56 protein-coding genes (2 of these 56 running past the window's edge) are annotated in these 55,496 nt (G+C 63.1%); 21 read left to right on the top strand and 35 right to left on the bottom strand.

The genetic code is table 11. The features are described from left to right. The 4 genes in view from MF134_RS02930 to MF134_RS02915 are tightly spaced (at most 38 nt apart) and all read left to right on the top strand, a layout consistent with a single transcriptional unit that may run on beyond the window. Positions 1 to 17: the 3' end of a formylglycine-generating enzyme family protein gene (locus MF134_RS02930; RefSeq protein WP_255337881.1), read on the top strand. It extends 721 nt beyond the left edge of the window; 17 of the gene's 738 nt are visible here — the last part of the coding sequence; its start codon lies off the left edge, out of view; its stop codon occupies positions 15 to 17. Positions 18 to 55: 38 nt separating this feature from the next. Continuing rightward, positions 56 to 850 (top strand): formylglycine-generating enzyme family protein, encoded by a 795-nt coding sequence (locus tag MF134_RS02925; protein WP_255337880.1) that lies wholly within the window; start codon positions 56 to 58, stop codon positions 848 to 850. Between the two features lie 7 nt (positions 851 to 857). Further along, positions 858 to 1,934, top strand: coding sequence for an NAD-dependent epimerase/dehydratase family protein (locus tag MF134_RS02920; protein WP_255337879.1), 1,077 nt, complete (start codon positions 858 to 860; stop codon positions 1,932 to 1,934). A gap of 18 nt (positions 1,935 to 1,952) precedes the next feature. Continuing rightward, complete coding sequence (locus tag MF134_RS02915; protein ID WP_255337878.1) at positions 1,953 to 2,897, top strand: UDP-glucuronic acid decarboxylase family protein; 945 nt, start codon at positions 1,953 to 1,955, stop codon at positions 2,895 to 2,897. Between the two features lie 52 nt (positions 2,898 to 2,949). On the opposite strand, the gene MF134_RS02910 is transcribed toward MF134_RS02915, so the two are convergent. The 8 genes from MF134_RS02910 to MF134_RS02875 form a co-directional block, all read right to left on the bottom strand. Next, positions 2,950 to 3,993 carry a TRAP transporter substrate-binding protein gene (locus MF134_RS02910; protein ID WP_255337877.1) on the bottom strand — a complete coding sequence of 348 codons (1,044 nt, stop codon included), beginning with the start codon at positions 3,991 to 3,993 and terminating at the stop codon, positions 2,950 to 2,952. A 52-nt stretch (positions 3,994 to 4,045) separates the two neighbouring features. Beyond that, positions 4,046 to 5,371, bottom strand: a complete 1,326-nt coding sequence (locus tag MF134_RS02905) for a TRAP transporter large permease (RefSeq protein ID WP_255337876.1) — start codon at positions 5,369 to 5,371, stop codon at positions 4,046 to 4,048. Next, positions 5,368 to 5,964: a TRAP transporter small permease subunit gene (locus MF134_RS02900; RefSeq protein WP_369695402.1), complete on the bottom strand. Its 597-nt coding sequence runs from the start codon at positions 5,962 to 5,964 to the stop codon at positions 5,368 to 5,370. Before MF134_RS02900 ends, MF134_RS02905 begins: the two co-directional genes overlap by 4 nt. 659 nt (positions 5,965 to 6,623) lie before the next feature. After that, positions 6,624 to 7,229, bottom strand: coding sequence for an LOG family protein (locus MF134_RS02895; RefSeq protein WP_255337875.1), 606 nt, complete (start codon positions 7,227 to 7,229; stop codon positions 6,624 to 6,626). 63 nt (positions 7,230 to 7,292) lie between these two features. After that, the gene (locus MF134_RS02890) at positions 7,293 to 7,904 is read right to left on the bottom strand and encodes a histidine phosphatase family protein (protein ID WP_255337874.1); all 612 of its coding nucleotides are present in this window, start codon (positions 7,902 to 7,904) and stop codon (positions 7,293 to 7,295) included. Positions 7,905 to 7,924: 20 nt separating this feature from the next. Then, a complete protein-coding gene (gene fabI, locus MF134_RS02885) occupies positions 7,925 to 8,749 on the bottom strand; it encodes an enoyl-ACP reductase FabI (protein ID WP_255337873.1) in 825 nt (274 codons plus the stop codon). Between the two features lie 118 nt (positions 8,750 to 8,867). Then, complete coding sequence (locus MF134_RS02880; protein ID WP_255337872.1) at positions 8,868 to 9,839, bottom strand: DnaJ C-terminal domain-containing protein; 972 nt, start codon at positions 9,837 to 9,839, stop codon at positions 8,868 to 8,870. 156 nt (positions 9,840 to 9,995) lie between these two features. After that, the gene (locus tag MF134_RS02875; protein WP_255337871.1) at positions 9,996 to 10,397 is read right to left on the bottom strand and encodes an RT0821/Lpp0805 family surface protein; all 402 of its coding nucleotides are present in this window, start codon (positions 10,395 to 10,397) and stop codon (positions 9,996 to 9,998) included. 82 nt (positions 10,398 to 10,479) lie between these two features. Here MF134_RS02875 and pdxH point away from each other — a divergent pair, with 82 nt between their 5' ends. The 5 genes from pdxH to MF134_RS02850 all read left to right on the top strand — a co-directional run bounded on the left by pdxH (position 10,480) and on the right by MF134_RS02850 (position 14,423). Continuing rightward, positions 10,480 to 11,100 carry a pyridoxamine 5'-phosphate oxidase gene (gene pdxH / locus MF134_RS02870; RefSeq protein ID WP_255337870.1) on the top strand — a complete coding sequence of 207 codons (621 nt, stop codon included), beginning with the start codon at positions 10,480 to 10,482 and terminating at the stop codon, positions 11,098 to 11,100. Positions 11,101 to 11,208: 108 nt separating this feature from the next. Beyond that, on the top strand, positions 11,209 to 11,361 hold the full coding sequence (locus MF134_RS02865) for an aa3-type cytochrome c oxidase subunit IV (RefSeq protein WP_255337869.1): 153 nt from the start codon (positions 11,209 to 11,211) through the stop codon (positions 11,359 to 11,361). A gap of 55 nt (positions 11,362 to 11,416) precedes the next feature. After that, positions 11,417 to 12,580 carry a Re/Si-specific NAD(P)(+) transhydrogenase subunit alpha gene (locus MF134_RS02860; protein ID WP_255337868.1) on the top strand — a complete coding sequence of 388 codons (1,164 nt, stop codon included), beginning with the start codon at positions 11,417 to 11,419 and terminating at the stop codon, positions 12,578 to 12,580. Then, the gene (locus MF134_RS02855; protein WP_255337867.1) at positions 12,580 to 13,008 is read left to right on the top strand and encodes a proton-translocating transhydrogenase family protein; all 429 of its coding nucleotides are present in this window, start codon (positions 12,580 to 12,582) and stop codon (positions 13,006 to 13,008) included. Before MF134_RS02860 ends, MF134_RS02855 begins: the two co-directional genes overlap by 1 nt. 14 nt (positions 13,009 to 13,022) lie before the next feature. Then, positions 13,023 to 14,423, top strand: coding sequence for an NAD(P)(+) transhydrogenase (Re/Si-specific) subunit beta (locus tag MF134_RS02850; RefSeq protein ID WP_255337866.1), 1,401 nt, complete (start codon positions 13,023 to 13,025; stop codon positions 14,421 to 14,423). A 178-nt stretch (positions 14,424 to 14,601) separates the two neighbouring features. On the opposite strand, the gene MF134_RS02845 is transcribed toward MF134_RS02850, so the two are convergent. The 4 genes from MF134_RS02845 to MF134_RS02830 form a co-directional block, all read right to left on the bottom strand. Continuing rightward, complete coding sequence (locus MF134_RS02845) at positions 14,602 to 15,486, bottom strand: delta-class carbonic anhydrase (protein WP_255337865.1); 885 nt, start codon at positions 15,484 to 15,486, stop codon at positions 14,602 to 14,604. Positions 15,487 to 15,690: 204 nt separating this feature from the next. After that, positions 15,691 to 16,740 (bottom strand): substrate-binding domain-containing protein, encoded by a 1,050-nt coding sequence (locus tag MF134_RS02840; RefSeq protein ID WP_457589940.1) that lies wholly within the window; start codon positions 16,738 to 16,740, stop codon positions 15,691 to 15,693. A 69-nt stretch (positions 16,741 to 16,809) separates the two neighbouring features. Further along, complete coding sequence (locus MF134_RS02835) at positions 16,810 to 17,799, bottom strand: ABC transporter permease (protein ID WP_255337864.1); 990 nt, start codon at positions 17,797 to 17,799, stop codon at positions 16,810 to 16,812. Beyond that, entirely contained in the window at positions 17,796 to 19,355 is a 1,560-nt protein-coding gene (locus MF134_RS02830; protein ID WP_255337863.1) for a sugar ABC transporter ATP-binding protein, read from the bottom strand. The genes MF134_RS02835 and MF134_RS02830 overlap by 4 nt, the downstream gene beginning before the upstream one ends. Positions 19,356 to 19,529: 174 nt before the next feature. Between MF134_RS02830 and mtnK the strand changes: the two genes are divergently transcribed. Together mtnK and mtnA are read left to right on the top strand one after the other, a co-directional pair. Further along, complete coding sequence (gene mtnK / locus MF134_RS02825; protein ID WP_255337862.1) at positions 19,530 to 20,819, top strand: S-methyl-5-thioribose kinase; 1,290 nt, start codon at positions 19,530 to 19,532, stop codon at positions 20,817 to 20,819. Beyond that, entirely contained in the window at positions 20,816 to 21,922 is a 1,107-nt protein-coding gene (gene mtnA, locus MF134_RS02820; RefSeq protein WP_255337861.1) for an S-methyl-5-thioribose-1-phosphate isomerase, read from the top strand. The genes mtnK and mtnA overlap by 4 nt, the downstream gene beginning before the upstream one ends. Before the next feature lie 346 nt (positions 21,923 to 22,268). On the opposite strand, the gene MF134_RS02815 is transcribed toward mtnA, so the two are convergent. The 6 genes from MF134_RS02815 to MF134_RS02790 all read right to left on the bottom strand — a co-directional run bounded on the left by MF134_RS02815 (position 22,269) and on the right by MF134_RS02790 (position 27,971). Beyond that, positions 22,269 to 23,210: a hypothetical protein gene (locus MF134_RS02815; RefSeq protein ID WP_255337860.1), complete on the bottom strand. Its 942-nt coding sequence runs from the start codon at positions 23,208 to 23,210 to the stop codon at positions 22,269 to 22,271. A 39-nt stretch (positions 23,211 to 23,249) separates the two neighbouring features. Further along, complete coding sequence (gene ychF / locus MF134_RS02810; RefSeq protein WP_255337859.1) at positions 23,250 to 24,353, bottom strand: redox-regulated ATPase YchF; 1,104 nt, start codon at positions 24,351 to 24,353, stop codon at positions 23,250 to 23,252. A 121-nt stretch (positions 24,354 to 24,474) separates the two neighbouring features. Continuing rightward, complete coding sequence (gene pth, locus MF134_RS02805; protein ID WP_255337858.1) at positions 24,475 to 25,206, bottom strand: aminoacyl-tRNA hydrolase; 732 nt, start codon at positions 25,204 to 25,206, stop codon at positions 24,475 to 24,477. A 122-nt stretch (positions 25,207 to 25,328) separates the two neighbouring features. After that, entirely contained in the window at positions 25,329 to 26,027 is a 699-nt protein-coding gene (locus tag MF134_RS02800; RefSeq protein ID WP_255337857.1) for a 50S ribosomal protein L25/general stress protein Ctc, read from the bottom strand. A 277-nt stretch (positions 26,028 to 26,304) separates the two neighbouring features. Then, positions 26,305 to 27,021, bottom strand: a complete 717-nt coding sequence (locus tag MF134_RS02795; RefSeq protein ID WP_255338018.1) for a L,D-transpeptidase — start codon at positions 27,019 to 27,021, stop codon at positions 26,305 to 26,307. Positions 27,022 to 27,239: 218 nt separating this feature from the next. Then, positions 27,240 to 27,971, bottom strand: a complete 732-nt coding sequence (locus MF134_RS02790; protein WP_255337856.1) for a L,D-transpeptidase — start codon at positions 27,969 to 27,971, stop codon at positions 27,240 to 27,242. Positions 27,972 to 28,480: 509 nt separating this feature from the next. Between MF134_RS02790 and MF134_RS02785 the strand changes: the two genes are divergently transcribed. Beyond that, positions 28,481 to 28,675, top strand: a complete 195-nt coding sequence (locus MF134_RS02785; protein WP_255337855.1) for a hypothetical protein — start codon at positions 28,481 to 28,483, stop codon at positions 28,673 to 28,675. 89 nt (positions 28,676 to 28,764) lie between these two features. Further along, positions 28,765 to 29,412 (top strand): DNA-3-methyladenine glycosylase I, encoded by a 648-nt coding sequence (locus tag MF134_RS02780; RefSeq protein ID WP_255337854.1) that lies wholly within the window; start codon positions 28,765 to 28,767, stop codon positions 29,410 to 29,412. An 18-nt stretch (positions 29,413 to 29,430) separates the two neighbouring features. Here MF134_RS02780 and MF134_RS02775 read toward each other — a convergent pair whose 3' ends face one another. The 3 genes from MF134_RS02775 to MF134_RS02765 are packed head-to-tail and all read right to left on the bottom strand — an operon-like array spanning position 29,431 to position 32,071. After that, positions 29,431 to 29,568: a DUF2474 domain-containing protein gene (locus tag MF134_RS02775; protein ID WP_255337853.1), complete on the bottom strand. Its 138-nt coding sequence runs from the start codon at positions 29,566 to 29,568 to the stop codon at positions 29,431 to 29,433. Further along, positions 29,565 to 30,563: a cytochrome d ubiquinol oxidase subunit II gene (gene cydB, locus MF134_RS02770; protein ID WP_457589939.1), complete on the bottom strand. Its 999-nt coding sequence runs from the start codon at positions 30,561 to 30,563 to the stop codon at positions 29,565 to 29,567. Before cydB ends, MF134_RS02775 begins: the two co-directional genes overlap by 4 nt. Before the next feature lie 11 nt (positions 30,564 to 30,574). Further along, positions 30,575 to 32,071 (bottom strand): cytochrome ubiquinol oxidase subunit I, encoded by a 1,497-nt coding sequence (locus MF134_RS02765; protein WP_255337851.1) that lies wholly within the window; start codon positions 32,069 to 32,071, stop codon positions 30,575 to 30,577. A gap of 141 nt (positions 32,072 to 32,212) precedes the next feature. On the opposite strand from MF134_RS02765, the gene MF134_RS02760 reads away from it, so the two are divergent. Further along, complete coding sequence (locus MF134_RS02760) at positions 32,213 to 33,505, top strand: glycerate kinase type-2 family protein (RefSeq protein WP_255337850.1); 1,293 nt, start codon at positions 32,213 to 32,215, stop codon at positions 33,503 to 33,505. 162 nt (positions 33,506 to 33,667) lie between these two features. On the opposite strand, the gene MF134_RS02755 is transcribed toward MF134_RS02760, so the two are convergent. Together MF134_RS02755 and MF134_RS02750 are read right to left on the bottom strand one after the other, a co-directional pair. Continuing rightward, positions 33,668 to 35,017, bottom strand: coding sequence for a DEAD/DEAH box helicase (locus MF134_RS02755; RefSeq protein WP_255337849.1), 1,350 nt, complete (start codon positions 35,015 to 35,017; stop codon positions 33,668 to 33,670). 283 nt (positions 35,018 to 35,300) lie between these two features. Next, positions 35,301 to 36,464 carry a D-alanyl-D-alanine carboxypeptidase family protein gene (locus MF134_RS02750; protein ID WP_255337848.1) on the bottom strand — a complete coding sequence of 388 codons (1,164 nt, stop codon included), beginning with the start codon at positions 36,462 to 36,464 and terminating at the stop codon, positions 35,301 to 35,303. Between the two features lie 630 nt (positions 36,465 to 37,094). On the opposite strand from MF134_RS02750, the gene MF134_RS02745 reads away from it, so the two are divergent. Next, the gene (locus MF134_RS02745; protein WP_255337847.1) at positions 37,095 to 37,649 is read left to right on the top strand and encodes a copper chaperone PCu(A)C; all 555 of its coding nucleotides are present in this window, start codon (positions 37,095 to 37,097) and stop codon (positions 37,647 to 37,649) included. 51 nt (positions 37,650 to 37,700) lie between these two features. Here MF134_RS02745 and MF134_RS02740 read toward each other — a convergent pair whose 3' ends face one another. The 5 genes from MF134_RS02740 to MF134_RS02720 form a co-directional block, all read right to left on the bottom strand. Next, positions 37,701 to 39,533, bottom strand: a complete 1,833-nt coding sequence (locus tag MF134_RS02740) for an ATP-binding cassette domain-containing protein (protein WP_255337846.1) — start codon at positions 39,531 to 39,533, stop codon at positions 37,701 to 37,703. A 46-nt stretch (positions 39,534 to 39,579) separates the two neighbouring features. Continuing rightward, positions 39,580 to 42,759: an efflux RND transporter permease subunit gene (locus MF134_RS02735; protein ID WP_255337845.1), complete on the bottom strand. Its 3,180-nt coding sequence runs from the start codon at positions 42,757 to 42,759 to the stop codon at positions 39,580 to 39,582. Then, complete coding sequence (locus MF134_RS02730) at positions 42,756 to 44,156, bottom strand: efflux RND transporter periplasmic adaptor subunit (RefSeq protein ID WP_255337844.1); 1,401 nt, start codon at positions 44,154 to 44,156, stop codon at positions 42,756 to 42,758. Before MF134_RS02730 ends, MF134_RS02735 begins: the two co-directional genes overlap by 4 nt. Before the next feature lie 271 nt (positions 44,157 to 44,427). Then, complete coding sequence (locus MF134_RS02725; RefSeq protein WP_255337843.1) at positions 44,428 to 46,398, bottom strand: PRC-barrel domain-containing protein; 1,971 nt, start codon at positions 46,396 to 46,398, stop codon at positions 44,428 to 44,430. Positions 46,399 to 46,580: 182 nt separating this feature from the next. Next, complete coding sequence (locus MF134_RS02720; RefSeq protein ID WP_255337842.1) at positions 46,581 to 46,745, bottom strand: DUF1328 family protein; 165 nt, start codon at positions 46,743 to 46,745, stop codon at positions 46,581 to 46,583. Positions 46,746 to 47,078: 333 nt separating this feature from the next. On the opposite strand from MF134_RS02720, the gene MF134_RS02715 reads away from it, so the two are divergent. Further along, positions 47,079 to 48,047, top strand: coding sequence for a diacylglycerol/lipid kinase family protein (locus MF134_RS02715; RefSeq protein ID WP_255337841.1), 969 nt, complete (start codon positions 47,079 to 47,081; stop codon positions 48,045 to 48,047). Between the two features lie 52 nt (positions 48,048 to 48,099). Here MF134_RS02715 and MF134_RS02710 read toward each other — a convergent pair whose 3' ends face one another. The 6 genes from MF134_RS02710 to MF134_RS02685 all read right to left on the bottom strand — a co-directional run bounded on the left by MF134_RS02710 (position 48,100) and on the right by MF134_RS02685 (position 51,120). After that, the gene (locus tag MF134_RS02710) at positions 48,100 to 48,372 is read right to left on the bottom strand and encodes a DUF7218 family protein (protein ID WP_255337840.1); all 273 of its coding nucleotides are present in this window, start codon (positions 48,370 to 48,372) and stop codon (positions 48,100 to 48,102) included. 185 nt (positions 48,373 to 48,557) lie between these two features. Next, positions 48,558 to 48,809, bottom strand: coding sequence for a hypothetical protein (locus MF134_RS02705; protein WP_255337839.1), 252 nt, complete (start codon positions 48,807 to 48,809; stop codon positions 48,558 to 48,560). 556 nt (positions 48,810 to 49,365) lie between these two features. Next, positions 49,366 to 49,812 carry a hypothetical protein gene (locus tag MF134_RS02700; protein WP_255337838.1) on the bottom strand — a complete coding sequence of 149 codons (447 nt, stop codon included), beginning with the start codon at positions 49,810 to 49,812 and terminating at the stop codon, positions 49,366 to 49,368. A gap of 6 nt (positions 49,813 to 49,818) precedes the next feature. Further along, entirely contained in the window at positions 49,819 to 50,193 is a 375-nt protein-coding gene (locus tag MF134_RS02695) for a DUF883 family protein (RefSeq protein WP_255337837.1), read from the bottom strand. 145 nt (positions 50,194 to 50,338) lie between these two features. Continuing rightward, positions 50,339 to 50,890, bottom strand: a complete 552-nt coding sequence (locus tag MF134_RS02690; protein WP_255337836.1) for a sigma-70 family RNA polymerase sigma factor — start codon at positions 50,888 to 50,890, stop codon at positions 50,339 to 50,341. An 8-nt stretch (positions 50,891 to 50,898) separates the two neighbouring features. Continuing rightward, positions 50,899 to 51,120, bottom strand: a complete 222-nt coding sequence (locus MF134_RS02685; RefSeq protein WP_255337835.1) for a NepR family anti-sigma factor — start codon at positions 51,118 to 51,120, stop codon at positions 50,899 to 50,901. Positions 51,121 to 51,422: 302 nt separating this feature from the next. Here MF134_RS02685 and MF134_RS02680 point away from each other — a divergent pair, with 302 nt between their 5' ends. From MF134_RS02680 to MF134_RS02660, 5 genes are all read left to right on the top strand, one after another. After that, a complete protein-coding gene (locus MF134_RS02680; protein WP_255338017.1) occupies positions 51,423 to 52,217 on the top strand; it encodes a response regulator in 795 nt (264 codons plus the stop codon). A gap of 354 nt (positions 52,218 to 52,571) precedes the next feature. Next, positions 52,572 to 53,537, top strand: a complete 966-nt coding sequence (locus tag MF134_RS02675) for a PAS domain-containing sensor histidine kinase (RefSeq protein ID WP_255337834.1) — start codon at positions 52,572 to 52,574, stop codon at positions 53,535 to 53,537. A 414-nt stretch (positions 53,538 to 53,951) separates the two neighbouring features. Then, the gene (locus MF134_RS02670) at positions 53,952 to 54,242 is read left to right on the top strand and encodes a hypothetical protein (RefSeq protein ID WP_255337833.1); all 291 of its coding nucleotides are present in this window, start codon (positions 53,952 to 53,954) and stop codon (positions 54,240 to 54,242) included. A gap of 115 nt (positions 54,243 to 54,357) precedes the next feature. Next, positions 54,358 to 54,654, top strand: a complete 297-nt coding sequence (locus MF134_RS02665; RefSeq protein ID WP_255337832.1) for a glycine zipper domain-containing protein — start codon at positions 54,358 to 54,360, stop codon at positions 54,652 to 54,654. 136 nt (positions 54,655 to 54,790) lie between these two features. Beyond that, positions 54,791 to 55,072: a hypothetical protein gene (locus MF134_RS02660; protein WP_255337831.1), complete on the top strand. Its 282-nt coding sequence runs from the start codon at positions 54,791 to 54,793 to the stop codon at positions 55,070 to 55,072. A gap of 73 nt (positions 55,073 to 55,145) precedes the next feature. Here the strand turns inward: MF134_RS02660 and MF134_RS02655 are convergent, their stop codons facing one another. Continuing rightward, on the bottom strand, positions 55,146 to 55,496 hold the 3' portion of the coding sequence (locus MF134_RS02655; RefSeq protein WP_255337830.1) for a HugZ family pyridoxamine 5'-phosphate oxidase. It continues 342 nt past the right edge of the window; only the last 351 of its 693 coding nucleotides appear in the window; its start codon lies off the right edge, out of view; its stop codon occupies positions 55,146 to 55,148.

The raw sequence follows: 55,496 nt of genomic DNA, 5'->3' as shown, positions 1-55,496 counted from the left end.
TCGTCAGGCCCGAATAGCGACCTCAACATCACTGGCGGATCGCCCGGAGCGGATCATGATTGCCCCCTACATCGCATCGACAGCTCGGATCTTCGGCGCGGTTCCGTTTGCGCTTGTGGCTCTCCTCTTCGGCTTGCCGGCGGCGCATGCTGTGGAAGAGTACCAGGACTGTCCAACCTGCCCGGTCATGGTGAAGATGGACTCGGGGCCGGACTTTGCCAAATTTGCCGTGACGCGCGATCAGTTCGCGGAATTCGCCGCGACACAGGATCCATATGAAAAGGGCTGCTTCCGCTGGCGCGACACCGGCTGGTTCAGGGATGAGGAAGCGACCTGGGACCAGCCCGGTTTCGAGCAGACCGGCGACCATCCGGTTGTCTGCGTCAGCTGGCTCGATGCGACGGCCTATGCCGAATGGCTATCGGAAAAGACCGGTCAGCTCTATCGCCTCCCATCCGTCGAGGAATCGATCGCGGCCGCCTCGGCCGGCGCCACGACGAAATATATCTGGGGCGACGACGCTGACGGGGCCTGCCTCTACGCCAATGTCGGGGACCAGTCGCTCAAGGGACCGTATCCGCAGGCCAAGCAGTATATTGGCTGTGACGACGGCTATGTGCACACCGCGCCTGTCGGTTCCTTCAAGCCCAACGCGCTTGGCCTCTATGACGTCTATGGCAACAGCTGGGAATGGACGAATTCATGTCTGAAAGGCGATTGCGCCAACGCCATCTTCCGGGGCGGAGCCTGGAACGACATCTGGCAGAACCAGTTCGAGGTCGGCTACAGCTTCGGCGACCGGATCGTCGTGCGCAGCGGCGGGCTCGGTTTCCGCGTCGTTCGCGATTGACGACGCGATGTCCATTGCTCTGGTAACGGGTGGCGGCGGCCTCGTCGGATCGGAAGCGGTCGAATTCTTGTCCAGGCAGGGTCTCAATGTGGTCGGCATCGAGAACGACATGCGCGCGAGCTATTTCGGGGCGGAGGCTTCCGTCGCGTGGCGGGTCGGCGAGCTCGAGCGATCGCGCCAGGGCTTCCGCTGCCTTTCCCTCGACATAAGGGACCGGGACGGCATCGACCGGCTGGTCAAGGATCTGGGGCAGGATCTCAGCCTCGTCGTCCATGCCGCGGCACAGCCTTCCCATGACTGGGCAGCCAGCGATCCGGCGACGGATTTCGCGGTCAACGCCGGCGGGACCCAGAACCTTCTCGAGGCGGTAAGGCACCATGCGCCCGAGGCGGCTTTCGTTTATCTCTCGACCAACAAGCTTTATGGCGACACGCCGAACCGTCTGCCGCTCGTCGAGCGCGAAACGCGATGGGAAGTCGCGGACGATCATCCCTTCGCCGCCCATGGCATCGACGAGTCCATGTCGATCGACCAGACCACCCACAGCCTGTTCGGGGTTTCGAAACTGGCGGCCGATCTAATGGTGCAGGAATATGGCCGCTATTTCGGCATGAACACGGTGTGCCTGCGTTGCGGCTGCCTTACCGGCGGTGCCCATGCCGGTGCCGAGCAGCACGGCTTCCTGTCCTATCTCATGCGCTGCACCCTGTCGGGAAAGCCCTATGTGGTTCACGGCTACAAGGGCAAGCAGGTGCGCGACAATCTGCATGTCGGCGATCTCATGCAGGCGATCTGGGCCTATGCGGAAAAGCCGGCTCCGGCGAAGGTCTACAATATGGGGGGCGGGTGCGGCGCGAGCTGTTCGATCCTCGAAGCGATCGCGCTTTCCGAGCAGATCGCCGGCCGGAATCTCGCCTGGCGCTATTCCGACGAGAACCGCGTCGGCGACCACATCTGGTGGATCAGCGACACCGGGCGGTTTCGTGCGGATTATCCGACATTTTCTGTCACGCGCGACGTCGAATGGACCTTGAACGAAATCCGCGACACGGCAGGTCGCCGGTGGTCGTCAGAAGGTCGGTAGAGCCCGTTGAGAAACCCCATGAGCGACAGCCGGATCCTGGTGACGGGCGGTGCAGGCTTCCTTGGCTCGCATCTCTGCGAGCGCCTTCTCAAGGAAGATGGCGAGGTCTTGTGCCTCGACAACTACTTCACCGGCCGCCGGCGCAACGTCGCCCATCTCATCGCCGATCCGCGCTTCGAGCTGATGCGTCACGACGTGACCTTTCCGATCTATGTCGAGGTGGACCAGATCTACAATCTCGCCTGTCCCGCCTCGCCGATCCACTACCAGCACGATCCCGTCCAGACGACCAAGACCAGCGTTCACGGCGCGATCAACATGCTGGGGCTCGCCAAGCGCTGCCGCGCCCGGATCTTCCAGGCGTCCACTTCCGAAGTCTACGGCGATCCGACTGTCCACCCACAGCCGGAAGACTATTGGGGCAACGTCAATCCGATCGGTCCGCGCTCCTGCTATGACGAGGGCAAGCGCTGCGCCGAGACACTGTTCTTCGATTATCACCGCCAGCACCGTCTCGACGTGAAGGTCGCGCGGATCTTCAACACCTACGGGCCGCGCATGCATCCGAATGACGGCCGCGTGGTCTCGAACTTCATCGTCCAGGCGCTGAAGGGCGAGGAGATCACCATCTATGGCGATGGCGAGCAGACCCGTTCCTTCTGCTATGTTTCGGACCTGATCGAGGCGATCGTCCGGTTCATGGCAACGGGCCGGGACGTGCCCGGGCCGATCAATCTCGGCAATCCGGCCGAATGCACGGTGACCGAACTGGCCGAGACAATCCTCCGCCTCACGGATTCCGGGTCGCGGATCGTCTACCGGCCCCTGCCGGCGGACGACCCGCGCCAGCGCCAGCCTGACATCACGAAGGCACGCGACGTGCTCGGCTGGGAGCCGAAGGTCGGTCTGGAGGACGGGCTGAAGGAAACGATCGCCTACTTTCGGTCGAGCCTGACAAACTGAGCGGCGCCCGGCTGGACCGGGCACCGCTCGCCACCCTGCGCGCGCCGACCTGTCAGGTCTGGCCGTAGCGATAAGGCCGTCCGGCCTTCTGCATGTCCTCATTGTATTTCTTGAAGATCTCGACGACCTTCGCCTTGGTTTCCGATTCCTGGGCGATCTCGTCCCAGAAAGTGCGTGCCTTTTCCTCGACCGTGTCCCATTCGGCGTCGGGAATGGAGGTGAGTTCGAGCTTGTCGCCATTGACACGCAAATAGGCTTCGCCGCCCCAGTACCAGTACTGGCGGTAGTAGTGGGACTGGGCGAAGGCGAGCTTCAGTAGCTCCTGAAGGTCTTCCGGCACTTCGTTCCAGCGCTCCATATTCGCGAAGAAATGGCCGATCCAGGCGCCGGAAATGTTGTTGGTCAGGAAGTAGTTGGTCACGTCGGCCCAGCCGACCGTGTAGTCCTCGGTGATGCCGGACCAGGCGATGCCGTCGAGTTCGCCGGTCTGGAGGGCGACTTCCACATCTTCCCAAGGGAGCGTGACCGGCACGACACCAAATTGCGACATGAAGCGGCCGGCCGTCGGGAAGGTGAAGACCCGCTTGCCCTGAAGGTCCGCGAGGCTGCGGATCGGTTCCTTGGTGGCGAAGTGGCAGGGATCCCAGGCGCCGGCCGAGATGTGCTTGACGCCGACCTTTTCGTATTCGGCTTCCCAGATTTCCTTGAGCCCGTAGCGCTCGAAAAGCACGGGCACGTCGAGCGAATAGCGGCAGCCGAACGGGAAATAGCCGCCGAACACGGTGACTTCGGTCGGCGAGGCCATGGAATCGTCGTCCGACTGGACGGCGTCGATCGTGCCACGTTGCATGGCCTGGAAGAGTTCGCCGGTCGGGACGAGCTGATCGGCAAAGAACAGCTCGATCTGCATGCGATCGCCGGCGATCATGTTGAACGAATCGATCGCGGGCTTGATCACGTGTTCGGCGAGCGCCGGCCCGGCATAGGTCTGCAGCCGCCAGCGGATGGTGCTCTGGGCGATCGCCGGCTTTGCCAGTGCCGCTGCAGGGGCCGCTGCCGCGGCTCCGATGAGGAATTTGCGTCTGTCGGTCGTCATGCCTCTCTCCTTCTGGTCGGGGGCGGGAAAACAAGGGCTTTCGGCGCCGGGCTCATTGTCCGTAGACAGCGTGCGGCAGCCACAATGCGATTTCCGGAAAGGCGATGATGATCGCGAGCGCGACGACCATGACCGCGACGAAGGGGATGATCGATCGGTAGATGTCGCCGATGGCGATCTCGGGCGGCGACATGGCGCGCATCAGGAAGAGGTTGTAGCCGAAGGGCGGCGTCATGTAGGCGATCTGGGTGGTGATCGTGTAGAGCACGCCGTACCAGACGAGATCGTAGCCCAGCGCGCCGACCAGCGGCACGTAGAGCGGCGCGACGATGACGAGCATCGCCGTATCGTCGAGGAACGTCCCCATCACGATGAAGGACAGCTGCATCAGGATCAGGATCATCAGCGGCGACAGGCCGAGCTGTTCGGTGAACAGGCTCTCGATCGCGCGGACCGCGCCGAGGCCGTCGAACACCGCGCCGAAGGCAAGTGCTGCCAGGATGATCCACATGAACATGCAGGTGATGCCGAGCGTCTGGCGCACCGAGACCTCGAAGACCTGCCAGGTCATCCGGCCCTTGACCACGGCCGCGAGAAAGGCGGCGATCGCGCCGATTGCAGAGCTTTCGACGAGCGACGTCCAGCCGTTGATGAAGGGGACCATCATCGTCGCGAAGATGAAGACCGGCAGCAGCCCCGCTCTCAAAAGGCGCAGCTTTTCCGGCCAGCCGACATTGCGCTCCTCTTTCGACAGGGTCGGCCCGAGCGCCGGGTTCAGCCGGCAGCGGATCGCAATATAGAGGATGAACAGGGCGGCCATCAAAAGGCCGGGCAGGACGCCGGCGAGCCAGAGCTGGCCGACCGGCTGCCGTGCGATCATGGCGTAGAGCACCAGCACCACGGAGGGCGGCACGAGGATGCCGAGTGACGATCCGGCCTGGATGACGCCGGTCACCATGAGCTTGTCGTAGTTGCGTTTCAGGAGTTCCGGCAGCGCGATGGTCGCGCCGATCGCCATGCCGGCGACCGACAGGCCGTTCATTGCCGAAATCAGCACCATCAGGCCGATCGTGCCGATCGCCAGCCCACCGCTGATCCCGCCCATCCAGACATGGAACATCCGGTAGAGATCGTCGGCGATGCGCGATTCCGACAGGATGTAGCCCATGAAGACGAACATCGGCACTGTCAGGAGCGGATACCACCGCATCACCTTGATCGCCTGCGAGAAGGCGAGGTCGTAGCCGCCGCGGTCCCCCCACAGGGCCAGCGCCGCAATGACCGCGACGAAGCCGATCGCGCCGAAGACGCGCTGGCCGCTGAGGAGCAGCGCCATCATGGCCGAGAACATCAGGATGGCGATCAGCTCGTAGCTCACCGGGGGTTGCCCTCGCCGATCTTCGCGCTGTCGCCCGATCGGTCTTCGTCAGGTGTATGACCCGGAGGCGTCTCGCCGCGGATGCGCAGGAGGTCCTTGGCGAGTTCGGACAGCGCCTGCAGGATCATCAGCACGATGCCGATGCACAAGACGAGCTTGATCGGCCAGAGATAGGGACGCCAGGCCGTGCGGCTGCGCTCGCCATATTCGAGCGCATAGGCCGTGCTTTCCCATGCGCCCCACATCAGGACGACCAGATAGGCGAGGAGGCAGAAGACGGTGACCGCATCCACCATGGCTTTGCGGCGCGGCGACCATTTCTCGTAGAGAAGGTCCATCCGGACATTGGCGCCCATCTGAATGGAATAGGGCCCGCCCAGAAAGAAATAGGCGACCATCGCGAATTGCGCGGATTCAAGCGTCCACAGCGACGGGACGAGGGCGACCTTGGAGATCGACGACCAGAGCAGAATCGCCATCATGGCGAAGACGCCGTACATCACGACGCGGCCGATCCGGTAGTTCACGGCGTCGACCACACGGATGAAGCGGCGCAGCACGTTCATCCGGCAGGGCGCCGCGATTGAAGGCACTGCCGGGCCATTGTTCGCCACGAGCGGAGGGGGGAATACGGCGCCACGATCGCGCTAGCGTTTCCCGCGCTCGGAGGAGCGGATCGGTCAGATGATGAATGACAAGGCAGTGCGGGGCGATGCATAGCAAAAAGTCAATACGCCCATCCTCGCCGTGTCAAGCGCGTTGTTCACCAGATGGGAGTATGCCAGGACCATCCAGCGCATCCAGCGCATCCAGCGCATCCAGCGCATCGAGCGCAGCGCAGGACTACTGGCATACGATTTGGTATGTGGATGAGGCGCAGCGGAGTATTCGGGCGGCTGATCCGCTCCACGCCGGTCAGTACCGGCCGATCGGCCGAAGCGTGCGATCAATCCGACGCGAGCGGCAGGCAAGAAGACAATCCGCACTCGCATCCAGGGGGCGCTATCTTCTGAAGTTCGTCATCCTCGGGCTTGTCTCGAGGATCTACTCTCCGTCGCGCAGCAGGGCCATTGGAAATGCCCTTCCTCCCACGGAGAGGCCGACGAACATCCTTGGTGGATCCTCGGGACAAGCCCGAGGATGACGACCTGGAAGGGAAGCGCTCAAGAACTCAGGCCCCTCGAAACGATGCGCCCGGACGGGTGAAGCATGGCTGACGATCAGACGCGCCGCCGCCGACCGGGCCGCCACCTCAAAGGCGCTCGATGATCTCCGCGCGTCCTTCGTCACCCTCGGCGGCGCCGAGTTCCACGAGACGCGGGATGATCTCCGCCACGTCATCGATCACCAAAGGGCGCACCCTTTGTGCGGTATGGATGAACCCTTCGGCGCTCATGTGGTCGAAGAGTCGGGCGAGGGGATCCCAGAAACCCTCGATATTGGCGATGACCACTGGCTTCTCGTGCTGGCCGAGCTGGCTCCAGGTCATGATCTCGACCAGCTCTTCCAGTGTGCCGATGCCGCCGGGAAGCGCCACGAAGGCATCGGAACGCTGAAACATCAGATGTTTGCGCTCGTGCATGTCTTCGGTGACGACGAGTTCGTCGAGATGCTGCAGCTCGCGCTCGGTCGCTTCCATGTCGATCAGGAAGCGCGGGATGATACCGGTGACCTGGCCACCGCTCTCCTTCACCGCATCGGAGACCGCGCCCATGATGCCGCGGGTCCCCCCGCCATAGACGAGGCGAATGCCGGCTTCGCCGAGCGCTGAACCCAGCTTGCGGGCCGCATCGCCATAGGCCGGGCTCCGGCCGGATGACGAGCCGCAATACACACAGACGGATTGAATCTGATTCATGAAAAAAGGGTCCGATGTGAGCGGCTGGAAATCAAGCGCAAATGCGGCCGTCGGCGGAGCCGTCTAGACCCACTCGATCTTGTTGCCATGAGCGTGCAGCAGCCGGTCATGGGGAATGTCGATCCGGGCGGCTTCCTGGCCCGGCACGTTTCCGTAGAGCGCCAGAAAACTCCGTGTGACGCCGCCATGAGCGACGAGGACCGTGGGTTCCGTGATGGATTCGAAGACCGGTTTGGCGCGTTCGGCGAGCATGGCGTAGGATTCCGCCTTCTCGCCCGGCGGCACGAAGCCCCATTTGTCCTTCTTGCGCTTGGCGAGACCTTCCGCATCGAATTCGGCGATCTGATCCATGGTATGGCCCTGCCAGTCGCCGAAATCGAGTTCGACCAGCCGGTCGTCCGTCTCGAAATCGTCGGGATCGAGGCTCATTTCGCCACGCAGGATACGCATTGTGTTCATCGCGCGACCGAGAGGGCTGGCCAGGAAACGGAACTCGCCGAGCCGATTGCGCAGAACGTTGCGCAGATAGCGGCCATTCCGCCGCGCCTGCGACTGACCAAGAGCGTTCAACGGAATCTCGACCTGGCCCTGAAGCCGCCCCTCGGCATTCCATTCGGTCTGCCCGTGCCGGCATACAAAGAGTTCCGGCATTTCGCCGAGATTCGCTTCGATCATCTGTTTGAACGTTCCAATGGTCAGGGAAGATCTTTCACAACCGAAATATCCGGAGCATCTACCGCTTTCATGCCGACGGTATGATATCCGCAATCCACATGATGCACCTCGCCTGTCACGCCACGCGACATGTCGGACAGGAGGTAAAGGGCTGCCTGGCCAACTTCGTCAATCGTGACGGAGCGTTTGAGCGGCGCATTATACTCGTTCCATTTGAGGATATAGCGGAAGTCGCCGATGCCCGAGGCGGCCAGCGTCTTGATCGGGCCGGCAGAGATCGCGTTGACGCGGATCGCCTTGCCTCCGAGATCGACCGCGAGATAGCGCACCGACGCTTCGAGAGCGGCCTTGGCGACGCCCATGACGTTGTAGTGCGGCATCACCTTCTCGGCGCCGTAGTAGGTGAGCGTGAGGATCGAACCACCCTCGCTCATCAGCTTTTCCGCCCGTGCGGTGATCGACGTCAGCGAGTAGACCGACACGTCCATTGTCTTGCGGAAATTCTCGCGGCTCGTCTCGACATAGCGACCGGTCAGCTCGTCCTTGTCGGAAAAGGCGATGGCATGGACGAGAAAGTCGATCTTGCCCCAACGGGCTTCCAGATCGGCAAAGACGGCTTCGATGGTGGATTCGTCGGTCACGTCGCAATGGCCGGCCAGCACCGCGCCGAGTTCGTCGGCGAGCGGACCGACTCGCTTCTTCAGCGCGTCGCCCTGATAGGTAAGGGCGATCTCGGCGCCCTCGTCAGCCAGAGCCTTGGCGATTCCCCAGGCGATGGAGCGGTTGTTGGCGACGCCCATGACGAGGCCGCGCTTGCCTTTCATCAGACCGTTCGCTGAAGCCATGGCGCGTGATCCTCCGGGGAAATCTTCGTATTCGTTATGCGGCGGCGGGTATGGCACAGGCGACCGGACCCTTCAAGCATCCGGGCAGAGACCGCAGAAACAGATGCCGGGAATGGCCTCAACCGGCCGCCGGCTCCTTGGCCGCGCGCTCGCGCATGAGCGCCTCCAGTTCGCGGTCGCCCTCCGGCAGGATGATCTGCATCTGGACGAAAAGATCGCCGCGTCCGCCCGCCTTGGTTGTCAGGCCCTTGCCGCGCAGGCGGAAGGTCTTGCCCGAATTCGACCAGGCGGGAACGTTCAGCGCCACGCGACCGTCGAGCGTCTCGACCTCGACGCGTCCGCCCAGAACCGCCTGACGGAGCGGCACGGAAACATTGCAGCGCAGGTCGCGGCCTTCCACCTTGAAGCGCGCATGCGGGGCGAAGCGGATGGTGATCAGGGCGTCGCCCGGCTGTCCGCCGGCGAGCGGGGCCGGCTGGCCCTGGCCCTTGAGGCGGATCTGCTTGCCGTCCTCGACGCCTGCCGGCAGGCGAATCGCGAGCTTCTTGCCTGAGGCGAAACCGACCTCGACCTTTTCACCGGAGACCACGTCCTCGAGATCGATGGTCAGCTCGGCGGTGATGTCCGCACCCTTCGTCGCGCCGGCTCGCGCGCCAGAAAAACCGCCGCGAGACGCACGCTTGGCGCCCGAACCGCCGAACGCACCGTCAAAGAAGCTCGAGAAGATGCTGTCTGCATCGAAGTCCTCGGCATTGGTGGAAGAGCGGAACTCGAATCCGCCTGGCCGCGATCGGGCACCGCCGCCTCCTCCGAAGGGGCCGCCGGCGCCGAACGGGTCACCGCCGCCTGGGAAACCCTGGAATTTCGGTTTGCCGTCGGCATCGATTTCGCCACGGTCGAACTGGGCACGCTTTTCCTTGTCGCCGAGGATCTCATAGGCCTGATTGGCCTCGTTGAAACGCGCTGCGGCGGTGGAATCATTGGAATTGGCGTCGGGATGGTACTTCTTCGCCAGCTTGCGAAATGCCGATTTGATCTCCTTTTCGCTCGCCGACTTCGCGACGCCGAGGACTGAATAGGGATCACGCATAGGCTTTCTGGTCCTTCGGGATGGGCGCAAAGAATGGCGGCGGCGCGCGGGGCGCCGTCTGTTCACAAACTATATGAGCGTTGAATCTGAGGAATTGAAGTGCATTGGCGCGCAAAGAGCGCGAAATGTGCCGGTTCACGCCGCAGCCAGTCGCGCTCAGACCTTGGCGAAATCGATCAGGACCCACTCGCCCGACGCATCGGTGCAGGCGCGTCCTTCGTAAAGGCCGATCCCGTCGAATCGCTGTCGCGACGTCTGGAAGCTGCGACAGATCTCTTCGCCGTCGCGCTGTTCGGACAGTTTGCTGATGACGCCATTCGATCCGGTCAGCGGGTTCGACCAGGCATAGCGTCCGTTGCCCCCTTCCAAGCGGGCTGAAGAAACGGCATTGCGAACGATGCGCCCGTCCGACTTCACGTCGGGGTCAGCTGGTGCCGGTTCGATCGAGCCGGTGATCGTGGGATCAACGAGCGCGGCCCCGATGTCCGGTCCTGCGACCACGCAGCCGGACAGGCCAAGGGACAGGAGAACAGCTGGGACGATCTTGTATCGCGACATCGGTCTTCAAAGACACCAGAATGGGCGAATACCGCGGACCGGACGAATCGTCGTCAGCCGCGACTTTCAGGCAGGGTATAACATGAACGACAAATCCTTAACGCTCGATGAAGCCATGGTCGGGGACGATCCGGTCGCCTTTTTCCGAAGGTGGCTGCAGGAAGCGGAGGAGAGCGAACCTAACGATTCCAACGCGGTGGCGCTGGCAAGTGTCGATGAAACGGGTCTGCCCGACGTCAGGATGGTGCTTCTGAAGGGAGTCGATGAACGCGGCTTCGTCTTCTACACCAATTTCGAGAGCGCCAAGGGCCGCCAGATCCTCTCGGTGCGCAAGGCGGCGATGTGCTTTCACTGGAAGAGCCGGCGCCGCCAGGTTAGACTCCGCGGCGATGTCGAGATCGTCAGCGACGACGAGGCCGACGCCTATTACGCGTCACGCCCCCGGGGCAGCCGCATCGGCGCCTGGGCCTCGGCCCAGTCGCGGCCACTAGAAAGCCGCGACATGCTGGCTGCGCGGGTTGAAGAATTGCGCGAGAAGTTCGGCGAGGACGAGATCCCGCGGCCGGCTCACTGGTCTGGTTTCCGCCTGCTCCCAGTGTCGATCGAGTTCTGGCAGGACGGGGCCTTTCGCCTGCACGATCGCATCGCCTTCACGCGATCGAGCCTGGACGCTGCCTGGTCCATCGAGCGGCTGTATCCCTGAGGCGTCAGTCAGCGTCGCAGAACTGCGTCGTTCCGGTGGCCGTCAACATTGCCACAGGAGCGAGCTTTCGTGTATGTGCCGAACGGTTATCACAGTTGGAGTCTTGCCGTGGCTGGAGCCCCGAAATTCGATATCTCTGAAGCTGCCGAGATGGATTATCCGGAGCATGAGAAGACCTATGGCCTGTTTCTTGGCATGTTCAAATGGGGCACGATCGCTGTCGTGATCATCCTGATCCTGATGGCGATCTTCCTACTCTAAGACCAACCCAAAGCCGGAAAGGCACCGTCGGGGGGAATATGGGAGGAAAGATCCGTTGAAATTGTTCGTGCCGAAGGAGCGCGATCCTGCGGAAACGCGGGTCGCGGCCTCGCCCGATACGGTCAAGAAACTGGCCGGCAAGGGCATCGAGATTGTTGTCGAAAGCGGTGCGGGCGAGCATTCGCGCATCCCCGACGAGGCCTTTGCGGAAGCGGGCGCCAAGATCGGCGGGAATGCCGACGCGGGCGCTGCCGACGTTGTCCTGAAGGTGCGCCGGCCGAACGCCGAGGAGCTTTCCACCTACAAGAAGGGCGCTCTCGTCATCGCCTCCATGGATCCCTATGGCCGCGACGACGAGGTCAAGGCAATGGCGGATGCGGGCATCCTCGCCTTCGCCATGGAGTTCATGCCGCGCATCACCCGTGCCCAGGTGATGGACGTCCTGTCCTCCCAGGCCAATCTGTCCGGGTACCGGGCGGTGATCGATGCTGCCCACGAATTCGATCGCGCCTTCCCGATGATGATGACGGCGGCGGGCACGGTTCCGGCCGCGCGTGTCTTCGTCATGGGTGCCGGCGTGGCCGGGCTGCAGGCGATCGCCACCGCCAAGCGTCTCGGCGCGGTCGTCACCGCGACCGACGTCCGCCCCGCCGCCAAGGAACAGGTGGAATCGCTCGGCGGCAAGTTCGTCGCCGTCGAGGACGAAGAGTTCAAGGCGGCCGAGACGGCCGGCGGCTACGCCAAGGAGATGTCCAAGGAGTATCAGGCCAAGCAGGCCGATCTCGTCGCTTCGCACATCGCCAAGCAGGACATCGTCATCACCACCGCACTCATTCCGGGCCGGCCCGCGCCGCGGCTGGTCTCGAAAGAGATGGTCCAGTCGATGAAGCCGGGCTCCATCCTCGTCGATCTGGCGGTCGAGCGCGGCGGCAATGTCGAGGGATCGGCGCCCGGCGAGATCGTCTCGGTCGGGCCGGTCAAGATCATCGGGCATATCAACGTGCCTGGTCGCGTCGCCTCCAGCGCCTCGCTGCTCTACGCCAAGAACCTGATGGCGTTCCTCGAGACGATGATCGACAAGGACAGCGGCGAACTGAAGATCGACTTCGACGATCAGCTCGTGAAGGCAACGCTTCTGACCCGCGACGGCAAGGTGGTTCATCCGAACTTCGCCCCCGCCGAAGAGGAAAAGAAAGAAGCATCCGGGGGAGGAGCGTAATGGAGAACGAAACCGCACGGGATGTGCTGCAGCGCCTGAACGACGCGGGTGCGGCCATCCGCGACGCGCGTGGGGGCGTCGAGCGCATGATGGGCGAGGGGGTCGGCGAAGCGGCGGGCGCCGTCGGCCATGCCGTCACCGGCACCGATCCCTTCATCTTCCATTTCGCCATCTTCATCCTGGCGATCTTCGTCGGCTACTACGTCGTCTGGTCGGTGACGCCGGCACTCCACACGCCGCTGATGTCGGTCACCAACGCGATCTCCTCGGTGATTATCGTCGGCGCGCTCCTGGCCGTCGGACTGTCGGCTTCCGGCCTCGCGGCGACCTTCGGTTTCGTCGCGCTGATCCTGGCATCGGTTAACATCTTCGGCGGCTTCCTCGTCACCCAGCGCATGCTGGCGATGTACAAGAAAAAGCAGAAATGAGGCGGTGACCGATCATGTCTGAATCTTCCGCCGCTTTTCTCTATCTCGTCTCCGGCGTTCTCTTCATCCTCGCTCTTCGGGGCCTGAGCCATCCGACCACCAGCCGCCAGGGTAACTGGATGGGCATGGCCGGCATGGCGATCGCCATCCTGACCACGCTGTTCCTGGCCGGGCCGTCTTTCGGCGGTCTCGTTCTGATCGTGCTCGGCATCGCCATCGGTGGTGCTGCCGGTGCGATGATCGCCAAGCGCATCGCCATGACGGCGATGCCGCAGCTCGTCGCCGCGTTCCACTCGCTGGTCGGCCTTGCCGCCGTCATGGTCGCGGCCGCCGCCCTCTACGCGCCGGAATCCATGGGAATCGGCACGATCGGAGCGATCCACGGCCAGGCGCTGGTCGAAATGTCGATCGGCGTTGCAATCGGCGCGATCACCTTTACCGGTTCCGTCATCGCCTTTCTGAAACTCGACGGACGCATGAGCGGCAAGCCGATCATGCTTCCGATGCGCCATGCCATCAACATCGCGCTCGGCATCCTGTTGATCGTGCTGGTCATCTGGTTTGCGGCCTCGGAAAGCCACGCGCTGTTCTGGCTCGTGGTCCTCGTTTCGCTGGTTCTCGGCGTGCTTCTGATCATCCCGATCGGCGGAGCGGACATGCCGGTCGTCGTCTCGATGCTGAACTCCTATTCGGGCTGGGCGGCAGCGGGCATCGGCTTCACCCTCCAGAACCTTGCGCTGATCATCACGGGTGCGCTGGTGGGATCGTCCGGCGCGATCCTCTCCTACATCATGTGCAAGGGGATGAACCGCTCCTTCATCTCGGTCATTCTCGGCGGCTTCGGCGGCGAGAGCGGGCCGGCGGGCGCCGACGATCTCGGCGATCGCACGATCAAGCAGGGCTCGGCCGACGACGCGGCCTATCTCATGGCGAACGCGTCCAGGGTCATCATCGTGCCGGGTTACGGCATGGCGGTCGCCCAGGCGCAGCATGCGCTGCGCGAGATGGCCGACAAGCTGAAGGAGGAAGGCGTGGAGGTGAAATACGCCATCCATCCGGTGGCGGGCCGCATGCCGGGGCACATGAATGTGCTTCTGGCCGAGGCGAACGTTCCCTATGACGACGTCTTCGAGCTGGAAGATATCAATTCCGAATTCTCCCAGTCCGACGTCGCCTTCGTCATCGGCGCCAACGACGTGACCAATCCGGCCGCGCGCGACGACAAATCCTCGCCGATCTACGGCATGCCGATCCTGAACGTCGACCAGGCCCAGACCTGCCTGTTCGTCAAGCGCTCGCTCGGCTCCGGCTATGCCGGCATCGACAACACGTTGTTCTACAAGGACAACACGATGATGCTTCTGGCCGACGCCAAGAAGATGGTCGAGGACATCGTCAAGGCGCTGGACCACTGACCACGGCGTCGTCGATCGCAGGTCTGGTCGACGGTGCGTCAGAAATGGACGCGGCCGCACTCGCCGAGCTGGCAGGTGCGGCCTTTTTTATGCTTCGTCGCTGGTAGTCTTGGAAGCGGCGTCGTCGCCGGGTCGTCGGCAGATCAGGTGAAGTCGAGCGGGGAGGTCGTTGTCCGACCTATTCTACCCGCAGTCGATCGTCCCAGCTCTTCTCGGCCATATTGCGCTCGATCGGCGACAGCAGTTCGGGCGCGGTGACGAGTTCGCGAACCCCGTGCGAATGGTCTTCGCGGAAGATATTGCCGTTTTCAGCCCAGCGGTGCAGCGAGGAAATGTCGAGCTTGGCGCATTGCGGGCGGACGCTCCACGTCACCTGCAAGGGCGAACAGACAGCCTGACTGTATTTCGGCCCGGTGGTGGAGCCGGAATAGACGACCGGCGTGCCGGTGTTCTTCGGCAGGGCAATTGGCTGGTGCAACTTGCCGCGCATCTCGCCGCGATAGTTGAAGTCGGTGAAGTCCAGCGCGCCAGGGTCGTTCACGACCAGAAAGGTCTGCGCCTCGACGCGCAGCGTGGGATTCGTGCAGCTCTCGGTCAGACATGATCCGAGTCCCTGACCCGGCTTCACGTCGCAGGAACTGAAGACCCAGTGTACTTCGATCGTGTCGCCCGGTTTGACACCCTCGAATGCCCCATGGCCGCCACTCGGGTCTTCGAGTTCTGCTTCCGTCAGGCCGGCGCTGCCATTGCACTGGTAGCCGCCATGTTCGCCGTGGCCGGCAAAGACTGCGAAGCCGGGACCCTTGTGTTCGGCATTGGTGTGGGTGTGGATGTTGCAGAGATTCAGCTTTTCGGGAGCCGGTGCCTGACCGAAGATTCGCTGATTGAGTCCTTCGAAGGAGGTGATGTCGCGCGGTGCCTGTGGGCCGAACCCTTCGCAGAGCCCGGCGTCGTCGCCGCTTTCGAGTTCGTGTTGGACGCTCTCGGCCTTAGAGGGAACCGATGTCAGAAGAGCCGCTGCGAGGGCTATCACTCCAACGGAAACAAAACTCTTGGGCAACATGAAGAACCGACCTCCACAACGCGCGACACGGCAAACCTGACAATGAGCGTTGAATAGGGGATCGAGCTTAGAAAAGCGTTTCCGGCCAAGGGCTAAAACGAACAACGGCGCCGGGGAAGGCGCCGTTGGTTGAAGAGTTGTTGCTACCGCAGCCAAAGCACTTTCAGTGAGCCGGCTGCCGGTCGGAAGGCCCCCAAAGGCCGGTCACTCGCCCGTCGCCGGCATCCAGTCGGGCTTGGCGACGTCCGTCGTGGCGAATTGCGGCAGTTTCTGAGAAAGCTCGTCCATGTTGTTGATATCTTTCTCCATCAGCATGTCGCGGGTCACCAGCGTCGGCGGCACGACAACGTTGTGGCCGGGATCTTCACCCGCGAGCAGCATGGCGAGCGCGCGCACCGAGACCTCGCCGATCAACTCCGGATTCGTCGCCGCAGTGGCGACCCAGGCGCTCGGCTCCTCGCGCATCGCCTGGATGTCCGCGGTCGAAATGTCGGCCGAATAGATCTTGATGTCGGAGGAAAGGCCCGCCTCGTCGACCGCGATCTTCACGCCCTTGGCGAACTCGTCATAAGGCGCAAAGACGACCGTGACGCCCGGGTTGGCGCGCAGCACTGCCGAGGCTTGGTTGGCAACCGAATTGGCGATCGGATTGTCCAGCGTGCCGAACTGTGCGGCTTCCTCGATCCCCGGATACTTTTCCTTAAATTCGCGCCAAGTCTCGTCGCGGCGATCGAGCGGGGCGATGCCGGGCACGTAGACATAGGCGGCCTCGAACTCCTCGCCATTGTCCGCGATCGCCTGTTCCAGAGCCAGACGGGCGAGGTCGCGGTCGCTCTGCTCGATCTGCGGAACGGCCTCGTTCTCGACGTCCACGTCGAAGGCGACGACCTTGATGCCGGCATCGACGGCCCGCTGAACGGCGGCCGTCATGGACTCGGTCAGCCCGTGCTGGACGATGATGCCGTCGACGCCGAGCGCGATCGCCTGGTCGACCATGTCGGCCTGGAGGGCGGCGTCCTGTCGGGAGTCGAGCACGCGCAGTTCCACACCCAGGGCCTTCGCCTGCTCCTGCACGCCCGTGAGATAGGCCTGGAAGAAGTCGCCGGTCGAGAGATAGCGCACCAGCGCGATCTCGACGTCACCGGCATTGTCGAAGGGGGCGGGCATGTTCTGGGCCATCGACAGCGAGGTGCCGGAAAGCAGCGCTGCGGCACCGAGCGCAAGGCCGGCAAAGCGCCTGCGCGTGAAATTCATCAATTTCATGTCTCGTTTCCTCCCATTTTCATCGGCCGGGACCCGGCCGATCGTTCGGTTGCAGGGCCGTCAGCTTCCGGCTCGTCTGGTCATCGCAAAGGTAAAGAGCAGCGCGAGGACGAGCACGGCGCCTTTGACGGCATCCTGGGTGTAGTAAGGGGCGTTCATCATCGTCAGGCCCTGAAGAAGCATGCCGACGAAGAGCGCGCCCACGAGCGTGCCGAAGGCGTTAGGCTTCGCGGCGCCCAGCACGGCAAAACCGATCAGTGCGGCGGCCACGCCGTCGAGAAGCAGATTGTTGCCCGACGACACGTCGCCGCGCCCGACGCGGGCGGCCAGCAGAATGCCGCCGATCGCCGCAAAGCCGCCGGAAATCATGTAGGCGGCGATCTTGTAGCGATTCACCGGCGCGCCGGCGAGGCGGCTCGCCTGCTCGTTCGAGCCGATCGCGTACATGACCCGGCCCCAGCGGGTGAACTCCAGGAAGACGAAGATCGCGACCGCCAGGGCCAGCATCACGACGACCGACACCGGAACGATGTCGAACAGTCGCGAGCGGCCCAGCATCAGAAAGGACGGATCGAAACTTCCCGTGGCGGTCGAGCCATCCGGCAGGATCATGCCCTTGGCGATGGAGCGCCCTGCCGTCGGCACGAGCTGGAGGCCAAGGAGCAGGAACATCGTGCCGAGGGTCGCCAGGAGATCGGGGACGCGGCCATAGACGATGATCAGACCGTTGATGAAGCCGACGAAGAGCCCGAACGCCACGCACAGCATGACCGTCTCGACCGTGCCCCAGCCCCAGATCACCATGGCATAGGAGGCTGCCATCATCGAGGAGGCGGCAACCGAACCGATCGACAGGTCGAATCCGCCGACGACCAGCGTGCCGGTGACGCCGAGGGCGAGGATCGCGGTGATGGCGACGGACTGGAAGACGAAGACGAAGGAGCGGACCGACATGAAGGCCGGCTCGGCGGCGTAGAAGAACAGCGCCAGCCCGATGAGCAGCGCGAAGAATCCGTAGCGGATGGAGAGATCACGGACGGTGAGGGTCATCCGACGGCACTTTCCTGAACTTTGGGCATGTTTTCGGCGGTCTGGTCGCCGGCGACCTGGGCGAGAAGCAGCGACAGGTCGAGCTCGGGTCCGGTGCGATGGTCGCCGACGATCGTGTGGTCGGACATGACCAGGATCCGGTCGGCGACTTCCACTGCCTCGTCGATCTCGGTGACGAGGATCAGCGTGGCGCGGTCCGCCGCGGTCTCCCGGAGGCGCCGTCCGATGTCGTGCCGGGCGCGGATGTCGACGCCCTGAAACGGCTCGTCGAGGATCAGCAGTGTCGAAGGTTCGGACAGCCAGCGGCCGACCACGACCTTCTGCTGGTTGCCGCCCGACAACGTCGCCATGTGGTCGGTCTCCGACTGGCAGACGATCGAAAGATCCGCGATCGTCCGTTTCGCGCGGTGACGCTCGGCGCCGGAATCGATGAAGCCCGCCCGCGAGCGTCGTGTCAGGAAGGGCAGCGACAGATTGCGGGCGATGTCGAAGGCGGGGATCAGCGAGTTCGTGCCGCGGTCCTTGGCGGCCATGAACACGCCGGCCTCGATCGCCGCGCCGCTGGTCTTCGGGGCATAGGGCTGGCCGTTCAGGCGCATTTCGCCGGCGGCTGGACGCCTCACGCCGAAGATCGCTTCGGCGAACTCGCTCTTGCCGGTGCCGACAAGGCCGGTGATGGCGGTCACTTCGCCGGCCTGCAGGGCCATGGAGAACGGCCGCGACCAACTCTTCAGCTGGTAGTTCTCCACGGAAAACACCGTGGCATGCGCTTCACCCCGTTCCATCGCCGCCGGTCGCACAGTCTCGCCGAGCATTGCCGTCACCGCCGCCTCGTAATCGAGCGGCGGGCGGAATTCTCCGGTGATGCGGCCGTCGCGCAAAGTCACGATCCTATCTGCCAGCCGGCGGATGTCGGACATGCGATGAGTGATGTAGAGGATCGCCACGCCCCGTGAGCGCAACGTCTCGACGATGCCGAACAGCCTCTCGGCCTCACGCTGGGAGAGCGAGGAGGTCGGTTCGTCGAGAACCAGCACCTTGGGGTTTTCGGCGAGCGCCCGGCAGATGGCGACGAGCTGCCGGTCGGCAAGGGGAATATCGCGCACCGCCCGGTCGAGCGGCAAGGAGAGCCCGAGGATCGCCTGAATTTCGGCGGCCTCGCGCCTTGCACGCCGCGGCGAATAGAAGGACCCGGCCTTGCCCGAACACAGCCTGTCGAGGAGAAGGTTCTGGGTGACCGAAAGATCCGGCGCGACGCTGTCGTTGATCTGCTGATGCACGACCGACAGGCCGGCATTGAGCGCATCGATCGGCCGGTCCGGTTCGAAGGGCGCGCCGTCGAGCGTCAGCCGGCCGTCACCCGGCGGTTGGACGCCGGCGATGATCTTGACCAGCGTAGACTTGCCGGCACCGTTCGCGCCCATCAGCACCAGAACTTCACCGGCCGATACAGAAAGATCGACGCCCTTCAGAACGCGGTTCGGACCGAAGGACTTCTCGAGCCCCGCGATCTCCAGAACGCGATTGTTCGCCGGGGCCGCTTGGCCAGTCTGCATGATCATCCTTCCTCCCGGCGGTGACCGTATGCAAAAATTGTCGTAAGTCAACTGCAATTGACAATCGCATAAACGATGGGCAGCTTAAGGGAAAACGGGCGGTCGCTTCGGCTCCGTCCGCCGCGCGATCAGGCAGCTTCGGTCGCGGGCAAGCTGATTTCCGGGAGGATGGTCTTGAACCAACATCAGAAAGGCGAGGGCGGCTACCGCCCCTTCGACGTCGACAGCGTGAAGGGCTATCTTGCCTCAAATCCGGCGGTCGCCGAACGGCTCGGGGGTGGCGCCGAGGCGATGCAGGCCAGAGAGGTCGGCGACGGCAATCTCAACCTCGTCTTCATCATCGAGGGGCCGAAGGGCTCGGTCGTCGTCAAGCAGGCGCTTCCCTATGTGCGTCTCGTCGGCGATTCCTGGCCGCTGCCGTTGAAGCGTGCCTTCTTCGAATGGAACGCGCTGACTCGGCAGGCCGCGATCCTGCCGGACCGCGTGCCGAGCCTTTATCATTTCGACGAGACCAATGCCCTCGTGGTGATGGAGTACCTGTCGCCGCACATCATCCTGCGCAAGGAGCTGATTGCCGGCAAGCGGTTCGAGCACCTCGCCGAACACGCCGGCACGTTCCTCGCCGAGACCCTGTTTCGCACCTCCGACCTCCACATGGATACGGCGCAGAAGAAGGCGGATGTCGCGCTGTTTGCCGACAATGTCGCGCTCTGTGCGATCACCGAGAACCTCGTCTTCACCGAACCCTATTTCGATGCCGAGCTGAATCGCTGGACGACGCCGGAACTCGACGGTCCGGCGCTGGCGCTGCGCGGTGATCGGGCGGTCAAGATCGCGGCACAGGAGATGCTGCACCTCTTCACGGCGAAGACGGAAGCCCTCCTGCACGGTGATCTCCACACCGGATCGATCATGGTCACCGAGACCGACAGCCGTGTGATCGACCCGGAATTCGCCTTTTATGGCCCGATGGGCTTCGACATAGGGGCGCTGCTGGCCAATCTGTTCCTGGCCTATTTCTCACAGGACGGGCACGGGCAGCAGCCGGGCGCTCGCGACGAATACGGCGAATGGCTGCTGGAAACGACCGAAAAGGTCTGGCGGGTCTTCGCCGCGCGGTTTTCCAAGCTCTGGACGGAAGAGCGGACCGGTATCCTGTTCCCGCGCTCGATGTTCGAGGACCAAGGCGACCACGTGGGTGCGGCCGTCGCGCTCGAGCGCTTCCTCGATGGCGTCTTCACCGATACCACCGGATTTGCCGGCGCCAAGATGATCCGCCGGCTTGTCGGCCTTGCCCATGTCGAGGACATGGAATCGATCGAAGACCCTGCGACCCGCGCAGGCTGCGAGGCGAGGGCGCTTCAAATGGGCTGCGAGCTTCTCGTCAATCGCGGCCGGTTTTCCGACATTTCCGCACTGACCAATCTCGCACGGGCGATCCGCCGCGAAAGGACACAGCCATGAAAATCGGCGATCGTGATTTCCGTTCGATCTGGGCGGAGGAAGACGGCGAGCGCGTCGGCATCATCGACCAGACCAAGCTTCCGCACGAACTCAAGATCGTCCACCTCACCAATATGGAAGAGACCGCCACCGCGATCTCCGACATGTGGGTCCGGGGTGCACCGTTGATCGGGGCGACGGCGGCCTACGGCATGGCCTTTGCGCTTCGCAAGGATCCGTCGGACGCCGGTCTGGCGGAGGCCTACGACATTCTTCATGCCACCCGGCCCACCGCCATCAATCTGCGTTGGGCACTCGACGCCGTCCGGCAAAGGATCGGTGCACTGCCCGAGAGCGAGCGGGCGGAGGCGGCCTGGGCGCTAGCTGAGGAGATCTGCGATGAGGACGTCGAGACCAACCGCAGGATCGGCCAGAACGGGCTGAAACTGATCGAGGCGATCGCACGCGACAAGAAGCCGGGCGAGCCGGTGAATGTTCTCACTCACTGCAACGCCGGCTGGCTCGCCACCGTCGACTGGGGCACGGCGACGTCGCCGATCTATCTCGCCCATGAAAAGGGCATTCCCGTCCACGTCTATGTGGACGAGACGCGGCCGCGCAATCAGGGAGCAGGGCTGACCGCGTGGGAGCTTGCCAATCACGGTGTCGACCACACGCTGGTCGTCGACAATGCCGGTGGTCATCTGATGCAGCATGGCAAGGTCGATCTGTGCATCGTCGGCTCCGACCGCACCACCGCGCTCGGCGACGTCTGCAACAAGATCGGCACCTATCTGAAGGCGCTCGCCGCGCGCGACAACGGTGTGCCGTTCTATGCCGCCCTGCCGGCCTCGACCATCGACTGGACGGTGAGGAACGGCGTTGCCGAGATCCCGATCGAAGAGCGTGCCGGGGAGGAGGTCTCCCATATCATCGGCATCAACGATTCAGGGACTGTCGAGCGCGTGCGCATCTCGCCCGAAGCGACTCCCGTCTCGAACTACGCCTTCGACGTGACGCCGGCCCGGCTCGTGAGCGGCCTGATCACCGAGCGCGGCGTCTGCAACGCCAGCGAGGCGGGGCTGTCCGAGCTGTTTCCGGAGTACGCGAAGAAGCGGGCGTGAGCACGGCAGCGGAAAGGGACAATGGCCGATTGGCCCGCAGGTCGATCGGTCTCCATCTGCTATATGCTCTGTCGCGCGCAAATTTCCGAAGCAGCACGTGCATTCGCTCGGTAAAAGACGATTCTTAAATTAGTTTTCGTTAATAGCCGCTTCCAAGTACTTTCCAAGTCTTCCAGAGCGATTTCTTCGCCTCAAGCGAAGCTGCTCAATGGCCTCGTCTTTTGTAATCTCCCCGGCACGAAGTTTGCGATAAATGTCGCTAATTGAGGAGGCCAGCGGCGTCCGAACGAAGGTGCCCTTAGGTAGGCGACGGATGGTGCCGTGTGGCTTAGGTTTGTTCGCCATATCAATTTAGCTCCTCAAAGACCGATAGCCACGGCATATCGTTTCCGCAAATGCTAGTGCATAGAAGCACAAATGGCATCAGTTGCGTTGCAAGTTGAGTTCCGACATCCCCAAAAAACTCGTACGGCTTTGAGCTATCAACGCTGATGGCGCCGCATGCTCTAAAACCATCCTCTGCTGGTTCGATGAGGGGTAAAACCATAATGCTTCGATATCGCGGCGCTTCGTTGGGCACGCTGATGGATTTATATGGAAAAAATCGTTGCTTCTTGAAATCATTTACGACAAAATTTTTATTAAGTAGCATGGAATAATAGGCGATCGTCTGGCGGCACTCCACGACAGATCCAACCTGACGATTATCACTAGCTCTGCAAAATATCTTAAAATGGTCGCAGTCTTCGTCTGCAAAAGTCATGCAGGTAGCCTGAAGATAATCTGTTGATGTAGCATTTATTGTATATCTTGTTGAATGTATAATACATTCTAAAACGTTTTTTATTATAAGGCGCTTTTCGGCGTCGCTAGTCGGAATCTTTTCGCGATCAATATACCCAATTATTTCGTACATTAGATTGTAGGTTCGGGTGGAAACCTGGTCGACTTCTTCTCGTTTCGTATCAATATTTTCGGATAGATTCCTGACAAACCCAGATAGACCTTTAATGCATTGCAAACAGAATAAAATTGCGCAGATATAGAAAATAGCCCGCCCATTTACTTCTTGTTCCTTGAAGTACAAAGACCACCAAGGGGAAATCGTTATCAAAATGATAGAGAAAAATGAAACGGCAGTGCCCGATAGCCCTGCTATTGTCAGGCGACTCTTGAGCGTCTTCGGCAATTTATGGTGACAAAACCGCAAGGTCCAATCTCGGAAACGCTGGGTTTTGGTTGGTGGACTATCAATCCACTCAAAAATCTCATCTTCACAAACAGCCATTCGCCCACCAGAATCAAAAGGTGGCTTGATTTTACACTATTAGACGTTGAACTTGAAGTTCATCACGTCCCCGTCGACGACCACATATTCCTTGCCCTCGTCACGGGATTTGCCCGCTTCCTTGGCGCCTACCTCGCCGCCGAGCGAGACGAAGTCGTCGAAGGCGATGGTCTGGGCGCGGATGAAGCCCTTCTCGAAATCCGTATGGATGACGCCGGCGGCCTGGGGCGCCTTGGTGCCCTTGTTGATCGTCCAGGCGCGGGTCTCCTTTGGCCCGGCGGTGAAATAGGTGATCAGGTCGAGAAGTTCGTAACCGGCGCGGATGAGGCGGTCGAGACCGGGCTCGTGAAGCCCCATGGCTTCGAGATAGTCGCCGACTTCCTCTTCGGGAAGCTGGGCGATCTCCGCCTCGATCGCCGCCGAGATGATGACGGTACTCGCGCCCTGCTGCTCGGCCATCTTGGCGACGGCCTCGGAATGGGCATTGCCGGTCGAAGCGTCTTCCTCGGCAACGTTGCAGACGTAGAGGACGGGCTTGGAGGTCAGCAGATTGAGGTTGCGGAGCGCGCGCCGTTCCTCGGTATCCATGTCGGAGAGAAGGACGCGGACGGGCTTGCCGTCGTTCAGGACCTCCAGCGCCTTCTCCATGATCGGCAGGACGGCGATCGCCTCCTTGTCCTTGCCGGTCGCCTTCTTGCGGGTGTTCACCACCCGGCGCTCCAGGCTTTCGAGATCCGAGAGCATCAGCTCGGTCTCGACCGTCTCCGCATCGGCGACAGGATCGATCCGGCCTTCCACATGGGTGATGTCGTCATCCTCGAAGCATCTGAGAACGTGGACGATCGCATCGACCTCGCGGATATTGGCGAGGAACTGATTGCCGAGGCCTTCACCCTTGGAGGCACCGCGCACGAGGCCGGCGATGTCGACGAAGGTGATACGCGTCGGCAGGATGTTCGCCGACTTGGCGATCGCCGCGATGTCCTTCAGCCGCGGATCGGGCACCGGCACGTCGCCGGTGTTCGGCTCGATCGTGCAAAACGGATAGTTCGCGGCGGCGGCTGCGGCCGTCTTGGTGAGGGCGTTGAACAGCGTCGACTTGCCGACATTGGGCAGGCCGACGATCCCGCATCTGAAACCCATGGGGTCAGTCCTTCAAATTCGATCCGGACCGCCGAGCGATCCTGTTCTGGGGCGCTGTTTGCAGCCGAACGGGCAGGGGGTCAACAGCGCAAAATGGTTCTGGCGAGGGTGCGGGGACCGCTCAATCCTTCCCGCCAAACATCCGCTTCAGCATCTCCGCCATCGGTCCCTTCTCGGGCACTTTGACCGATGGCTTCGGCGAGCGGGCCTGATGGATATGGCTTTTCGCCTTCGGTGCCGGCTTCGCCAAGCCGGATCCCCTGGCGCCGGCGGGTTCTTCGCGGCCGCCGGTGGCGACGCTGACCTTGTTCATGAACAGGCCGTCGTCGCCCTTCACCAGGCTCTCGACATTGCGGGCGATCGCCTCGAGAAACGGCTCGAGCCATTCCCGGTCGGCTTTCGAGAAATCGCCGAGGACGTGCGGGTTCACCGCCTCCTTGCGACCGGGATGTCCGATACCGAGGCGCACCCGGCGATAGTCCTTCGTGCCAAGATGGGCGTCGATCGACTTCAAGCCGTTATGGCCGCCATGACCGCCGCCGGTCTTGACCCGGAGCTTGCCCGGCGCGAGGTCGAGTTCGTCATGGATCACAATGATCTGCGAGGGCTCCAGCTTGTAGAAGCGGGCGGCCTCTCCGACCGAGCGGCCTGATTCATTCATGAAGGTCTGGGGCTTCAGGAGGAGCACCTTCTCGCCGCCGATCTGGCCCTCGGTGACTTCTCCGGCAAACTTCTTGGAAAAGGCGGGGAAATTTGCCTGCCGGGCGATTTCGTCGACGCTCATGAAGCCGATATTGTGCCTGTGGCCGACATAGCGTGGCCCGGGATTGCCCAGGCCGGCGATCAGAAGCATCGTCGAACTCCCTTATCGGGTCGGGCGCCGCGGCGCGCCGGCGGTCTTCAGAGATTGGCCTCATACGAAAACGGCCGGACATTGCCCGGCCGTCGTCTTGCATGAAAGGGTACGGACCCGGCTTACTCTTCGTTCGCCTTGGTCTCGCCTTCGACGGTCTGGGCGCGCTGCTCGGTGACTTCGGTCTGCTCGACCTCGTCGTCCTGCGGTGCCTCGCCTTCGTCGATGTCACCCTCTTCTTCCTCCGAACGCAGCGCTGCCGGCGTCGCGATCGTGGCGATGGTGAAGTCGCGGTCGGTGATGGTCAGTTCGACGCCCTTCGGCAGGTCCAGCGCCGAGGCATGAACGGAATCGCCGATATCCAGGCCGGACAGGTCGATCGTGAAATATTCGGGGATGCTTCCCGCGGGCGCTTCGACTTCGACCTCGTGGCGAACGACGTTCAACGTGCCGCCGCGGGTGATGCCCGCACAGTCGTCCTCGTTCTCGAAGTGAACGGGGATGTTGACCGTAACCCGCGTGCTCTCGGAAACGCGGAGGAAATCCACGTGCATCAGGAAGTCGCGAACCGGCTCGAGCTGGTAGTCTTTCGGCAGAACCTTGATCTGCTTGCCGTTGACCTCGATTGTCGCGATGTTCGTCATGAAGCCACCGGCGTGGAGCGCCAAGTTGGTTTCCTTGTAGGGGATCGCGATCGGGAGCGGCTGTTCCTTGCCGCCATAGATGACGGCGGGAATCATGTTGTTGCGGCGCAGATATCTGGCGGCCCCCTTGCCGACCTTGTCGCGCGCCTCGGCCTTGACCGTGAAGGTCTGGTGCATGGCGTTACGTCCTTTTTCGAATCGAGGGGTCGTCCGGGCCCCATGCCCGAAACGACGAAAAGCGGACCTTTCGCAAGGACCGCTCAACTCCGCGCTGCCTCCAAGGGTGTCTGCGCGGACAAGGGCGCTATAGCGCAAGGTCGCCCGGCGAACAAGGGCAATGGCCGCGCTGAGGTCCGCCGAATGGACGTCTGCCCTTCAAACGCGAACCGCGCCGCTCGCCTGGAGGAACGAGCGACGCGGGCAGAGGAGGTCAGTTCATTCAATCGAGGCCGGTTCAGCCCCCGAAGAGGACATCGAGGAGGTTCGGTGCCGCAGCGGCTCCGAGTTCGGAATAGATCCGGTTCGCACCGCGGCCGTCAGGGCCGATGACGACGACCTTGGAGCCCACGGGAACGCGGCTGTAGAGATGTTCCACATCTTGGTTCATCATGCGGATGCAGCCCGAGGACATCTGCTGGCCGATCGTCCAGGGCTGATTGGTGCCATGGATCCGGAACAGGGAATCGCGACCGCCGCGGTAGAGATACATGGCGCGGGCGCCGAGCGGGTTGGCAGGGCCACCTTCCATATAGGCCGGCAGATTGCGGCCCTTCTTGCGCTCACGGATGATCATCGCCTTCGGGGGCGTCCAGCCCGGCCACTCCGCCTTGCGGCCCACCTTCATCGTACCGGACCAGCCGAAGCCTTCGCGACCGACGCCGACGCCATAGCGCGTGGCCAGTCCATTACCCTCGACGAAATAGAGATAGCGGCGGCTCGAATCGACGATGACCGTGCCGGGTTTTTCGGCCGTCTGGATGCGCACCTGCTTGCGCATGAACTGGGCGGCGGGGCGGCGGGTCTTCTGCGCCCGGTGATGCAGCCTGTTGGCGTCCACCGTCTCAAACGAGCGGGTCGCGTAGTTGTAGCGCTGCACCGTCTCGGCAGACGCCTCGCTGGCCAGACCAGCAAACATACCCACGGCCGCAATGGCCAATCCGATTGTCTTCATCGGTCCCATGATTCTCGATCTCCTGCCCGTCATTACGACGTGTTTTGATAGATATGCCCGCCTTGATGGTCGGGTCAGTTTGGGCACCCGGCCTGGACTGTCATGATCGCGACACAGTCAAGACACCGTTTTGCCATGTTCGGAACGCCCTGATCGGCCAAACGATCCATGCCGTTCCGTCATCTGTGATGAACTGTTTGTGATTTCCGCGTCAAACGTCAGAGCACCACGACCTTGGTTCCCACACCGACGCGTTCGTAGAGATCGGTAACGTCCTCGTTGCGCATGCGAATGCAGCCCGAGGAGACGAAACGACCGATGGTCCACGGCTGGTTGGTTCCATGGATGCGGTAGAGCGTCGATCCGAGATAGAGGGCGCGCGCGCCCAGCGGATTGGCGATGCCACCCTTCATGTGAGCGGGCAGAATGCGGCCCTTCTTGCGCTCGCGGGCGATCATCTGCGGCGGCGGCGTCCAGCCCGGCCACTCGGCCTTGCGGGTGATGCGGTGGGTGCCGCTCCAGCGAAAGCCCGGCTTGCCGACGCCGACGCCATAGCGCCGGGCCGTGCCGTTCTGGCCGACGAGGTAGAGGAGGCGGGCCTTGGAATCGATCACGATCGTGCCGGGCTTCTCCCTGCCGTGATAGGCGACCTGCTGAGGCAGGAATTCCGGCGCGATCATCTGCGAGGGACGGACATTGCGCGTCGCGGGGTCGGGGGTCGACGGAGCGCGATACGCCGCATGCACATTGGCCGACCCGCCGGAACCGGGCCGGCGAGCGTCCAGGACGACACCGCTGGGTGAGGCAAATTGCAGAAGCCAGGGGCTTCCGATGCCCGGTGCGATCGTGACGGCGGGCCTGGAGCGATAGCGGTCCTCGGCCTTGGCCGTCCCGGCTGTGCCGAAGCCAGCCGCCAGCACCATCGCGGCGAGGGCGATGTTTCGATGCATGCCAGTCTCCTCGTGTGACATTCGGCCGCGGTGTGACCAGGCCGATACGGCAAAGTCTCACCTGAAACGGCAATCGAATGGTTAACCGGCGGTCGTCTCATCGACGCAGAACAGGAAACCATTTCATAGGGTTAATGAAGGGTTTCGAGTGTCGCCAGGGCTCGTCGCGCCGGGGGTGCGGCTCATTCCCGGGTACCAGCTTGCAGGCGCGGCACGGCATGCTTTGGGCAAGCAAGAGATGGAAAAATGGGCTGTCTAGCAAAATGCCCTTTACTTGGGCATTGTGCATTGCAGCATTTTCGCAAGCCTGTCCTCATCTGGTCGTTCCACTGGCCGGATGAACCAGCGGCCGCAAGAGCCGCGAGACGACAAATGGGCTGCGACCGTGCCGCTTCGGCGGACGGGGCGGCGACAGGGATGGCGCTCGAAGGAATAGCCAGGTCCGGGCGGAGGACGGACGGAACCACGACCCGCCGCGTCAGGAGGAGCGGCCTTTACGGAGCAGATCGATGATCTCCCTGACCCTCTTGTTGTGCCTGAATTCCAATCCGACCGACTGTCACAAGGAAGACGTCGCCTTCGACGGCTCGATCATGCAATGCGCGCTGTTCGGCCAGGCTGCTGCCGCGAACTACATGCGCGGCCGGCCGAAATGGTATGTCAAGCAATACCGCTGTGGCAGCGCTCGTCTGACCGACGCCTGAGAGGCGGGGGTCTTCGCCGCGAGAGCGCCTTGCCGTCATTCCCCTCGATCTTGCTTGTCACGCGTCTGGCCTGATGCCATGAGACCATCATGGCAGAGGGACAGGACATCGCTGGCGGGCTGATCCTGCGGGAAGACGGGACCCGGGGCTGTTCCTGGCACGGGGACGACCCGCTCTATCGTCGCTATCATGACGAGGAGTGGGGGCGGCCCGCTGCCGATGACGATCGCCTGTTCGAGAAGCTATGCCTCGAAGGGTTTCAGGCCGGGCTCTCCTGGCTGACCATCCTGCGCAAGCGCGAGGCCTTCCGCTCCGGGTTCCACGGTTTTTCGATCGCCCGCGTGGCCGAGATGAATGACCGGGACATCGAGCGCCTTCTGGCTGACCCTGGAATCGTGCGCCATCGCGGCAAGATCGCCTCGGCGATCAACAATGCCCGTCGGGCGCGCGAACTCCAGGCAGATCATGGCTCGCTCGCCGCCTTTCTCTGGTCTTTCGAGCCGTCCGCCGAGGAACGCCCGCACGCGGTGACTGCCGAGTTCCTCCGCGCGACCCCGTCGAGCCCCGCCTCGACGCGCCTTTCCAAGGCCTTGAAGAAGGCCGGCTTCACCTTCGTCGGCCCGACGACGGTCTATGCCTTCATGCAGTCCATGGGCTTCGTCAACGATCACATCGAGGGGTGCGCCGTCCGTTCGGCCTGCGAAGCCGAACGAGATCGCTTCGTCCGCCCGAAGTGAGCGGTTCGCTCCCAATCGTCAGCCGATCAGGACAAGCCTGATCCCGTAGGCGACGACCCCGATCAGCGCGACGCTCCCGGCCCAGAGCCCGACGAACCACGCAATGCGTTTCCAAGCCGGACCGCGGCTTTCCCGTCTGACATCGTCGGGGGTCAATGGTAACCCTCGCCCTCGCGCACCTTGCCGCGGAAGATCCAGTAGGCGAAGGCGGTGTAGGCCAGAATGACCGGGATCAGCACCGCCGCTCCGACCAGCAGGAACTTCAGGCTGGATTCGGGAGCTGCCGCCTGCCAGATGGTGACGTCCGGCGGGATGATGTGGGGATAGAAATTGATCCCGAGCCCGACGAAGCACAACAGGAACAGCGCCAGGGCCGACAGGAACGGTCGATGGTGCTTGCCTGACCAGAGAGCCTGAAAGAGGCTGAAGGCGGCCAGAGCCACAAGGAGTGGCACCCAGGCCACGTAGAAGAACTGCGGCAGCGTGAACCAGCGGATGTAGAATTCGGCCTGCTCGAACGGCATCCAGGCACTGACGACGGCGATCGCGACAAGGGTGGAGACGCCGAAGAAGTAGGCGTAGCGGCGGGCCAGATCGTGCACCTCGCCTTCGGTCTTCATTACCAGCCAGGTCGCGCCGAGGAGCGTGTAGCCGACGACGACGGCGACGCCCGTCATCATCGTGAACGGGGTGAGCCAGTCCCACCATCCGCCGGCATAGGCGCGGCCTTCGACCTCGATTCCCTGAACCAGAGCACCAAGGGCCACGCCCTGACAGAAGGCCGCGACGAACGAGCCGAGGAAGAAGGAGGCGTCCCACATCCAGCGGCCGCGAACCGTCTTGAAGCGGTATTCGAAGGCGACACCTCGGAAGATGAGCCCCAGCAACATGGCGATGATCGGCGCGTAGATCGCCGGCATGATGATGGCATAGGCCAGCGGAAACACGGCAAACAGGCCGCCGCCGCCGAGGATAAGCCATGTCTCGTTGCCGTCCCAGATCGGGGCGACGGAGTTCATCGCGACGTCGCGGTTTTCGTGCCGCCCGAGCAGCGGGAAGAGGATGCCTGTGCCGAGGTCGAAACCGTCGAGGATGACATAGGCGACGACGGCAAAGGCGATCAGAAACGCCCAGAGGACTGCGAGATCCATCATGCGTCTCCCTATTCTGCCGGGTCCGGCGCGCGCCGGCCTTCGAGGGAGGGGGCGGGCGTGATGCCCGCCGCCCGGGTCGGATGGTGCGGCGTTTCATCCTCGAAGGGCGTCGGAGCCTTGCCCATCAGACGCAGGATATAGAAGGTCCCCGCGCCGAAAAGCAGGAAATAGACGATGATGAAGGCGACGAGGGAAGCGCCGACCGCCGGCGCACCGATCGGCGAATGGCTCTCGGCGGTCCGGAGAAGCCCGTAAACGGTGTAGGGCTGACGGCCCATCTCCGTCGTCACCCAGCCGCAGAGAACGGCGATGAAGCCGGCCGGCGACATGGCGATCATCGCCCGTTGCAGCCACTCTGAATCGTACAGGCTTCCCCGGAAGCGCTTGAAGAGCGACCAGAGGCCGATGCCGAGCATGGCGAAACCGATCGCGACCATGACCCGGAAGGTCCAGAAGACCACCGTCGAATTCGGCCATTCGTCGCGGGGGAACTCCTTCAGCCCCTTGATTTCGCCGTCCCAGCTATGGGTGAGGATCAGCGAACCGAGATAGGGAAGCTTCACCTCGTAGTCGACTTCCGCGGTTTCCATGTTGGGGATGCCGAAGATGGTGAGACCCATCGGGCCGTCGACATTGGTCTCGAAATGACCCTCCATCGCCGCGAGCTTGGCCGGCTGGTATTCCAGCGTGTTCAGCCCGTGCTGGTCGCCCGCGAAGATCTGGATCGGCGCTACGATCGTCGCCATCCAGAGCGCCATGGAAAACATGGTGCGGGCACTCTGATTGTAGCGATTGCGCAGGAGATGGAACGCGCCGACTCCGCCCACGACGAAGGCCGTGGTGAGATAGGCGGCCAGCACCATGTGCACAAAACGGTACGGGAATGACGGGTTGAAGACGATAGCCCACCAGTCTTCGGGGACGAACTGTCCGCCCGTCGGTGCATCGGGCAAGACGGACGTACCGCTCGCCACCGTGTCCGCAACCCAGGGTGCGGTTTCGATGGGGACGTACGGAGCGATGGAAAAGCCTTGCGGCGTGTGCATCCAGGAGTTCACCGACAGGATCCAGAAGGCGGAGAACAGCGTGCCGACCGCCACCACCAGGGTGGCGAAGAAATGCAAGCCATTGCCGACGCGCTTCTGGCCGAACAGCATGATGCCGAGGAAGCCCGCTTCGAGGAAGAAGGCCGAGAGGACCTCGTAGCCCATCAGGGGGCCGAGGACCGGTCCCGTCTTGTCCGAAAAGACCGACCAGTTCGTCCCGAACTGGTAGCTCATCACGATACCGGAGACGACGCCCATGCCGAAGGAGACGGCGAAGATCTTTACCCAGTACTTGAAGGTGTCCATGTAGACCGGCTTGCCGGTCGCGAGCCACAAGCCTTCCAGGACCGCCAGATAGGACGCCAGGCCGATCGTGAAGGCCGGGAAGATGATGTGGAACGAGACCGTGAAGGCGAACTGGAAACGGGCCAGATTGACCGGATCGAAGCCCTCGAACATGGGATGGCTCCCGATTGTTTCGGATGGACGGGGTTTGCACCCAATGTAGCGATCCCGCAACACCGCGCGAGGCAGGTGCGACCATTTTTGCCCCCATAGGCGCTATGCGATTTCGAGGGGGCTCTCACGGAGGAGACGAGCATGGACGAAGCGCGCGCGAAGCAGGAGCTCGAGACGATCTTTTCGACCGCGGTCGAGGCTGCACATCCGGAAAAGATTCTGGCTGCTCATCTGCCGGAGCCACCACAAGGGCGCATCATCGTGCTGGCGGCCGGCAAGGCCGCAGCCTCGATGGCCGCCGCGGCCTTCGTGCATTATCACGAGAAGGCCGGGCTCGACCCCGCGCGCATCACTGGCGTCGCCGTGACGCGCGAGGGTTATGCGCTGCCGGCCGGACCGATCCGCGTGGTCGAGGCCGGGCATCCGGTCCCGAGCGAGGAAGGCCTTGCGGCGACCGCCGAGGTCCTGGAACTCACCGCGGGAGCGACGTCGGACGATCTGGTGCTTGCGCTGATTTCGGGCGGAGGTTCGGCCAACTGGCTGCTGCCGGCCAAGGGGATCTCGCTCGCCGACAAGCAGGCCGTGGCCAAGGCCTTGCTCAGAAGCGGCGCGGGGATCAGCGAGATCAACTGCGTCCGCAAGCATCTCTCCCAGATCAAGGGCGGCCGCCTGGCCGCCGCCGCACGCGCCGGCGGTGCGAAGCTGGTCACGCTGGCGATTTCCGACGTGCCGGGCGACGATCCGAGCGTGATTGCCTCCGGTCCGACGGTGCCCGATTCGACGACGCTGGCCGATGCACGGGCGATCGTCGAACGGCGCGGCATTTCGCTTCCGCCGAGCTGTTCGGCCGCGCTGAACGATCCGGCAAACGAGACGCCGAAGCCGGGGGATCCGATGTTCGAGGGCGCAAGCTTCGAAATCGTGGCCACTCCTGCCATGGCCCTCGACGCCGCCGCGAAGGCCGCGCAGGAGGCGGGCTATACGGTCGACAATCTCGGTGGCGACATCGAAGGGGAAGCCCGAGAGGTCGCGGGCGAGCACGCGAAGCTAGCCCTTGCCGCGCGTGAGCAGGGTCAGAAACGAGCAATCCTGTCCGGCGGTGAGCTCACCGTGACGATCCGTGGCGAGGGCAGGGGCGGCCCGAACCAGGAATACGCTCTGGCGCTGGCGATCGCCCTCGGCGGCGTCGAGGGAATCGCTGCGCTCTCCGGGGACACGGATGGTACCGACGGGGGAACGGGCTTGGCCACGGATCCGGCCGGCGCCTTTGTGTTGCCCTCGACGCTCGAGCGGGCGCGCAGCGCTGGCGTCGACCCGAAGGAGGCGCTCGCGACCAATGATTCGACCGGCTTCTTCACGGCAGTCGGCGATCTCTACGAGCCGGGTCCCACCCACACGAACGTCAATGACTGCCGCATCATCCTGATCGGCTGAGGCCGAAACAGAACGGCGGCGGACGGGCCGAAGCCCGCCGCCGCCGAGAGCGATTGCCATGCCTGTCGCAGGAGAGACGGAGTATACGCCGCGACCCGCAAATTCCGGTCGCTATGCGGATTTCACCGCCTTCCGGACGACTGGTTATCCAGCCTGAAGCGATCAGCCGCCGCTTGCGGCGCGGCGTTCCGAACCGCCCGAGCGGCGGCGGCCACCCTGCCGGGACCGACCGCCATTGTTGCCGCTCTTCTCCGCGCCTGCCGGTTTGGACCGGGGCCGCGACGAGGCGCCGGGCTTGCCGCCGCGGCGGTTGCGATTGCGTGGCGCCTGGTTCCGGCGGCCATCGCCTTCGGAGTCGGCCGCGCTACCCGCGGGGATCTCGTAGCCGGCGTCGATCGGCTCCAGCGTCTGGCGGGTGAGGCGCGCGATCGCCTTGAGCTTCGAGCGCTCGGACGGGTCGACCAGCGAAACCGCGACGCCCGAGCGTCCGGCGCGCGCGGTGCGGCCGATGCGGTGCACGTAGCTTTCCGGCTCTTCCGGCAGATCGAAATTCACCACATGGCTGATGTCGTCCACATGGATGCCGCGCGCCACGATGTCGGTGGCGACAAGCACCTGCGCATCGCCCTTGTGGAACTGCGCAAGCGCTTTCTGCCGGGCGGCCTGGCTCTTGTTGCCATGGATCGCCAGCGCAGTGATGCCAGCCTTTTCCAGATCGCCGGTCAGCCGGTTGGCACCATGCTTGGTGCGCGTGAAGATCACCACCCGCGAATAGTCGGGCTTGCCAAGCTGGTCGATCAGCCAGAGCTTCTTCGCCTTCTGGGGAACCAGATAGACGCTCTGGGCGATCTTCTCGACGGTGACGACTTCCGGCGTCACCTCGACGCGCACCGGCTTGGTCAGGATGCGTGCTGCGAGCTCCTCGATCGATTTCGGCATGGTGGCCGAGAACAGGAGCGACTGGCGCTCGTTCGGCAGTTCGCGGACGATCTTCATGACGTCGCGCACGAAGCCCATGTCGAGCATCCGGTCGGCCTCGTCGAGAACCACGTGGCGAACCTGCGAAAGGTCGACGGCATTCTGCTGGATGAGGTCGAGGAGCCGTCCGGGCGTCGCGACGAGAACGTCGAGGCCGCGGCGAAGCTTCTCGATCTGCGGGCGGATGGAAACGCCGCCGAAGACCGTCGTATGGCTGATTTTCGTGCCGTCGGTGTAGGTCTTCACATTGTCGGCGATCTGCGAGGCGAGCTCGCGGGTCGGCGTCAGGACGAGGACCTTCGCCGTCTTCGGCGCCGGGCGCCCGCCCTTCTGGATCAGGGAATGAAGGATCGGAAGCAGGAAGGCAGCGGTCTTGCCGGTGCCGGTCTGGGCGATTCCGAGAACGTCGCGGCCTTCCATGACCGGCGGGATCGCCTGGCCCTGGATAGGAGTGGGTTGATGGATGTCGGCGCGCGCAAGTGCGGCGACGAGCGTATCGGCCAGGCCGAACGCCGTGAAATCTTGATGAGTCAAACTGTGCCTTTGAATGCGGCGGGAACGGTTCGTTCCCTTCGATAGTGCCGATCGTCTTCGCGCGGGCGGACGTCTCGGCGGGCCGTGTCGGGCAGGTTTGCGGCCTGAAGGCAGCAAGACCGATCCGAAGTCGTCGGGTGGCTTCGAGTTTTCAGGAGAAGCAGTCTGAACGACGATCGCGCGATCACGGCGTGACGAAGCTCATATCGGTGTTTAGACGCCGCGCGTCAAGCCAATTCGGTGATCTCGCGCCACTTGCTGAATGACAGGCGCAAGTCCCGGATCAGCGTGCCTCCCACGAGAGATGGCCCACGATCGTGTCGGCGATCCGCATGAAGAGGTTCTCCCGCGGCACGGCGGACTCCGCATAAAGCGGCACCTGACGGAGCGTTTCGTCGCCGCGCGAAAACACCGCCCAGCCGACGCGTTGCCCCTCGGCGACCGGCGCGGGGAGTGGGCCGTTGTCGACGATCTGCCGGGAAACGTCTGCCAGACTGCCCCGCGGCACGAGCATCTTGAGCGGTTCCTCGGCCACGAGGGTGACACTGCTGCTCGTGCCGCCGCGAACCGTAGCTTCGCCCACCGGCGCGTTGGCTTCAATGAGCGTGACTTCCTCGAAATCCTGCAGGCCGAAATTCATCAACCGGCTCGCCTCGCGCGCCCGCTCCTCCGACGAATCCATGCCTGACATGGCCAGCACGATGCGCCGGCCATCCTTGGATGCCGAGGCAACGAGGCCATAGCCGGAGGCTGCGGTGTGGCCAGTCTTCAGCCCGTCGGCTCCCAACTGGAGCAGGGGATTGCGGTTCTTCTGCGTAATCTTGTTGTAGGTGAAGCTCTCCTGCGAGAAGAGCGGGTACTCGTCCGGAAAGGTCTTGATCAGGTATTCGGCGAGCACCGCCAGATCGCGCATCGTGACTTGCTGTCCGGGGGCGGGCAGGCCGTGCGGATTGACGAAATGGGAGTGGGAGAGGCCGATCTTCGCGGCAAGTGCGTTCATTTCCTCGGCGAAAGCCTCGATCCCGCCTGACAGGCCCTCGGCCATGACGATGGCCGCGTCGTTCCCCGACTGAACGACGAGCCCCTTGATCAGATCGTCCAGGCTGACGGTGGAGCCGACCGGCAGGAACATGGTCGAGCCGCCGGAGCCCGCACCGCCCGTGCGCCAGGCGTATTCCGAGACCTCGAAGGTCTGGTCCTTGGTTGCTTCACCCCTGGCGATCTTGTCGAAGACGACCGCGACGGTCATCAGCTTGGCGAGGCTTGCGGGCGGAATGGGTTCGTCTGCGTTCTTCTCATAGAGCACGCGGCTCGTTCCGACATCGATCAGGATCGCCGTCGGGGCCGTCGTCTCAAAAGCCCGGGCGGACGTCGCCCAGGCTGCTGCGAGGACGAGTAAGGCGAGGGGCCAGACGAAAAGGCGGGGAAGGGCGCGCGCTGTCGACATGACTTTCGCCTAGCCGGTGCCTCGTTGCGCTTCAAGCACTTCACGAATCTTTGGCAGAGTCCACGGGTGGGCCGGGAGACGACCAAGGGCGTCCTCTTGACGGGGGCGCTCGAAAGCACGTGACAGCCGGCAAACAGTCTGTCAGAAGCCGGACATGCGCATGCTTCGACGGCTCTTTCGCGACAGGACTCTGGCGGCAGCTCTTGCCGTCATCCTGGCGGAGTTGCTGGTCTTTCAGGCCGTGGCCGGGAGCTTGTCCTGTCCCACCATGTCTTTCCAGACCGGGGTTGAGACGCTTTGTTCCGGGGAGACGGTTTCGCCCAGCCCGGGTGACCCCGCGCCTCAGGGGCTTGCGCACTGCCCGCATTGCGATTGCGCCATGCTTTGCGGCGGCCCCGTTGCGCCGGCTTTCGTCGCGCCGGCGGCGATGTCCGCCTTCAGCCCTATATCCGATCTTGTCGTTGCCGGACCGATCGCGCGTGAGGCGCCCGAAATGCCGCGCGCGGCGCCGCTTCAGCGGTTCCGGTCCCGCGCGCCACCCCTTGATCCGATTGAACGGCGTCTCGGCTGAGACGCTGCGCCCCACGCAGTGGGGCCGCACTAAAATATCATTCAATCGGAGAGACTTCCATGCATGTCTTCAAGTCGGCGCTCATCGCCGCTTCGCTTCTCGCCGCCGTTCCGTTCGCCTCGTCGGCAAGCGCCCATGACTACAAGCTCGGCGCCCTGCATATTGCCCATCCATGGACCCGCGCCACGCTTCCCAATGCGCCGGTGGCCGGCGGCTACATGACCATCGAAAACACCGGCGACACCGCCGACCGTCTGGTGGGGGGATCGACGCCCGCTGCCGAGGCGGTCGAAATTCACGAAATGACGATGGACGGCGACGTGATGAAAATGCGTCCGGTCGAGGGCGGGTTGGAGATTCCGGCGGGCGAAAGCGTCACTCTCAAGCCGGGCGGCTATCACTTGATGCTGATGAAACCGACTGAGCCGCTCAAGGAGGGAACGCGGATCCCCCTGACGCTCACCTTCGAGAAGGCGGGCGAGGTTTCCGTGGAACTGACCGTCGATACGGTTGGCGCCATGCGGCCGGGCAAGCATGACGCCGATATGCATGGCGCTACGGAGCACGACGACATGGGTGAAGCCAAGTCGATGGGCAACATGAAGGCCGAATAGCACGCGTGCAAATGGCGCGAGGCGGACCCTCAGAAGACTCCGGGGTCCGCCTCAGCTTTCGAGTTCGGCCTTCAGCATTTCGAGCTCGAGCCATTCGTCCTCGGCTTTGGCGAGCGCTGCGCGCTTCTCGTCAATCAGCGAGGCGAGCTTCCTGAAGCGCTCGGGCTTGGCCGAATAGAGATTGGGATCGGCCATCTCCGCTTCCGCCTTGGCGATTGCGCTCTCCAGATCTGCAATCGTCTTCGGCAGCGTCTCGAGGGCGAATTTCTGCTTGTAGGAAAGCTTCGTGCTGCTTGCCGCAGGCTTTGGCGCCGCGCTCGATGGCTTACCCGCGTTTCCAGCCTTTTTGCCGCCGTCAGAGGCGGTCTTGGTCGGGCGCTTTGCGGCATCGGCTTCCCGCTTCTGGGCCAGCATGTCGGTGTAGCCGCCGGCATATTCGAGCCATTGGCCGTTGCCGTTGGGAGAGATCACGCTGGTGACGGTGCGGTCGAGAAAGTCGCGATCGTGGCTGACGAGGAGCACGGTCCCCGGATAGGCGGCGATCAGTTCCTCCAGAAGATCGAGGGTCTCCATGTCGAGATCGTTGGTCGGCTCGTCGAGGACGAGGAGATTGGCCGGCGTCGCCAGCGTCTTGGCGAGCAGCAGGCGCGCCCGCTCGCCGCCAGAGAGCTTGCCGACCGGCGTGCGGATCTGTTCCGGAGAGAACAGGAAGTCGCGCAGGTAGCCGGCCACATGGCGCGGCTCGCCATTGACCATCACCTGATCGCCGCGCCCATCGGTCAGCGCTTCGGCGACGCCCAGATCGTCGCGCAGCGCGGCGCGCTTCTGGTCGAGGAAGGCCAGATCGAGATTGGTGCCGAGCCGCACACGGCCGGAATCCGGCTCAAGTTCGCCGATCAGCATCTTGAGAAGCGTCGTCTTGCCCGCGCCGTTCGGACCGACGAGGCCGAGCCGGTCGCCGCGACCGATGCGGGTCGAAAAATCCTGGACCAGAACGCGGCCGTCATAGGCCTTTGAGATCGCTTCCGCCTCGATCACCAGCTTGCCGCTTTCGCGAGTCTCGGACGCCTGCATGTTGACCTGGCCGACCGCACGCCGCGCTTCGCGCCGCTCCCGGCGCATGGTGTGAAGCGCTTCCAGCCGGCGCTGGTTGCGGGTGCGCCGGGCGGTGACGCCGTAGCGCAGCCAGTGCTCCTCGCGCACGATCTTGCGGTCGAGTTTCTGAAGGTCTCGTTCTTCCTCCTCCAGAACCTTGTCGCGCCAGCCCTCGAAGCTCGCAAAGCCCTCGTCGAGCCGACGCGCGCTCCCGCGATCGAGCCAGACGGTCGCGCGGGTCACGTTTTCCAGAAAACGCCTGTCGTGGCTGATCACCACAATGGCGCTCTTCATGGCCGCGAGTTCCGATTCCAGCCATTCGATCGTCGGCAGATCGAGATGGTTGGTGGGCTCGTCGAGAAGGAGGATGTCCGGCTCCGGCGCCATGGCTTTCGCGAGCGCCGCGCGCCGTGCTTCGCCACCGGAAAGGTTTTTCGGCTCCATGTCTTCGGAAAGACCGAGAGATTCCAGAAGGAAGGTGACGCGATAGGGGTCATCCGCCGGACCGAGACCATCCGACACATAGGCGCCGACGGTCTCGAAGCGGCCGAAATCCGGCTCCTGGGCCAGATAGCGCAAGGTGATCCCCGGCTTGAGGAACACCTCGCCGCGATCCGGCTCGACTTGGCCGGCTGCGATCTTGAGAAGCGTCGACTTGCCGGAGCCGTTCCGGCCGACAAGCGCGATCCGGTCCTGGGGCAGAACGTTGAGTTCCACGCCGGTCAGAAGCGGAGTTCCGCCGAATGTGAGGGCCGCGCCGTCGAGGCGGAGAAGAGGAGGGGGTGCCATGGCGGCCTTCTAGCGATCTCCGGCCGCTTCCGGAAGAGCCGATCCGCTACTCTGCCGGCATGGGATGCGCCTGTCCTGCACCTTCATTCGGATCGTCGGACTTCGTCGTATCGGCAGACTCCGCTGCGGCGATGTCCTGGTGGAGCTGAGCGGTTTTCTCGGACACGGGTTTCGAGAACCGGCCGAGGATCAGATAGGCGACCGGCGTCACGAACAGGGTCGAGAAGGTGGCAAGCCCCAGCCCGCCGACGATGACGTAGCCGAGCGAGACGCGCGCCTCGGCGCCGGCTCCGGAGGCCAGCACCAGCGGCACGCCACCCACGACGGTCGCCACCATGGTCATCATCACCGGCCGCAGGCGAAGAAGCGAGGCCTGCTCGATTGCCTCGCGCACGGACTTGCCGCGTTCGCGGAGCTGATTGGCGAACTCGACGATCAGAATGCCGTTCTTCGCCATGATCCCGACGAGGAGCACCAGTCCGATCTGGCTGTAGAGATTGAGGCTTTCACCGAAGAAGGCGAGGGCGAAGATCGCACAGGCCACCCCAAGCGGTACGGTGGAGATGATGATGAAGGCCGAAACGAAGCTTTCGAACTGAGCGGCGAGCACCAGAACGATGATGACGATCGCAAAGCCGAACACCAGCGCCAGACCGTTGTTGGTTTCCGTCAGCGTGGCCGCTTCCGCCAGTGGCACCAGCCGCTGGGTCGGGGGCAGGATATCGGCGGCGAAGACCTGGAGATCGTTCCAGGCCGTCTGGATCGCGTAGTCGTCTGCGATTTGCGCGGTGAAGCCGACCGCGCGGCTGCGGTTTTCCCGCGAGAGCGTCGGGGCGATCGGCTTTTCCTCGATCGTGGCGACGGTCGACATCGGAACGACCCGATCGTCACCCGCCTTGAGGAAGACATTGCGCAAATCTCCCGGATCGTTGACCGGATCGCTGGAGGAGATCAGCCGGATGGGGACCTGCTTGTCCTCGATATAGGTCCGGCCGATCTCACGGCCGTCGAGAAGCGCCTGCATGGCCGTGGCGAGCCCATCGATGTCGATGCCGAGATCGGAGGCGCGCGAACGGTCGATGACCACGGAAAGCTGCGGCTGGGTCGCATCGTCGGACAGGCGCACCGTGCCCCAGCGACCGTCCTTCTGCATGGCCTCCAGAAGTGTGTCGGCGCTTTCCGCCAGTTGATCGAAATTCTGGCCGGCGATAGCGAATTGCAGGCCGCGCCCACCGCCGCGGATGCCGAGCGAATTCGGCTGGATGGCGAAGGCCCGGACGCCGGCGATGTTGCGGAGCCTGCCGTTGATCTCGCCGACGATCTCCTGTTGCGAGCGTTCCCTATCTTCCCAGTCGACGAGGCTAAGCACCATGAAGGCGGAATTTGCGCCGCCCCGGCCGGTGATCGCGAAGACATTGTCGGCTTCGCCGCTGTCCACATAGGGGATCAGCAGGTCTTCGATCCGGCGGACCTGGGCGTTGGTATAGTCGAGGCTTGCGCCTTGCGGGCCGCTGACGATCAGGAGCACGACCGCCCGATCCTCCGAAGGCGTCAGCTCCTGCGGCATCGACTGGAAGACGTTGTAGGCGCTGAAGGAAAACAGACCGATGCCGACAATGACGACGATCGGAAACGCCAGACAGAAGCGCAGGGCGAGCGCATAGAGCCCGGCAAGTCCCGCACCGATACCGCGGATGGATCGCGCAAAGACGCCCGGTTTCTTCTCCTCCTCGCGCGGCTTGAGGAAGGTGGCGGCGAGCATCGGGCAGAGGGTGAGAGCGATGAAGGACGAGATCACCACGGCCGCTGCGAGAACATAGCCGAATTCCTGAAAGAGGCCGCCCGCCTGACCCGGCAGGAAGGAAATCGGCACGAAGACGGCCGCGAGCGTCGCCGTGGTCGAGATGACCGCGAAGAACATCTCGCGTGCGCCGATGACGGCGGCGGCCTGGGGCGTCGCCCCCATGTCTCGGCGGCGCACGATGTTCTCGAGAACGATGATCGCGTCGTCGACCACCATTCCCGTGGCGAGCACCAGCGCCAGCAAGGTCAGGATGTTGATCGAAAAGCCGGCGAGATAGATGAAGCTGACGACGCCGATCAGCGCGATCGGCATGGTCACCGCCGGCACGAGCGTCGCCCTCAGATTGAGAAGAAACAGAAAGATCACGGCGACAACGATCACGACGGCGAAGCCGATCGCGATCTGCACCTCATGCAGTGCGCCGTTGATGAAGATGGCGTCGTCGCTCGTCACCTGCACGGTGACGCCCTCGGGCAGGGTGCGATTGAGCGCTTCCACCTCGCGGCGCACGCCATCGGAAATGTCCAGGGTCGAGGATCCCGCCTGGCGCACGACCCCGAGACCGATGCCGATCTCGCCATTGCGCCGGAGTTGGGAGCCCGCCTCGTCGGGGCCGAAGCGCACGCTGGCGACGTCGCCGAGGCGGGTCCGGTCGTCGAGGAAGATCGCCTCGAATTCCTCCGGGCTCGACACGTTGGCATCGGCCCGCACGATCAGTTCCTGGCTCGGCGAGGCGAGGGAGCCCGCGGGTACGTCCATCGCGGCGTTTTCCAGCGCGCCGGCGACGGCCCCCAGCGTCAGGCCGCGGGTGGCGAGCTTGTCGGGATCGATGTCCACATAGATGAGCCGCTCGCGCTCGCCGTAGACCTGAAGATCGGCGACGCCGTCGACGGCGGCGAGCTGATCAGCAATCCGGTCCTCGACGAGGGTCGTCAGATCCTCGATCTTCATGTCCCGCGCGGTGACCGCAAGGCGCATGATGGCCTGGGCGTCGGAATCCGCCTTGACGATGCGTGGCTCGTCGGCGTCGTCGGGCAGGGCCCGGGCGATCCGGCCGACGGCATCGCGCACATCGCTGGCCGCGACGTTGAGATCGGTGGATTCGGAGAACTCGATCGTCACCCGGCTGTCGCCGAATTCCGACTGCGACGACATGGACTCGATGCCCGAAACCCGCGCGACCGCGCTCTCGATCTGGCTGGTGATCTGCCGGTCGACCGTTTCCGGGCTCGCCCCTTCGAAGTCCACAGAAACCGTAATGACGGGACGGTCGACATTCGGCAGTTCGCGCACCTCGACGGCACCGAGCGCGGCGAGGCCCGCCACGACGATCAACAGGTTGATGACGATCGTCAGCACCGGCCGCCGAATGAACAGGCTGGTGAAGGCGGTGAGACCATCGATCCGCTGGGTCTCGTTCACCGGACGGTTCCCGTGCCGGCATCATTGGTCGCCGCGTCGCCGGAGCCGCCGCCCGGCGTCCTGTTGCCGATATCCTCGGCGACCGCCGCTCCGACGACGATCCCGGATGAGACGCCCTCCTGCTGGAGTTCCGTCGTACCATCGTTGGACACGCGTTCGCTCCGACGATCCTCGGAGGCCGCGGTGCCGTTCGGCCTTTCCGCGACAGGTGCCGTATCCTCGCTATCGGCATCATCCAGCGTGCGAACCGAGATGCCTGGCCGCATGGACTGCAGGCCTTCGACCACGACCGCGTCTCCCGGCTCGAGATCCTCGGAAGCGATCAGAACGCGGTCGATGTTTCGCTCGATGATGCGCACCGGCGCTTTGGTGGCCTGACCGTCGACGACCTTCCAAACGATCGGACCGCTACGCTCCCATACGACCGAGATCGGATCGACGGAGAGATACTCATCGCCATCGAGCGACAGCGACACGGTGAAGGACATGCCCGGCCGGAGCGTATCCCCGGAATTTTCGATCAGGGCTTCGGTCCGCAGGGTCCGCGACGCCTCGTCGAGGCGACTGTCGATCGCGCTGATCTCGCCCTGATAGGCCCGGTCGGGTTGGGCGGTGGAAACGGCTTCGACCGGCCGGCCGACAGAAAGTTCCGAGACGAAGCTCTCCGGTGTGTAGAAGATCACCTTGAGCCGGCTGCGGTCGTCGATGGTGGCGATCGCCGTCTGGCTGTTGACGAGATCGCCCTGGTCGACGGAGACGATGCCGACACGCCCGTCGATCGGCGCCTTGATGGTCCGTTTGTCGAGCGCGATCTGGGCAGAGCGCAGGTCGAAACGGGCATTGTCGCGCTCGCGCACGACATCCTCGACCTCGACCGCGGTGATCGTGCGCGACCGCGCGAGACGCTGATAGCGTTCGAGCTTGGCTTCGGCAGCTTCCAGAGCGATCCGAGCCCGGTCGACGGCCAGCTCCTCGGTCGAGCGTTCCAGTTCGACCAGAACGTCGCCGGCTGCAATGGCCTGGCCGGATCGGACACCGACACTGGCAATGATGCCGGTGGTGTTATCGGGGTAGACGGTGACGGAACGCGCGGCTTCGCCGGTGCCGATCGCATGCATTTCCGTCCGCGTACGGCTGATCTCGACCGGATCGGTCACCACCAGTGTCGCGCCCCCGCCGCCGAAGCGGCCGCGCCCGCCACGACCACTGGAAGCGTCGGCAGTTACCGGCTCGCCTGCTTCGGGGGCAATCCACAAGACGGCAGATCGGATCAACGCCTGCGCCGGAAGGTCGAGGGCCAGCAAGGCGCGCCCCGCTGCCGGCTCGAACTTGATGTAGGCGGCGAGCATGGCGAGGAGGATCACCAGAGTGACGACGATCTGCCGTAGAAATGCCATGCGTGGCGGACTCCGAAATTGCGGCCGAGCGTGCTTGAACGCATAATCGCAAGCATAACGAACAATCCGACGATAATCCGCTCGCAGGTGTAATGAAGTGTAATCAATAGCGGAATTTCGGTCGCGATGACGCGAAGCCGCATGGCCTCCCCATCATCATGTCGTGAACGAAAAAAGCCCGCCTGAGGAGGCGGGCTTCAAGAAGCTCAAGAAGAGCCTGGCTGTTCATTGGGCTGGGAGATGCTGATTTGCTCCAGCGTCCCCGTCACTCTCAATTGGCTTCGGCAGTTCCTGCCGGGTCGCTCGAAGAGCCCGAAGCGCTGTTGCTTTCGATCCGCATCGTGTCGCGGTTCTCGGCGTAGGTCTCGCTGTTGTACTCCGGAGCGTTGTCGAGCTGATCCTCGGTGAACTCCGTGTAGAGATAAAGCGAGCCGTTGTTGTCGCGCATGAAGGAGAGGTTATCCATGCCCACCGCGACCGGCTTTTCGCCAATCCCGAGGAAGCCGCCGACATCGATGATGACGGCATCGACCTGACCTTCGGCGCTCATGGCGATGTCACCGATCTCGCCGACCGTCTCGTCGTTCGGACCATAGACGGTGGTGCCCATCAGGTCGTCCGCAGTCAGCTGAGCATTGTCCTCGACCTCGCTGAGCTGCGAGCGCAGGTCGCTGCCACCGGTCGAAGCGGTGCTGGCGACATCACCCGAGGTGCCCATGGTTCCGGTCGTCGCCATGCCGCTATCATTCTGGGCCATGGCGCCATCGGTTTCGGCGGTCATGCTGTCAGCGGCATTGTCGGCCGTCTGAGCAGCCTGGTCGCCGGCGTTCTCCATGGCCTGGCCAGCTTCGTTGGCGGCCTGCTCGGTCGCCTGAGCGGCATCGTTCATGGCCTCGCCGGTCTCATCGGCAGCATTGTCAGCGGTCTGGGCAGCCTCGTCGGCGGCGTTGTCCATGGCCTGACCGGCTTCATTGGCGGCCTGCTCAGTCGCCTGGCCAGCCTCGTTCATGGCCTCACCCGCTTCGTCAGCGGCGTTGTCGGCCGTCTGAACCGCAGCTTCGCCGGCATTTTCCATGGCCTGGCCCGCGTTGTCAGCGGCCTGCTCCATGTTTTCACCCGCCTGATCGGCAGCGCCTGCAGCCGAGCCCGCGGCGGCACCGGTCGCAGCGGCCATCTGGTCGCCCGTCTGGCTACCGTCATCGGCGGGCTGCTGAGCCTCGCCCTCGGCCATCTGCTGCGATGAGCGCTCGCCCGAGAAGTCCGGAGCCTGTTCCAGATCTTCCCTGGTCAGGGCTGCGGTGATCAGCGGTTCCTGATCTTCATTGCGGGTCATCTCGAGGCGATCGAACGGAACGCCGACTTCCTTCTCGCCAATTCCGAGGAAGCCGCCCACGCCGATCACGGCAGCGTCGACATCGCCCGAAGAGGCGAAGACGAGGTCATTGATGCCACCGATATCCTCTGCATCTTCACCCGGACCGGTGTAGACGCCGGTGCCGATGAGATTTTCGGTGAGATACTGGTCGGACCCGACACTGGCGGGATAATCGCCCGAGCTGCCCTCGGAGGACGCAGTCTGACGATCGGTCTTGCCGTCCGCCATGTTCTCGCTGTCGTCGGACGCCATCTGCTGATCGGACGAACCCGATGCCGCCCCGGAACCAGCGGCGTCGGTGCTCGCCATCCCGGTGCCGGTCTCAGGCGCCATTCCGGTGCTGTCGGTCGAGGCCGCCTGCTGTTGCTGCGCCTGGGCTTCCTGCTCCGCGGGCGTCATGAAGGTCGGTGCGCTGGCGAGTTCGCTCGGATCGGCCTTCAGAACCGCGCGGACCTCGTTGTCCTGGTCCATCGTCCAGCCGATCTGATCGAACGGGATGGCGACGACCTTGGACTCGTCTTCGACAGTCGCGCTCACGACGGCTGCGACGACCTTACCATCGCTGCCCACGAGGAAGTTCTGGATGTCGCCGATAGACTCGGCATCTTCGCCTTCGCTCCCGTAGAGCGACTGACCAGTCAGGTTCGATGCGAGATACTGGTCGCTCGAAAGGTTCTGCAGATAGTTACCGGCGGAGGCCTGCTGTTCCGAGGCGACGCCCGTTGCGTCCATCTCCTGGGAAGAGGAGCCCTGCGTCGCTGCCGGCTGCTGGGTCTGGGTATCGGTGGCACTCGAATCCTGTGCCATCGCGCCGGGAGCCGTCAGGACGGCGGCGATTGCCGTAGTGGCCAAAAGCTTGCGGATCATGGTAGGAATACCTTCGTCTATTGTAGGGATAGACATGCCGCGCGACCCGAGTTTGGTCGCGAGGGTCGCGCGGCTCGCAGATGCCTAGACAACTATTTGAAAAAAAGTCGGTTCCCGCCCGCTGCGACTTTTTGGCCAAAAATTTTGCAATTGCCGGCCTTCCAGGCTGGGATCGATCCTGTTCAGGCGAGAGCAAGCACGCCGAACAGCAGCAGCAGCAAGATCCCGACCAGGACAATAAAGATCAGTATTTTCGCGATACCGGCCGAAACGCCTGCGACGCCCCGGAAACCGAGCAGGCTCGCGATCGCTGCAATCACCAACAGGATAATGATCCATTCGATCATGGTAGACTCCCTCAACTGTATTCACCTGGCGCTCACTGGCTGACCGCCATGTGCCCGTTCGGCGATCTAGGGCGCACCGGCGGGAAGCGACACGCACATGCCCGGTTTTTCTTGGGGCAGCTATCGGTGTGTCGTCTGCTCTTGGAGGCAGGAGGCGAAGGCTACGGTGCCGCGCACCCGCGTCGACTGCGGGATCGAAACCAAGTTTTTTTCGTTTTTTGCAGACCGCCGACCTGACCCGAAGCTTCGCCGTCCCATCTTGTGCCCTGGCACTTCTGGCCGAACCGGAGCAAGAAGGCTCTGAACCGGCCCACCGGACAATGGCTTGCGATCATGCATATACTCGCCCTGCTGAACCGCGACGGCGGAACCCTCAAGACCGCCGATCTCGACGAACTCTCGCGCTTCATCCGCGACGAGTTCCAGGTTCAGGGACATGAGGTCTCGGTCGAGATCGTCGCGGGCGGGGACATCGTCGGCGCGATCGAGGCGGGGGCGGAACGCGAGGACATCGATGTTCTGCTGGTCGGCGGGGGCGACGGTACGGTTTCGGCGGCTGCAGCCACGCTGACGGACCGCGATATCGCCCTCGGCATTCTGCCGGCGGGCACGATGAACCTGTTTTCGCGCACGCTCCAGATACCGCTGGACTTGCATGCCGCGGTTCAGGCTTTGGCGGCGGGCGAGGTGACGCCGGTAGACGTGGGCTCGGTCAATGGCCAGCCTTTCATCCACCAGTATGCCACCGGCCTGCATGCCCGCATGGTACGGCTGCGCGAGCGCATCAACTATCGCTCACGCTTCGGCAAGATGTGGGCTACGACACGTGCGGTCTCTCTGGCGCTGCGCAGACTGCCCAAGGTCGAGCTCGTCATCAATATCGACGGCCGGGTCGAGCGGCTGACCTGTTCCGCCATTGCCGTCTCCAACAATCTTTACGGACCCGGGCACCTGCCGTTCGCGGACAACCCGAAGGGCGGTGCATTGGGCGTCTACATCTGCACGGAACGAAGCCTGCCTCGGGTGACCAAGCTGACGCTCGATATCCTGATGGGAAAGTGGCGCGAGAATCCGGATCTGATCGTGAAGACGGCCCAGCGGGTCGAACTGGCCTACAATGGCAAGACCCACGCCAACCGTGCGGTCCGCGATGGCGAACTCGATGTCCTCGACGCGCTTTCGGTCGTCGAGATCAAGCCGCTGGCGCTCAAGGTTCTCGTGCCGAGCGAGGCGACCTATCTCACCGATAGTCCGGTGCTGGAAACGGCAGAGGTCGGCGGTCGGGAAGCCTATCGAGGCTGAATGGCCGAAAGACCTGCATGATAGTCGCCGTACTGCGCTCCGGTCGCGATCATCAGGATCGAAGGGCGTCGATCAGTTCTTCCTTCGTCATGTCGGAGCGCCCTTCGATCTCCAGTTCCTGGGCTCGCCCGTAGAGTTCCTCCTTCGTCCATTTCTCGTAGGCGGGATTTTCACCGCCGCGCCGTGAGGGATGTTGATTGGAGTTGGCTTGCGCATTCGAAATGCGCGCGGCTTTTTCCTTCGAGTAGCCGTCTTCTCGCAGGCTTTCGTAGGTCTCGGGATTCTTCAGGGACGGGTTGGCGTCGTTTTGATTCTTTGCTGCCATGGGGAGTTGCTCGATCATTTCGAATGCGTGTTCTAGGATCCGGGGCACTGCTGCGGCCGCGAAGCGAAAAGGGGTGTCTGCGCCCTGATCGGGTGCCGGACGAAGAAAAGGCCGAGGAGCGTGCCAGAGCCAAATCTGGTCGCTACCCGGCCTCCATTCGTCAGCCGCCCTCTGCGGCTGGTCGATCAGCCGTCCGACGGTGCCGGTGCATCGGGCGAGACGACCGTATCGTTCGTCGAGCCGACATCGCCAGGCGCGGTCTGGACTTCGACCGAACTCGTGCCGCCGCCGGTCAGGGTGGCATCCGGCATTGCCCAGCCATAGAGTCCAAGGCCGACGAAGACGATGGCGCAGAGCGCGAGGCCGGCCACCAGGATCATCAGGATCGGGGTCCCCTTCTGGCCCTGTCGTGCTTCGGTTTCGTTCATTTTGGTCATGGGTTATCTCCTCACTGACCTCTTGGCGACGTGGTTCGGCGGCCGTTCCGCCGTGTCTGTCACGTCACGAGAAGTGGATTGCTTTGCCGAACTGTCGTCGCGCCTTTGAAGGGGCACACGGAAGTCCGTCTTGGCGGCTTACGGCACGCTTGGTGTCACGCCCGAAGGTTCGCCTTTGTCGTGAGAATAACGAGAGAGGACTGGCGCCCGTTCCCACTGCGGCGAATGACCGCAAAACCTGTTCAGGTCGTGGCAAACGATAAAAGACGGCTTGCCATCCAATGGGCTCGGGCGGGGCACCAAGACAAGCGAACAGCCCACATCTAAGGGCGGATGTTTCGACGTTAAGATCTTCCTTCCGCCGATGTCGGCGGAACTGTCGTGCACGGATGCCATTTGAGATCGCCCGAAGCCCAGAGCCACGAAGGCCCGAGAAGTTGTGAACGAACCACGGGCGTGTCGCCCAGAAGAGCCGCGCGTGAGGGCCGGTACCCCGCCGCTTATCCGCCCCGCCGGCATCGCGATCCAGCAGGGCATGAGGGAGCTTTGACGCTGCCTAAAACTCGTCGCGGTGGCGGTACGAAGTGAACGCCCGCCAGACGGCCCAGCCGACGGCACCCATGGCCGGGATAAGCAGGAGCTTCTTGTTTCGACGGGCCGACTGGAAGAGCAGCGGGGCGTTGGACAGGGCCGCCACACCGGCAATCGACGCAATGTCGCGTTCAAGCCTGTCGTCCGCCCGCTTGCGAGGCGGACGACGCACGACGATCGTCATCGCGTAGGTGATGATCGCCAGAACGAAGAACGCTGCCGCGAAAATGAGCGACGCGGCCAACGGACCGACGAGGCTTGCGATGTAGACGTAAAGCGCGCCCATCAGAAAGCCGACGATCAAGAGCCCGAGGATCGCCAAAATGACGTATAGCCCGGCAAGCCGACGCATCCGCGCGAGATAGACGCCGGCCTCGCCTGTCACCAATTTGGCGACCATCTGCCAAAACATCAGGGACTACCGGAAGAGACGCGCGTACAGATAGCCGATACCAGCGGCGATCAGCACGCTCTTGATCGGCTCGGCACGGATCTTCTCGCTAACCTCTTCCTCAAGGTCCGCCGCTGCGTCCTGGGCTTGGCGAACATAGTACTCGCCGCGCTCCTTGACGTCGTCGCCCAAGGCGAAAGCCTGACGACGGACGTCCTGTGCTCCGTGCGTCGCCATCGACTTCACCGCTTCGGTGAGAGACGCCACATCTTCGCGCAGCCGGCTCAGTTGCGCCTCGACATTGGCGCGGTCGGCTTGCGTCTTCGGATCCTTTCCCGGGGTATGGGGGGATCCGCCTGCGGGATTGACGTTTGGGGTGTCGCCCATCTCTTCCGATGTCATGGATTTTCCGTTTGCTGTTCAGTCTCGCTGGTCGTGGCACTCGGCCGCTTTGGGGAAGCGGCGTTTTGTCGCCCGGCCATGTGATCGGTAAACCGCCGCGACTGCGAGGTGGTTCCGATGCTGACCGTAACGAGGGCGAAAATATTCAGGCTGCCGGCGCGACGCCGATAATCTGGGACGCGATCGAATCCGGCCCGTAGTCCCCGTCGCCTTCGACGCCAAGGATTTCGGCGATCCGCGTCCTTGCGCGGGAGACCCGGCTCTTGATGGTTCCGACCGCGCATTTGCAGATCTCGGCGGCCTCTTCGTAAGAGAACCCCGAGGCTCCGATCAGGATCAGCGCCTCGCGCTGGTCATCCGGAAGGAGGTCGAGAGCGCGCCGAAAATCCTGTAGATCGAGGTGACCCTGCTGCTCCGGATGGCCGGCCAGCTGCATCGCGTGCACGCCGTCCACATCCTGCACTTCGCGGCCCTTCTTGCGCATCTGCGTGTAGAACTCGTTGCGCAGAATCGTGAACAGCCAAGCCTTCATGTTGGTTCCGGGCTGGAACGTGCTCTGCTTGTCCCACGCTTTGACCAGCGTTTCCTGCACGAGGTCGTCGGCCCGATCGTAGGAACCCGTAAGCGAGGTTGCGAAGGCACGCAGGTTCGGGATGATCCCGATCAACTCGCGACGGAAATCAGCCTGTTCACTCATGGAATGAATTACTCCCGGCTGGACGATTTCGAGGCGGACTCTGCTTTGTCGAGCGCATCGAGCAAAGTCAGAAAACGGTCCGGAACGGGCTCGCTCGCCACATCATCGTAGTAGGCCTTGAGCTGCTTGCCGATCGCCGCCTGCACACCACCACCTCCACCGGAGGCGGGCGCCTGAGATCGCTGGGGTTGGCTTGACTGCACGTCCTTATCCTTCTCGCGATCGCTCATCGACAGTCTCGATCCTGCTTTCGCTCGCCGCCACGGCGAAATCTTGGTACACGGTTCATTCACACTCGGCCTGAAAACAGCAGACGCCACAAGAGATAACCGCAAAACCCGATCCCGCAACCCGAGTCGTCGAGAAACCTGCAAAATTCCCCGAGGGCTTCACAGGACGGTGCCTTTGCACCATTTAGGCGGAAACTTCTCGCCGGGCCGCCGGTTCCACACCGTGTATGGGAACTGGCCGGAGCTGACGGCGTTAAGGCGATTGTCTCAATGTGTTGTTCGTTGGACGTGAGGGGAACTCAATGTCAATGTCATCCCGCATAGCGCCGCATATTCCATACCTGCGTCGCTATTCTCGGGCTTTAACGGGTTCGCAGGCCAGTGGTGATGCCTATGTTGCGGCGGTCTTGGAGGCGTTGATCGCCGATCCGTCCTTGTTCCCGGAAGATCAGTCTCCGCGTATCTCTTTGTACAAGTTGTTTTCGTCGCTCTGGCAGTCTCTGGACGTCAATATCCGGGAAGATCTTGCGACCTCGGCCTGGGAAGAGAAGGCGGCTAAGAATTTAAAGGCCATCGCGCCGCTCCCGCGTCAGGCATTCCTGCTCGTCGCGGTGGAAGGGTTCACGACCGAGGAAGCGGCATTGATCCTTAACGTCGACGAGGCGCGCTTCTCGGAGATGATCGATCAGGCGGGCTCGGATATCGGGCGGCAGGTTTCCACCGACATCATGATCATCGAGGACGAGCCGCTGATCGCGATGGACATCGAGCAGATGGTCGAAAGCCTCGGTCATCGGGTGACCGGCATCGCAAGGACCCACAAGGAAGCGCTCTCCTTATTTGACGAGCAGAGCCCGGGAATGGTCCTGGCTGATATTCAGTTGGCCGACGGAAGTTCGGGGATCGACGCGGTGAACGATATCCTCTCGAAAGTCTCTGTCCCGGTCATCTTCATCACCGCCTTTCCGGAGCGTCTGTTGACGGGCGAGCGGCCGGAGCCGACCTTCCTGGTGACGAAGCCGTTCAATCCGGACATGGTCAAGGCCCTGATCAGCCAGGCGCTTTTCTTCGAGAGCGATAACAAGGCCGCGGCCTGACTGATGACGGGGAACGCCAGCCGGTGACCCCGCTCACGCGGGCCTCTCAGGGAAGTCGGCTTGCTGCGCGTCCCGAAAGCACTGAAGCGGAGCGGGCTGGCCGATACCGCCGCGGCGAGACAGGTCGGGCAGGGTGTTTTCGGTCGCGGCTACGGAACTTCCTTCGTCCGGCCGCATTGGCTTTGGGCTGTCTCGTGAACCGCATGCATGGTCATGAACCAGATCAGCGGCTGCCCTGTCGCGTTTCAAGAAGAGAGGCATGGCAATTGGCAGGGTCAGGCAGCTGCCTTCATCGAGTTTGAGTGTCGCGAAATGTTGGCAAAGAAAGTCTTGCGGGCGATCGGAAACACGGAGATGTCCGTGTTCACGCAAGATTTGGACTTGCGATACTCTTGGGTATGCAATGCCGGTCGTTCATGGCTGGCCGAGGCTCGTGAGGGAAGTGTCGACGCCGACATTCTTTCGGGCGCCGCTGCCGAACGCTCGACAGAGATGAAGCGCCAGGTGCTGGAGACGCACCGCTCGATCCGCTATGAAATGTCGATCAGCCGCGGAACCAGCGTTCGCTGGTTTGATATCTGCGTCGATGTGGACCGGGACGAGAACGGTCAGATCTGCGGGATCATCGGCACCTCCTTCGACATCACCGATCAGAAACGACGCGAAGAGACCTTGCGCACGCTTCTTCGGGAGTTGTCCCATCGCTCGAAAAATCTGCTTGCCATCATTCAGAGCCTCGCGAGCCAGACCGCGCGTCACTCCCTGACCGTGCCGGAATTCCTCGTGCGGTTCCGAGGGCGTATCCAGTCGCTGTCCTATTCCCAGGATATTGTGACCGACGCCGACTGGCGCGGTGCCGACCTCGCCAGCCTCGTGACCATGCAGGTCGAACGCTACGCGCCCGAAGGACTGCAGCAGATCGATTTCGATCCGGTCGACGTCTATCTCTCGCCGACAGCGTCGCTGCATGTCGGACTGGCGCTTCACGAGCTCGCGGTTAATGCGGCGTCCTATGGGTCCTTGTCGGTTCCGGGCGGAATGGTCGCCATTCGAGCACGCTTCGAGGAGCGGAATGGCGAGGAGGCTCTCGTGGTCGTCTGGCAGGAGCGCAATGGCCCCCGCGTGAAAGCCGAGCGCGACGCGCGCTTTGGAACGTCGACCTTGGAGCGTATCGTTCCGAACGCCGTGGGTGGTGAAGCCAAGCTGGAATATCTGCCAGAGGGCATCCGCTACACGCTTGTCGTTCCGGAATCGCAATACGAGGTCATCGTGCCGGGCTCGGAAGGCGCGCAATCCCAAGCTGGGTCCGACAAGAAGTAGAGCCACCGCTTCGTCCTGAACGGTCGCTCCCCATTCCTATCCCACATGTGTGCAGTGAAGGTCCGAAGCGGATCGGTCGAGGATCCGTGCGCCGGAATAGCGCGACCGGTCTCACTGAGGGCTCACCTGGAGAGGTCGCCGCCGTGCGACGTCCTGCGCCGCAGGACTGAAATCCAGCGCTAGCCAGCTTCAAAAAACCACTCTGGCATTTCCACACTGCAATTCGGGACCCGGCCCAGAGCCGGAAACGCAACTGCCTCCGCGGGCATCATTAACCGCAGGCTGAAATGGCGCTTGCCGCCACGTGGAAATGGTTTACGCTTAGTAAGGTTCACGCGAACGTGACATAGCGATCCATGTCGGCACGGAACTAAGGCAAGTTTGAGGCATTTGAGCGACACAGGAGAGGTGAACATGGAACACATTGCTGCATTCATGTTGCTGGTCGGATGCTCGGGCGACATTTCCGTGTGTAAGGAAGTCCCCGTACCGGTTCCAGCCTATGAGAACGTCGCGGAATGCCGTCGCGATTTGCCCATCCAGATCCGGATGAGCGGGTCGACCGACGAGCGCGTCTTCGGAGCCTGCAAGGAAGTGAGCGAGGAAGTCTTCGAGCAATCGGCGACGCTCGACTGGTCGATCACGCCCTCGGGACGGCTGAAGATCACATTCGACGCCGAGCCGCAACTCGTCGCTGCACGCTGAACGGTGGTCAGACAGGCGTTTCCTGTGGAGTTCTTGGGCCGCGCAGGGTGGCAGGACATTTCAAATGCCTATAGTGTAGGCATTGGGGACATCACGAGTAAAAGTGAGATAGCACATGTTTCGTAAAACTTCGATCGCCATCGTCACCGCGTTGACGGTTGTTGCGGCTGGATGCACCGCCGAAGATCGCGCGACCGGCACCGGCGCGCTTGCGGGCGGTGCGATCGGTGCCGGCATCGGCCAGCTCGCCGGCGGCGACACTGAATCGACGCTTGTTGGCGCGGCGATCGGTGCTGGCGTGGGCGCTGTTGCCGGTAACGTCATCGGCCGCTCCAACCAGCGGGAAGGCTATTGCCGCTATCGCGACCGTTACGGCAACGTCTATGTGGACGAGTGCCCGGCCGGTTACTAATCGACCCTTGGCGCCGTTGGCCAGACTGGCGCAGGATGACGAGACAGCCCCGCTTTGCAAAGGCGGGGCTTTTTTTGTTGGCTTCGGGATGTCTTGATGGAGGGGAACAGCTTTGAAGGGCGACACAACGGCCAAAATGCATCGCGCGTCGATCCTCGTCGCTCTTTTCGGCGCTTTACTCGGCATGAGTGGCTGCACGAGTTCCAATGGACAGCTGCCACCGGTCTTCGGTGCCGTGTTCGGCTTGGAGAGCGCAGAAACCTCGCCCTATCAGCTTGGTCAGGTGCCGGCGCCAGTGGTGGAGCCCGGCGATACGGTCATCGGTCAGTCGGCAACCTCGCCCGGGCGCTGCGTCTACCGCCGCGCCGGAACGAGCAGGCGCTTCGTTGCCGATTGCCCGGAAGGCTATGACCTGTAATGTCGGCAGTGCCTCGAGACCTCTGACTGGGTTGGCGATCGGCTCGCGGACCGGAGGCGACTTTGAGAATGGGCTAGTCCGATCGGGCGCGGAGGAGTTCGACGAAGGCTTTCCGATAACCGCTTTCGCCGGCGGGGTCGGAAAGGAACTCCACCCTTAGAAGCTGGTCGCGCCGCGCGACCTCGAAACCGCGCCGGTCGACCGTGGCGATTTTCCATCCTGTCTCGCTCGCGCCATGCCGCGCGGCGATCGCATCGACCGCATCGCCATGGTCTTCGTTCATGTGGTCGCGGGCGCGCTTGGCGGCTGCGGGCAGGTTGGGTTCCGCTTCGTCGAGAAGATCGCTGGCTGAAAGTTCATAGGCTTTCCCGAAGCCGCCATTCAGTAACGCGTCCATCGGCTCGAGCCGCATGAAGCGGAAATC

Origin of the sequence: Jiella marina, assembly GCF_024359545.1 — a bacterium.
Taxonomy (GTDB): Bacteria; Pseudomonadota; Alphaproteobacteria; order Rhizobiales; family Rhizobiaceae; genus Jiella.
The sequence above is the reverse complement of the archived record's forward strand: the minus strand, read 5'-3'. Positions and strand labels throughout refer to the sequence as shown.

Excerpts from the sequence above, each read along its gene's own strand:
- MF134_RS02925 (WP_255337880.1), top strand. The coding sequence starts at position 56 with ATGATTGCCCCCTACATCGCATCGACAGCTCGGATCTTCGGCGCGGTT.
- MF134_RS02920 (WP_255337879.1), top strand. The coding sequence starts at position 858 with ATGTCCATTGCTCTGGTAACGGGTGGCGGCGGCCTCGTCGGATCGGAA.
- MF134_RS02915 (WP_255337878.1), top strand. The coding sequence starts at position 1,953 with ATGAGCGACAGCCGGATCCTGGTGACGGGCGGTGCAGGCTTCCTTGGC.
- MF134_RS02910 (WP_255337877.1), bottom strand. The coding sequence starts at position 3,993 with ATGACGACCGACAGACGCAAATTCCTCATCGGAGCCGCGGCAGCGGCC.
- MF134_RS02895 (WP_255337875.1), bottom strand. The coding sequence starts at position 7,229 with ATGAATCAGATTCAATCCGTCTGTGTGTATTGCGGCTCGTCATCCGGC.
- MF134_RS02890 (WP_255337874.1), bottom strand. The coding sequence starts at position 7,904 with ATGATCGAAGCGAATCTCGGCGAAATGCCGGAACTCTTTGTATGCCGG.
- fabI (WP_255337873.1), bottom strand. The coding sequence starts at position 8,749 with ATGGCTTCAGCGAACGGTCTGATGAAAGGCAAGCGCGGCCTCGTCATG.
- MF134_RS02880 (WP_255337872.1), bottom strand. The coding sequence starts at position 9,839 with ATGCGTGATCCCTATTCAGTCCTCGGCGTCGCGAAGTCGGCGAGCGAA.
- MF134_RS02875 (WP_255337871.1), bottom strand. The coding sequence starts at position 10,397 with ATGTCGCGATACAAGATCGTCCCAGCTGTTCTCCTGTCCCTTGGCCTG.
- pdxH (WP_255337870.1), top strand. The coding sequence starts at position 10,480 with ATGAACGACAAATCCTTAACGCTCGATGAAGCCATGGTCGGGGACGAT.
- MF134_RS02855 (WP_255337867.1), top strand. The coding sequence starts at position 12,580 with ATGGAGAACGAAACCGCACGGGATGTGCTGCAGCGCCTGAACGACGCG.
- MF134_RS02850 (WP_255337866.1), top strand. The coding sequence starts at position 13,023 with ATGTCTGAATCTTCCGCCGCTTTTCTCTATCTCGTCTCCGGCGTTCTC.
- MF134_RS02845 (WP_255337865.1), bottom strand. The coding sequence starts at position 15,486 with ATGTTGCCCAAGAGTTTTGTTTCCGTTGGAGTGATAGCCCTCGCAGCG.
- MF134_RS02840 (WP_457589940.1), bottom strand. The coding sequence starts at position 16,740 with ATGAATTTCACGCGCAGGCGCTTTGCCGGCCTTGCGCTCGGTGCCGCA.
- MF134_RS02835 (WP_255337864.1), bottom strand. The coding sequence starts at position 17,799 with ATGACCCTCACCGTCCGTGATCTCTCCATCCGCTACGGATTCTTCGCG.
- MF134_RS02830 (WP_255337863.1), bottom strand. The coding sequence starts at position 19,355 with ATGCAGACTGGCCAAGCGGCCCCGGCGAACAATCGCGTTCTGGAGATC.
- mtnA (WP_255337861.1), top strand. The coding sequence starts at position 20,816 with ATGAAAATCGGCGATCGTGATTTCCGTTCGATCTGGGCGGAGGAAGAC.
- MF134_RS02815 (WP_255337860.1), bottom strand. The coding sequence starts at position 23,210 with ATGGCTGTTTGTGAAGATGAGATTTTTGAGTGGATTGATAGTCCACCA.
- ychF (WP_255337859.1), bottom strand. The coding sequence starts at position 24,353 with ATGGGTTTCAGATGCGGGATCGTCGGCCTGCCCAATGTCGGCAAGTCG.
- pth (WP_255337858.1), bottom strand. The coding sequence starts at position 25,206 with ATGCTTCTGATCGCCGGCCTGGGCAATCCCGGGCCACGCTATGTCGGC.
- MF134_RS02800 (WP_255337857.1), bottom strand. The coding sequence starts at position 26,027 with ATGCACCAGACCTTCACGGTCAAGGCCGAGGCGCGCGACAAGGTCGGC.
- MF134_RS02795 (WP_255338018.1), bottom strand. The coding sequence starts at position 27,021 with ATGAAGACAATCGGATTGGCCATTGCGGCCGTGGGTATGTTTGCTGGT.
- MF134_RS02790 (WP_255337856.1), bottom strand. The coding sequence starts at position 27,971 with ATGCATCGAAACATCGCCCTCGCCGCGATGGTGCTGGCGGCTGGCTTC.
- MF134_RS02785 (WP_255337855.1), top strand. The coding sequence starts at position 28,481 with ATGATCTCCCTGACCCTCTTGTTGTGCCTGAATTCCAATCCGACCGAC.
- MF134_RS02780 (WP_255337854.1), top strand. The coding sequence starts at position 28,765 with ATGGCAGAGGGACAGGACATCGCTGGCGGGCTGATCCTGCGGGAAGAC.
- cydB (WP_457589939.1), bottom strand. The coding sequence starts at position 30,563 with ATGGATCTCGCAGTCCTCTGGGCGTTTCTGATCGCCTTTGCCGTCGTC.
- MF134_RS02765 (WP_255337851.1), bottom strand. The coding sequence starts at position 32,071 with ATGTTCGAGGGCTTCGATCCGGTCAATCTGGCCCGTTTCCAGTTCGCC.
- MF134_RS02760 (WP_255337850.1), top strand. The coding sequence starts at position 32,213 with ATGGACGAAGCGCGCGCGAAGCAGGAGCTCGAGACGATCTTTTCGACC.
- MF134_RS02750 (WP_255337848.1), bottom strand. The coding sequence starts at position 36,464 with ATGTCGACAGCGCGCGCCCTTCCCCGCCTTTTCGTCTGGCCCCTCGCC.
- MF134_RS02745 (WP_255337847.1), top strand. The coding sequence starts at position 37,095 with ATGCATGTCTTCAAGTCGGCGCTCATCGCCGCTTCGCTTCTCGCCGCC.
- MF134_RS02740 (WP_255337846.1), bottom strand. The coding sequence starts at position 39,533 with ATGGCACCCCCTCCTCTTCTCCGCCTCGACGGCGCGGCCCTCACATTC.
- MF134_RS02730 (WP_255337844.1), bottom strand. The coding sequence starts at position 44,156 with ATGGCATTTCTACGGCAGATCGTCGTCACTCTGGTGATCCTCCTCGCC.
- MF134_RS02725 (WP_255337843.1), bottom strand. The coding sequence starts at position 46,398 with ATGATCCGCAAGCTTTTGGCCACTACGGCAATCGCCGCCGTCCTGACG.
- MF134_RS02720 (WP_255337842.1), bottom strand. The coding sequence starts at position 46,745 with ATGATCGAATGGATCATTATCCTGTTGGTGATTGCAGCGATCGCGAGC.
- MF134_RS02715 (WP_255337841.1), top strand. The coding sequence starts at position 47,079 with ATGCATATACTCGCCCTGCTGAACCGCGACGGCGGAACCCTCAAGACC.
- MF134_RS02710 (WP_255337840.1), bottom strand. The coding sequence starts at position 48,372 with ATGGCAGCAAAGAATCAAAACGACGCCAACCCGTCCCTGAAGAATCCC.
- MF134_RS02705 (WP_255337839.1), bottom strand. The coding sequence starts at position 48,809 with ATGACCAAAATGAACGAAACCGAAGCACGACAGGGCCAGAAGGGGACC.
- MF134_RS02700 (WP_255337838.1), bottom strand. The coding sequence starts at position 49,812 with ATGTTTTGGCAGATGGTCGCCAAATTGGTGACAGGCGAGGCCGGCGTC.
- MF134_RS02695 (WP_255337837.1), bottom strand. The coding sequence starts at position 50,193 with ATGACATCGGAAGAGATGGGCGACACCCCAAACGTCAATCCCGCAGGC.
- MF134_RS02690 (WP_255337836.1), bottom strand. The coding sequence starts at position 50,890 with ATGAGTGAACAGGCTGATTTCCGTCGCGAGTTGATCGGGATCATCCCG.
- MF134_RS02685 (WP_255337835.1), bottom strand. The coding sequence starts at position 51,120 with ATGAGCGATCGCGAGAAGGATAAGGACGTGCAGTCAAGCCAACCCCAG.
- MF134_RS02680 (WP_255338017.1), top strand. The coding sequence starts at position 51,423 with ATGTCAATGTCATCCCGCATAGCGCCGCATATTCCATACCTGCGTCGC.
- MF134_RS02675 (WP_255337834.1), top strand. The coding sequence starts at position 52,572 with ATGTCCGTGTTCACGCAAGATTTGGACTTGCGATACTCTTGGGTATGC.
- MF134_RS02670 (WP_255337833.1), top strand. The coding sequence starts at position 53,952 with ATGGAACACATTGCTGCATTCATGTTGCTGGTCGGATGCTCGGGCGAC.
- MF134_RS02665 (WP_255337832.1), top strand. The coding sequence starts at position 54,358 with ATGTTTCGTAAAACTTCGATCGCCATCGTCACCGCGTTGACGGTTGTT.
- MF134_RS02660 (WP_255337831.1), top strand. The coding sequence starts at position 54,791 with ATGCATCGCGCGTCGATCCTCGTCGCTCTTTTCGGCGCTTTACTCGGC.